Origin of the sequence: Pseudomonas sp. NPDC089918 (genome assembly GCF_050280605.1) — a bacterium.
Lineage (GTDB): Bacteria > Pseudomonadota > Gammaproteobacteria > Pseudomonadales > Pseudomonadaceae > Aquipseudomonas.
The window spans coordinates 84,175-140,966 of record NZ_JBNNVP010000009.1; the positions used below are offsets into that span (position 1 = coordinate 84,175).

At 59.9% G+C, this 56,792-nt stretch carries 51 protein-coding genes and 1 tRNA gene (2 of these 52 only partly in view); 32 read left to right on the forward strand and 20 right to left on the reverse strand.

Annotated features, from left to right (window positions below; all coding sequences use genetic code 11):
• The 5 genes from ACQKPC_RS09095 to pgaD all read left to right on the forward strand — a co-directional run.
• On the forward strand, positions 1-608 hold the 3' portion of the coding sequence (locus ACQKPC_RS09095; protein WP_427624183.1) for a YdgA family protein. 904 nt of this gene lie to the left of the window's left edge; 608 of the gene's 1,512 nt are visible here — the last part of the coding sequence; its start codon lies beyond the left edge, outside the window; it ends in the stop codon at positions 606-608.
• 464 nt (positions 609-1,072) lie between these two features.
• Complete coding sequence (gene pgaA, locus ACQKPC_RS09100) at positions 1,073-3,553, forward strand: poly-beta-1,6 N-acetyl-D-glucosamine export porin PgaA (RefSeq protein WP_427624184.1); 2,481 nt, start codon at positions 1,073-1,075, stop codon at positions 3,551-3,553.
• A gap of 12 nt (positions 3,554-3,565) precedes the next feature.
• The gene (gene pgaB / locus ACQKPC_RS09105; RefSeq protein WP_427624186.1) at positions 3,566-5,563 is read left to right on the forward strand and encodes a poly-beta-1,6-N-acetyl-D-glucosamine N-deacetylase PgaB; all 1,998 of its coding nucleotides are present in this window, start codon (positions 3,566-3,568) and stop codon (positions 5,561-5,563) included.
• Position 5,564: 1 nt separating this feature from the next.
• On the forward strand, positions 5,565-6,920 hold the full coding sequence (pgaC, locus tag ACQKPC_RS09110; protein WP_008068585.1) for a poly-beta-1,6-N-acetyl-D-glucosamine synthase: 1,356 nt from the start codon (positions 5,565-5,567) through the stop codon (positions 6,918-6,920).
• Positions 6,917-7,444 (forward strand): poly-beta-1,6-N-acetyl-D-glucosamine biosynthesis protein PgaD, encoded by a 528-nt coding sequence (gene pgaD, locus ACQKPC_RS09115; protein ID WP_427624187.1) that lies wholly within the window; start codon positions 6,917-6,919, stop codon positions 7,442-7,444. The genes pgaC and pgaD overlap by 4 nt, the downstream gene beginning before the upstream one ends.
• Positions 7,445-7,617: 173 nt before the next feature.
• Here the strand turns inward: pgaD and ACQKPC_RS09120 are convergent, their stop codons facing one another.
• The gene (locus tag ACQKPC_RS09120; RefSeq protein WP_427624188.1) at positions 7,618-9,147 is read right to left on the reverse strand and encodes an FAD-dependent oxidoreductase; all 1,530 of its coding nucleotides are present in this window, start codon (positions 9,145-9,147) and stop codon (positions 7,618-7,620) included.
• Positions 9,148-9,285: 138 nt separating this feature from the next.
• Between ACQKPC_RS09120 and ACQKPC_RS09125 the strand changes: the two genes are divergently transcribed.
• The 5 genes from ACQKPC_RS09125 to ACQKPC_RS09145 all read left to right on the forward strand — a co-directional run bounded on the left by ACQKPC_RS09125 (position 9,286) and on the right by ACQKPC_RS09145 (position 13,191).
• Complete coding sequence (locus ACQKPC_RS09125) at positions 9,286-9,846, forward strand: YbhB/YbcL family Raf kinase inhibitor-like protein (protein WP_427624189.1); 561 nt, start codon at positions 9,286-9,288, stop codon at positions 9,844-9,846.
• 86 nt (positions 9,847-9,932) lie between these two features.
• A complete protein-coding gene (locus ACQKPC_RS09130; RefSeq protein WP_427624190.1) occupies positions 9,933-11,669 on the forward strand; it encodes a vWA domain-containing protein in 1,737 nt (578 codons plus the stop codon).
• Between the two features lie 17 nt (positions 11,670-11,686).
• Positions 11,687-12,268 (forward strand): RNA polymerase sigma factor, encoded by a 582-nt coding sequence (locus ACQKPC_RS09135; protein ID WP_427624191.1) that lies wholly within the window; start codon positions 11,687-11,689, stop codon positions 12,266-12,268.
• Entirely contained in the window at positions 12,265-12,903 is a 639-nt protein-coding gene (locus ACQKPC_RS09140) for a hypothetical protein (RefSeq protein ID WP_427624192.1), read from the forward strand. The genes ACQKPC_RS09135 and ACQKPC_RS09140 overlap by 4 nt, the downstream gene beginning before the upstream one ends.
• Positions 12,904-12,924: 21 nt before the next feature.
• A complete protein-coding gene (locus ACQKPC_RS09145) occupies positions 12,925-13,191 on the forward strand; it encodes a hypothetical protein (protein WP_427624193.1) in 267 nt (88 codons plus the stop codon).
• Between the two features lie 148 nt (positions 13,192-13,339).
• On the opposite strand, the gene ACQKPC_RS09150 is transcribed toward ACQKPC_RS09145, so the two are convergent.
• Positions 13,340-13,416: transfer RNA gene (locus ACQKPC_RS09150), tRNA-Arg, on the reverse strand.
• Between the two features lie 349 nt (positions 13,417-13,765).
• Between ACQKPC_RS09150 and gabD the strand changes: the two genes are divergently transcribed.
• The 3 genes from gabD to ACQKPC_RS09165 all read left to right on the forward strand — a co-directional run bounded on the left by gabD (position 13,766) and on the right by ACQKPC_RS09165 (position 18,038).
• Positions 13,766-15,208, forward strand: coding sequence for an NADP-dependent succinate-semialdehyde dehydrogenase (gene gabD, locus ACQKPC_RS09155; RefSeq protein WP_008068633.1), 1,443 nt, complete (start codon positions 13,766-13,768; stop codon positions 15,206-15,208).
• Positions 15,209-15,397: 189 nt separating this feature from the next.
• Positions 15,398-16,675: a 4-aminobutyrate--2-oxoglutarate transaminase gene (gene gabT / locus ACQKPC_RS09160; protein WP_007899625.1), complete on the forward strand. Its 1,278-nt coding sequence runs from the start codon at positions 15,398-15,400 to the stop codon at positions 16,673-16,675.
• Between the two features lie 148 nt (positions 16,676-16,823).
• Entirely contained in the window at positions 16,824-18,038 is a 1,215-nt protein-coding gene (locus tag ACQKPC_RS09165; RefSeq protein ID WP_427624194.1) for an HDOD domain-containing protein, read from the forward strand.
• Positions 18,039-18,222: 184 nt separating this feature from the next.
• On the opposite strand, the gene ACQKPC_RS09170 is transcribed toward ACQKPC_RS09165, so the two are convergent.
• A complete protein-coding gene (locus ACQKPC_RS09170) occupies positions 18,223-19,212 on the reverse strand; it encodes a GGDEF domain-containing protein (RefSeq protein WP_427624195.1) in 990 nt (329 codons plus the stop codon).
• A 237-nt stretch (positions 19,213-19,449) separates the two neighbouring features.
• Positions 19,450-20,631, reverse strand: a complete 1,182-nt coding sequence (desA, locus tag ACQKPC_RS09175; protein ID WP_008068638.1) for a delta-9 fatty acid desaturase DesA — start codon at positions 20,629-20,631, stop codon at positions 19,450-19,452.
• A gap of 147 nt (positions 20,632-20,778) precedes the next feature.
• Here desA and ACQKPC_RS09180 point away from each other — a divergent pair, with 147 nt between their 5' ends.
• From ACQKPC_RS09180 to ACQKPC_RS09205, 6 genes are all read left to right on the forward strand, one after another.
• Entirely contained in the window at positions 20,779-21,378 is a 600-nt protein-coding gene (locus tag ACQKPC_RS09180; protein WP_427624196.1) for an EAL domain-containing protein, read from the forward strand.
• Positions 21,379-21,624: 246 nt separating this feature from the next.
• The gene (oscA, locus tag ACQKPC_RS09185) at positions 21,625-21,807 is read left to right on the forward strand and encodes a sulfur starvation response protein OscA (RefSeq protein WP_007899630.1); all 183 of its coding nucleotides are present in this window, start codon (positions 21,625-21,627) and stop codon (positions 21,805-21,807) included.
• A gap of 151 nt (positions 21,808-21,958) precedes the next feature.
• The gene (locus ACQKPC_RS09190; protein ID WP_258618823.1) at positions 21,959-22,972 is read left to right on the forward strand and encodes a sulfate ABC transporter substrate-binding protein; all 1,014 of its coding nucleotides are present in this window, start codon (positions 21,959-21,961) and stop codon (positions 22,970-22,972) included.
• A gap of 238 nt (positions 22,973-23,210) precedes the next feature.
• Positions 23,211-24,029, forward strand: a complete 819-nt coding sequence (gene cysT, locus ACQKPC_RS09195) for a sulfate ABC transporter permease subunit CysT (protein ID WP_008068641.1) — start codon at positions 23,211-23,213, stop codon at positions 24,027-24,029.
• Positions 24,030-24,042: 13 nt separating this feature from the next.
• Positions 24,043-24,912 (forward strand): sulfate ABC transporter permease subunit CysW, encoded by an 870-nt coding sequence (cysW, locus tag ACQKPC_RS09200; protein ID WP_008068643.1) that lies wholly within the window; start codon positions 24,043-24,045, stop codon positions 24,910-24,912.
• Positions 24,913-24,915: 3 nt separating this feature from the next.
• Complete coding sequence (locus ACQKPC_RS09205) at positions 24,916-25,905, forward strand: sulfate/molybdate ABC transporter ATP-binding protein (protein WP_008068645.1); 990 nt, start codon at positions 24,916-24,918, stop codon at positions 25,903-25,905.
• Between the two features lie 89 nt (positions 25,906-25,994).
• Here ACQKPC_RS09205 and ACQKPC_RS09210 read toward each other — a convergent pair whose 3' ends face one another.
• The gene (locus tag ACQKPC_RS09210; protein WP_427624197.1) at positions 25,995-26,513 is read right to left on the reverse strand and encodes a DUF962 domain-containing protein; all 519 of its coding nucleotides are present in this window, start codon (positions 26,511-26,513) and stop codon (positions 25,995-25,997) included.
• Between the two features lie 85 nt (positions 26,514-26,598).
• On the opposite strand from ACQKPC_RS09210, the gene ACQKPC_RS09215 reads away from it, so the two are divergent.
• On the forward strand, positions 26,599-27,285 hold the full coding sequence (locus ACQKPC_RS09215) for a Crp/Fnr family transcriptional regulator (protein WP_427624198.1): 687 nt from the start codon (positions 26,599-26,601) through the stop codon (positions 27,283-27,285).
• 111 nt (positions 27,286-27,396) lie between these two features.
• Positions 27,397-27,762 (forward strand): response regulator, encoded by a 366-nt coding sequence (locus ACQKPC_RS09220; protein ID WP_030131593.1) that lies wholly within the window; start codon positions 27,397-27,399, stop codon positions 27,760-27,762.
• Positions 27,763-27,913: 151 nt separating this feature from the next.
• Here the strand turns inward: ACQKPC_RS09220 and ACQKPC_RS09225 are convergent, their stop codons facing one another.
• Positions 27,914-28,918: an AraC family transcriptional regulator gene (locus tag ACQKPC_RS09225; protein WP_008068651.1), complete on the reverse strand. Its 1,005-nt coding sequence runs from the start codon at positions 28,916-28,918 to the stop codon at positions 27,914-27,916.
• Positions 28,919-29,018: 100 nt separating this feature from the next.
• On the opposite strand from ACQKPC_RS09225, the gene ACQKPC_RS09230 reads away from it, so the two are divergent.
• From ACQKPC_RS09230 to ACQKPC_RS09265, 8 genes are all read left to right on the forward strand, one after another.
• Positions 29,019-30,092: a fatty acid desaturase gene (locus ACQKPC_RS09230; protein WP_427624199.1), complete on the forward strand. Its 1,074-nt coding sequence runs from the start codon at positions 29,019-29,021 to the stop codon at positions 30,090-30,092.
• Positions 30,093-30,617: 525 nt separating this feature from the next.
• Positions 30,618-31,199 carry an alpha/beta hydrolase gene (locus tag ACQKPC_RS09235; RefSeq protein ID WP_427624201.1) on the forward strand — a complete coding sequence of 194 codons (582 nt, stop codon included), beginning with the start codon at positions 30,618-30,620 and terminating at the stop codon, positions 31,197-31,199.
• 59 nt (positions 31,200-31,258) lie between these two features.
• Positions 31,259-32,191 carry a sigma 54-interacting transcriptional regulator gene (locus ACQKPC_RS09240; RefSeq protein WP_427624203.1) on the forward strand — a complete coding sequence of 311 codons (933 nt, stop codon included), beginning with the start codon at positions 31,259-31,261 and terminating at the stop codon, positions 32,189-32,191.
• Between the two features lie 262 nt (positions 32,192-32,453).
• On the forward strand, positions 32,454-33,236 hold the full coding sequence (locus ACQKPC_RS09245) for a MetQ/NlpA family ABC transporter substrate-binding protein (RefSeq protein ID WP_217855125.1): 783 nt from the start codon (positions 32,454-32,456) through the stop codon (positions 33,234-33,236).
• A 558-nt stretch (positions 33,237-33,794) separates the two neighbouring features.
• Positions 33,795-34,460, forward strand: a complete 666-nt coding sequence (locus ACQKPC_RS09250) for an amino acid ABC transporter permease (protein WP_007941049.1) — start codon at positions 33,795-33,797, stop codon at positions 34,458-34,460.
• Positions 34,441-35,100: an amino acid ABC transporter permease gene (locus tag ACQKPC_RS09255; RefSeq protein ID WP_192346518.1), complete on the forward strand. Its 660-nt coding sequence runs from the start codon at positions 34,441-34,443 to the stop codon at positions 35,098-35,100. Before ACQKPC_RS09250 ends, ACQKPC_RS09255 begins: the two co-directional genes overlap by 20 nt.
• Positions 35,097-35,879: an amino acid ABC transporter ATP-binding protein gene (locus ACQKPC_RS09260; protein WP_427624204.1), complete on the forward strand. Its 783-nt coding sequence runs from the start codon at positions 35,097-35,099 to the stop codon at positions 35,877-35,879. The genes ACQKPC_RS09255 and ACQKPC_RS09260 overlap by 4 nt, the downstream gene beginning before the upstream one ends.
• A complete protein-coding gene (locus ACQKPC_RS09265; protein WP_192346522.1) occupies positions 35,876-36,757 on the forward strand; it encodes a transporter substrate-binding domain-containing protein in 882 nt (293 codons plus the stop codon). Before ACQKPC_RS09260 ends, ACQKPC_RS09265 begins: the two co-directional genes overlap by 4 nt.
• A gap of 128 nt (positions 36,758-36,885) precedes the next feature.
• Here the strand turns inward: ACQKPC_RS09265 and ACQKPC_RS09270 are convergent, their stop codons facing one another.
• A complete protein-coding gene (locus tag ACQKPC_RS09270; RefSeq protein ID WP_427624205.1) occupies positions 36,886-38,046 on the reverse strand; it encodes an AAA family ATPase in 1,161 nt (386 codons plus the stop codon).
• 213 nt (positions 38,047-38,259) lie between these two features.
• Between ACQKPC_RS09270 and ACQKPC_RS09275 the strand changes: the two genes are divergently transcribed.
• Genes ACQKPC_RS09275 through ACQKPC_RS09285 form a run of 3 tightly spaced genes read left to right on the forward strand, consistent with a single transcriptional unit; the run spans position 38,260 to position 43,477 of the window.
• Positions 38,260-39,363, forward strand: coding sequence for an efflux RND transporter periplasmic adaptor subunit (locus tag ACQKPC_RS09275; RefSeq protein ID WP_427624206.1), 1,104 nt, complete (start codon positions 38,260-38,262; stop codon positions 39,361-39,363).
• A complete protein-coding gene (locus ACQKPC_RS09280; protein ID WP_427624207.1) occupies positions 39,360-40,427 on the forward strand; it encodes an efflux RND transporter periplasmic adaptor subunit in 1,068 nt (355 codons plus the stop codon). Before ACQKPC_RS09275 ends, ACQKPC_RS09280 begins: the two co-directional genes overlap by 4 nt.
• Positions 40,424-43,477, forward strand: a complete 3,054-nt coding sequence (locus ACQKPC_RS09285; RefSeq protein ID WP_427624208.1) for an efflux RND transporter permease subunit — start codon at positions 40,424-40,426, stop codon at positions 43,475-43,477. Before ACQKPC_RS09280 ends, ACQKPC_RS09285 begins: the two co-directional genes overlap by 4 nt.
• A 108-nt stretch (positions 43,478-43,585) precedes the next feature.
• On the opposite strand, the gene ACQKPC_RS09290 is transcribed toward ACQKPC_RS09285, so the two are convergent.
• The 13 genes from ACQKPC_RS09290 to ACQKPC_RS09350 form a co-directional block, all read right to left on the reverse strand.
• Positions 43,586-44,215 carry a class I SAM-dependent methyltransferase gene (locus ACQKPC_RS09290; RefSeq protein WP_427624209.1) on the reverse strand — a complete coding sequence of 210 codons (630 nt, stop codon included), beginning with the start codon at positions 44,213-44,215 and terminating at the stop codon, positions 43,586-43,588.
• Between the two features lie 196 nt (positions 44,216-44,411).
• A complete protein-coding gene (locus ACQKPC_RS09295) occupies positions 44,412-44,768 on the reverse strand; it encodes a DUF6124 family protein (RefSeq protein WP_007903130.1) in 357 nt (118 codons plus the stop codon).
• Positions 44,769-45,320: 552 nt separating this feature from the next.
• Positions 45,321-45,965, reverse strand: coding sequence for a methionine ABC transporter permease (locus ACQKPC_RS09300; RefSeq protein ID WP_008068675.1), 645 nt, complete (start codon positions 45,963-45,965; stop codon positions 45,321-45,323).
• Complete coding sequence (locus tag ACQKPC_RS09305) at positions 45,955-47,076, reverse strand: methionine ABC transporter ATP-binding protein (RefSeq protein WP_427624211.1); 1,122 nt, start codon at positions 47,074-47,076, stop codon at positions 45,955-45,957. The genes ACQKPC_RS09300 and ACQKPC_RS09305 overlap by 11 nt, the downstream gene beginning before the upstream one ends.
• A 2-nt stretch (positions 47,077-47,078) precedes the next feature.
• Positions 47,079-47,888 (reverse strand): MetQ/NlpA family ABC transporter substrate-binding protein, encoded by an 810-nt coding sequence (locus tag ACQKPC_RS09310; protein WP_427624212.1) that lies wholly within the window; start codon positions 47,886-47,888, stop codon positions 47,079-47,081.
• Between the two features lie 146 nt (positions 47,889-48,034).
• Positions 48,035-49,393, reverse strand: a complete 1,359-nt coding sequence (locus ACQKPC_RS09315; RefSeq protein ID WP_427624214.1) for an LLM class flavin-dependent oxidoreductase — start codon at positions 49,391-49,393, stop codon at positions 48,035-48,037.
• A complete protein-coding gene (locus ACQKPC_RS09320) occupies positions 49,393-50,586 on the reverse strand; it encodes an SfnB family sulfur acquisition oxidoreductase (protein ID WP_401171908.1) in 1,194 nt (397 codons plus the stop codon). Before ACQKPC_RS09320 ends, ACQKPC_RS09315 begins: the two co-directional genes overlap by 1 nt.
• Before the next feature lie 23 nt (positions 50,587-50,609).
• Positions 50,610-51,851, reverse strand: a complete 1,242-nt coding sequence (locus ACQKPC_RS09325; RefSeq protein ID WP_427624215.1) for an SfnB family sulfur acquisition oxidoreductase — start codon at positions 51,849-51,851, stop codon at positions 50,610-50,612.
• Between the two features lie 406 nt (positions 51,852-52,257).
• On the reverse strand, positions 52,258-53,022 hold the full coding sequence (locus ACQKPC_RS09330; protein ID WP_427624216.1) for a hypothetical protein: 765 nt from the start codon (positions 53,020-53,022) through the stop codon (positions 52,258-52,260).
• 504 nt (positions 53,023-53,526) lie between these two features.
• A complete protein-coding gene (gene tcyN, locus ACQKPC_RS09335; protein WP_008068688.1) occupies positions 53,527-54,276 on the reverse strand; it encodes an L-cystine ABC transporter ATP-binding protein TcyN in 750 nt (249 codons plus the stop codon).
• A gap of 4 nt (positions 54,277-54,280) precedes the next feature.
• Positions 54,281-54,946, reverse strand: a complete 666-nt coding sequence (gene tcyL / locus ACQKPC_RS09340; protein ID WP_007903115.1) for a cystine ABC transporter permease — start codon at positions 54,944-54,946, stop codon at positions 54,281-54,283.
• Positions 54,946-55,740 carry a cystine ABC transporter substrate-binding protein gene (gene tcyJ, locus ACQKPC_RS09345; RefSeq protein WP_008005157.1) on the reverse strand — a complete coding sequence of 265 codons (795 nt, stop codon included), beginning with the start codon at positions 55,738-55,740 and terminating at the stop codon, positions 54,946-54,948. Before tcyJ ends, tcyL begins: the two co-directional genes overlap by 1 nt.
• 298 nt (positions 55,741-56,038) lie before the next feature.
• Positions 56,039-56,792, reverse strand: partial view of a D-cysteine desulfhydrase gene (locus ACQKPC_RS09350; protein ID WP_427624217.1) — the 3' portion only. Its footprint extends 239 nt past the window's final position; the window shows 754 of its 993 coding nt (coding positions 240-993); its start codon lies beyond the right edge, outside the window; its stop codon occupies positions 56,039-56,041.

Below are 56,792 nucleotides of genomic sequence, written 5' to 3' on the forward strand. Positions count from 1 at the left end.
TCGACATCCCGTCAACGATGTCGCTGATGCAGATCTACCAGACCAAACTGCAACCCTACGAAAGGGCCGCCGCTGAAGCCGCTGCCGCCGGTGAACCGCCGCCGGAGCTGAACCTGACCCCGGCTGAAGAGGCGCAGGTCAAGACCGGCCTGGAGAAACTGCTGGCCGCAGGTCCCCAGGTGGCCCTGGAAAACCTGTCGTTCAACACCAGCAACGGCGAAAGCCGCGCCAACCTGGTGCTGGACCTGACCAAACCGCAGTCCATGGACCTGCCGCCAGACCAGTTGGTCAAGCAATTGATCGCGCTGCTGGACTTCAACCTCTTGGTGTCCAAGCCAATGCTGGTTGACGTGCTCACCGTGCAATCGCAAATCGACGGTCAGACCGACGCCAAGCTCATTGCCGATCAGGCGAGCGCAACCGCCGACATGTTCAGCAGCATGGCGGTGGGCACGCAACTGGCGAAACTGGACGGTAACAACGTCGTCACCAAGCTGCACTACACCAACAATCAGGTGGACTTCAACGGCCAGAAAATGACCCTCGAGGAATTTGTCGGCTTCGTGATGAGCAAACTCGGCGGCACGGGCGACGTCAGCATCCAGTAAAACTGCAGGCCTCACCGCAACGCCCGGCCTCTGCATTACGCAGACGCCGGGCGTTTTGCTGTCTGGGGTTTGGAAACGGGGAGAGGGGGAGGAGGTTCCAATGTCAGTCAATCAAGGCACGGAACCTGTGGGAGCGGGCCTGTGGCGAGGGGGCTTGCCCCCGGTGGGCCGCGAAGCTGCCCCAAAATCTGTGATGTATCAAAGATCGTGTGAGTGCTACGCACTCAAACGGGGGCAAGCCCCCTCGCCACAGGCTCGCTCCCACAGGGGCTGCGCTTGGCTGACTGGTACCAGAGAAGGCCCGAGCGTCAAGAATCTGAATAATTATTGTGCTCTGGATAGTCGACTACGCTTGCATGCAAAACTGCGTCGATAAAGCCTGGCCGGGTCTTTCGATCCGGCTTTCCGCTACGAATGGGCAAAGGGACATTGCGACCCGGCTGGCCATGTAAGGATGCTGACGAATGCCGTGTATTGCAGGTCCCTTTATTCATCGTGGTTTACGCCCCTTGTTTCGCGTTGCGCTGTGCGGCCAATTGCTGTGGCCGGTGCTGGCGTTCGCCGATACGCCTTATGACCAAATGGTTCGCGATGCACGAGCCGGCAACTACACGCCTGCGCTGGCTGTATTGCGCCAGGTGCCAGTCAACCAGGCCACCACCGGCCAGATCAGCGATCACTTGCAGATCGCCAGCTGGGCAGGCCTGGACGCTGAAGTGGTTCGGGTCTATGAAACCCAGGGGCACAATCGGGCGTTGCCGGTTCAGGCCCTGACCGCTACCGCGCGTGCCTATCGCAACCTCAAGCGCTGGGACTCGGCGACCCAGGTATACAACAAGGCTCTGGCTCTTGACCCGAAAAATGCCGACCTGCAGCTGGGGTTGGCGATGACCCAGGCCGACGCCGGTAAGCCTGACGAGGCGGTTGCCCGCGCCAGGGCGCTGGTGGCGGCGAAACCGGATGACCCTTCCCGCCGCTTGGCCCTGGCCTACGCCTTGACTCGCGCCGGTGCCACCTACGACGCATTGTTTGAATACGACCAGGCTTTCATCCGCGCCGGCAGCAAGCCCGACGTCGCTCGGGAATACGTGATTGCCCTGCAACGCGCCCGCCTGCCAGAACCGGCCTTGCGCCTGGCGCGTCAGCGGCCGGGATTGCTGGATCCGGTCACGCTGCGACGTCTTGAAGGTGATCTGGCCGCAGAACGCGTGCGGCTGGCCGAGCTGGCCACCCGCAGCGAAAAAGAACGTTATCTGATCGCTGATCGGGCTCTGGCCGATTACGACCAGTTGCTGACGACCTGGACGCCGGATCTTCAGGCCCACGATGACGTCATCCGCTGGCGAATCGATCGCATGGGCGCCCTCAAGGCCCGCGCGCGCACCGCTGATGTGATCGCCGAATACCAGAAATTGCTCGCCGAAGGTGTGAAGATTCCGACCTATGCCTTGCGTTGGGTGGCGTCGTCTTATCTGGACCAGCGTCAGCCAGAAATCGCCACCGATTTGTATCGTCAGGTGCTGGTGGCGCCGGATGCCGATGTCGGCGACCGTCTGGAAGACAGTACCGCGCTCTATTACGCCTTGCTCGAAAGCGATAAGGCCGATGAAGCACGTCAGGTCACCGAGGACTTGGCCAAGACCCAGAAGCCACGGATCGAGCTCAAGGGCTTGCCGGTGGGCAATCCCAACGATGAATGGATGGACGCGCAGCAACTCGCTGCCCAGGCCGGCACCTACGGCGCTGATCTGCCGTCGGGTGAGCAGCGTTTGCAGACGCTGGTGGATCAGGCCCCGGGCAACCTCGGCCTGCGTCTGGCCCAGGCCGATCTGTACCTGGCCCGGGACTGGCCACGGCGCGCCGAGAATCAGCTCAAGGAAACCGAGAGCATGGCGCCGCGGGACATCGGGCTGGAAGTTGCGCAAGGTCACACCGCCATGGATCTGCAGGAGTGGCGGCAGATGGATGCGCTGACCGACGATGTGGTCGCGCGTTTTCCGGACAACCGTCAGGTCCAGCGTTTGCAGCGCCAGCGTGCGGTCCATGACATGGCCGAGCTGCGGGTGGAGGCCTACGGCGGCAAGAGTTATGGCGGGGGCAACGGCGACGCCGGGGCGGTCAACGGCAGTCGCGATTTCGGCATCGAAACCACGCTGTACAGCCCCCCCATCGATGAAGACTGGCGCGTGTTCGCCGGTGCCGGTTACGCCACCGGCGACTTCCAGGAAGGCACCGGCCACCATCGTTTTCAGCGCGTCGGGCTAGAACGCCGGACTCGCGATATGACCCTGGAGGCAGAAGTCTCCAACCATTCCTATGGCTTCGGTGACAAACAGGGCGCGCGCCTGGCGATTGCCCGAGACATCGACGATCACTGGCAGTACGGCGGCAGCCTCGAATACCTGTCGGCGCAAACGCCGTTGCGGGCCTTGAACAGCGACATCACCGCCAACGGCGGCAGCGGTTTCATCCGTTGGCGCGCCAATGAGAGCCGTGAGTGGAGACTGGCGCTCAGCCCCTCGCACTTCAGCGACGGCAACAACCGTGTCGAAGCCTTGCTCACCGGTCGCGAGGGTGTTTACCGCGCGCCGGGGTTGCAGGTCGACCTCGGCCTGGAGGTCGGCACCAGCCATAACTCCAAGTCCGACGACGTGCCGTATTTCAACCCCAAATCCGACTTCAGCGTGCTGCCGACGGTGAACGTCAATCACGTGCTCTACCACCGCTACGAAACCTCCTGGAGCCAGCAGTTCCAGGCCGGTGCGGGCACCTATAGCCAGCGCGATCACGGGACCGGCGGCGTCGGCCTGTTGGGTTACGGCCAGCGCTACAGCTGGAACGACGTATTCGAGGTGGGCGGCCTGCTGAGCGTGATCAACCGGCCTTATGACGGCGACCGCGAAACCGATCTGCGCCTGCTCGTCGACCTCACTTACCGCTTCTAGAAGAGTTTGAAGATGCCTTTTATTTCGCGTTTCATCCTTTTGCTGGGAGTGCTGTTGATCAGCGCCTGCGCCCAGCAAGCCCCAGCCTTCGCACCGCCGTCCGAACGTCCGATGCCGGCCAATGAAAAGCCGTGGCCGAAAAACCACGTACTCGGGATCGCTTACCACGATGTCGAAGACCGTGACCCCGATCAGGCGGTGGTGGCCGTGCGCACCGAGCGTCTGCTCGAGCAACTGGCGTGGCTGCGGGAGAACAACTACAAGCCGGTCACCATCAACCAGATCATGGCCGCTCGCAACGGTGGCCCCGAGCTACCGCCACGGGCGATCGTGTTGAGTTTCGACGATGGCTATTCGAGCTTCTACACCCGCGTTTTGCCGGTGCTGCGCGCCTATAACTGGCCCGCCTTGCTGGCGCCGGTCGGGGTATGGATCGATACGCCGCTGAACCAGCCGGTGGATTTCGCCGGTACACCGCGCAAGCGTTCGGACTTCCTGACCTGGGAGCAGATCCGCGAAATTTCCCGATCCGGCCTGGTGGAAATCGCCGCCCACACCGACGCCAACCACAAAGGCGTGTTGGCCAACCCGCAAGGCAACCTGCAACCGGCGGCCGCGACCCGGCGCTATGACGCGGCTACCGGTCGCTATGAAACCGAAGCGCAATTCCAGGCCCGGATGCGCGCCGATGTGGCGGCCATCTCGGAGAAGATTCTCAAGGTCACCGGTTACAAACCGCGTGTCTGGGTCTGGCCCTATGGCGCGGCGGACGGCACTTCGCTGCAAGTGGTCAACGAGCAGGGTTATCAGATGGCCCTGACTCTGGAAGATGGCCTCGATGCCCTCGACAACCTGATGAGCAGCCCGCGCTTTCTGGTGGCCTCGGACCCGGATGGCGAACACTTCGCCAACAGCATCGTTTCGGTGCAGACCGAATCGCCGATGCGCGTGGTGCATGTGGACCTGGACAACGTCTACGACCCGGACCCGGCCCAACAGGAAATCAACCTCGGCAAACTGATCCAGCGCATGGCCGACATGGGCGCCAACACGGTGTTTCTGCAAGCCTTCGCCGACCCTGCCGGCGATGGCCTGGTGCACTCGCTGTACTTCCCCAACCGGCACCTGCCGATGCGCGCCGATATCTTCGACCGCGTGGCCTGGCAGTTGCGCACTCGGGCTCAGGTCAAAGTCTATGCCTGGATGCCGGTGCTGAGTTTTGCCCTGGATTCGAAGCTGCCACGGGTCACTCGTTGGGACCCGAAAACCGGGGCCACCTTGATCGATCCGGACCAGTACAAGCGCTTGTCGCCATTCGATCCGAACGTGCGGCGCATCATCGGTGAAATCTACGAAGACATGGCGCGCCTGACCTCGGTCGACGGCATCCTCTATCACGATGACGCGGTGCTGTCGGACTTCGAAGACGCCGGCCCTGAAGCCCTGAAGGTTTACGCCGCCAACGGTCTGCCGGGTTCGATTGCCGCCCTGCGTGACGATCCGGCCACCTTGCAGCGCTGGACGCGTTTCAAGAGCCGCTACCTGATCGATTTCACTCACGAACTGACCGCCAAGGTCCGCGCCATTCGCGGCCCGCAAGTAAGAACGGCGCGCAATATTTTCGCCGAGCCAATGCTCAACCCCGAGAGCGAAGCCTGGTTCGCGCAGAACCTCGACGACTTCCTGGGCGCCTACGACTGGACGGCGCCGATGGCCATGCCACTCATGGAAAAACAGAGCCGCAAACAATCCGGCCCTTGGCTCGAAACGCTGGTGGCAACGGTGAAATCGCGCCCCGGCGCACTCGAGCGCACGGTGTTCGAATTGCAGGCCCGTGACTGGACGAAAAAAACCGACGCCGACATCGACGGCGAACAGTTGGCTGAGTGGATGGGCCGCCTCAAGCGTCAGGGCGCCACCAGTTTCGGCTACTACCCGGACAACTTCCTTGAGAACCAGCCGGACCTGAAAACCGTGCGGCCCGCGCTCTCCAACAAGTGGAATCCATAACATGCTGGACAGACTTTTAGCCCTGCTGGTTCTGGCGATCGTCCTTGGGGTTCCCCTCGGGCTGATCTTTCTGCTCACCGGGCAATTCCTGATGGACTTCGTGTTCTTTTATCCACTGTTCATGTCGGGACTGTGGATCGCCGGCGGCCTGTATTTCTGGCTGCATTGGGAGCGGCACTGGCCGTGGCAGGACGACACTTTGCCGCCAGCGCTGGCCGGCGAACCGCTGATCTCGATCCTGATCCCTTGCTACAACGAAGGCGACAACGCGGCCGATACCATCCATGCGGCGCTGGCCCAGCATTACCCGAACATCGAAGTGATCGCGATCAACGACGGCTCCAAGGACAACACCGCCGCGGTGCTCGATGCACTGGCGGCGCAGGATCCGCGTCTGCGGGTGCTGCACCTGGCGGAGAATCAGGGCAAGGCCGTGGCCCTGCGCATGGGCGCCATTGCGGCGCGCAGCGAGTATCTGGTGTGCATCGACGGCGACGCATTGCTGGCGCCGAACACCGCGGCGTATCTGGTGGCGCCGATGCTCGACAATGCGCGCCTCGGCGCCGTGACCGGCAACCCGCGAATCCGCACCCGTTCGACCTTGATCGGCCGCGTACAGGTCGGCGAGTTCTCGTCGATCATCGGCCTGATCAAGCGCACCCAACGGGTATTCGGGCGGATCTTTACCGTCTCCGGGGTGATCGTCGCCTTCCGTCGCACGGCGCTGAACCGGGTCGGCTACTGGAGCCCGGACATGATCACCGAAGACATCGACATCAGTTGGAAGCTGCAACTGGATCACTGGAGCATTTTCTACGAGCCCCGCGCGTTGTGCTGGATTCTGATGCCGGAAACCCTCGGCGGCCTGTGGAAACAGCGTCTGCGTTGGGCCCAGGGCGGCGCCGAGGTGCTGTTCAAAAACATCCGTGGCATCTGGCAATACCGCCATCGTTACCTCTGGCCGCTGCTGTTCGAATACTGCCTCTCCACCGGCTGGGCCTTCACCTTTCTGCTGTCGGTGATTTTCTGGGGCGTTGGCAAATTCATCGAGATGCCGCCCGCCATTGCCGTTGATCACCTGATGCCACCGGCGTTTACCGGGCTGCTATTGGCAGTGGTCTGCCTGGTGCAATTCGCGGTCAGCATCCTGATCGATCGCCGTTACGAAAAGGGCCTCGGCAAGACCATGTTCTGGGTGGTCTGGTATCCGCTGGTGTTCTGGCTCATCAGCCTGCTTACCACCTTGGTCAGCTTCCCGAAAGTGCTGTTCGGTCAACATCAGAAGCGCGCGCGTTGGGTCAGTCCGGATCGGGGCATCAAGCCGCTGAATGACGATGAAGAGGAAGTCATCAAATGAAAATCATCAGAACCCGGCAGCGGCCCTTTCTGGTCGTGATCGATGTCTTCTTAACCGTGCTGGCCTGGGTCGGTCTGCTGTATTTACTGGTGCGGGGGTTGTGGCCGTTGATCGATACCCATGACGGCCCGCGCATCGATGCGTCGTTTTTCGACGCCCTCGGCACGTTGCAGATTTACCTGTGGGTGGCGTTGTTGAACGCGATGATCCTGATCACGTGGGCGCGTTATCAACAGCGCAAAAGCAAGAGCTTCGCCCAGCGCCGTTTGCCGGCGCCGGTGGTGGATGACCAGGGGCTCAGCAAAAGCTTCAAGCTGAGCGGCGACCGGCTGGCGAAACTGCGCACGCCGGGTTCGATGACCATTCATAACGATCAGGATGGCGATGTCAGTCATGTCGTTACGCACTTCTTCCCGGTCGACCCGGCTGACCTACCGCCGCCTTTAGCCCCGCTGGAGCATCCGCTGGTAATCCGCCTGCCAGCCGAAGATGACGACAACCGCGAGCCAATGAGCCACGTCTAGATTCGCATTCCCTGTGGCGAGGGGGCTTGCCCCCGTTTGAGTGCGAAGCACTCACAAGATCGTTGGTAAATTAGAGATTTTGCGTCTGCTTCGCAGACGAACGGGGGCAAGCCCCCTCGCCACAGGTTTGCGCCTTGCCACAGAGGTTTACGTGATTGGCGGGGAAACAGCCGTCAACTCATGTCCCGAATCAGCCGCCAGGCCTCATCCACCGACAACGGCTGCTTCATCCGTTCAGCGAGCATCGCCATCGCCCGCTCTTCATCGCAGGCCACGGCCGCCGCCACCACACCGTTCTTGCCGAACAGGCCAATAAACGGTGGATGGTCAGGATCACCCTTGAACTCGACCTCGTCCCAGGCCTGGGCGTGACCGAGGTAGTCGTAGTTTTTGCCGAAGTGCCAGGTCCAGAAATACGGTACGTCGAGGTAGCGTTCGTCGCCGCCGAGCATGTTCGCCGCGGCAATCCGCGCCTGTTGCTGGGCCAGGCGCCAGTGCTCGATCCGTTGCGGCTGGCCGTTGAGCGGGAAGGTCGCGATGTCGCCGACGGCCCAGAGCCCGTCGGTTACGCGCATCCCGCCGTCGACCTTCAACGACAGATCCTTTTCTTTGGGCAAATCGGCAAACGGGGTTGTTGCCGGGGTGACGCCAATGCCGACCAGCACCAGATCCGCCGGCAAGCGCTGACCATTGTCCAGCAGCACCGCTTCGACTTTGCCTGCGCCTTCGATCCGGGCCGCTTCGCCATCGGTATGAAACACCACGCCGTTGGCCTCGTGCAGGGCACGAATCGCTTTGCCGACGGCATCGCCGAAGTGCGCCTCAAACGGGATGGCATGGCGGGCCAGGACAGTGACATCCAGGCCGTACTGACGCAGGGATGAAGCGGATTCCAGAGCAATGAAACTGTCGCCCACGATCACTGCCCGTTGACCGGGTTTTGCGCTCGTCAGAATCCGCTGTGCCTGGGCCTTCGAGCGCAGCACGAATACCTGCGGCAGATCGGCGCCAGGCAGCGACAGGGTTTTGGGGATGCCGCCGGTGGCAATCACGGCGGCGTCATAGTTCAACGATTGACCATCGGCCAGGCGCAGAGTCCGGTTCGCTGCATCCAGGCCCATCACATCGCTGTTTATCTGTTCAATGCGTTGTTCGCGATAAAAACTTTCATCGCGCAGAGGCGGGACTTCATCTGGCGGCATCTCGCCTGCAATCACGAATTTGCTCAATACCGTACGGTCGTAGCCTGCCTCGGGCTCACGGTCGATCAGCATTACCCGGCCGCCGAAGCCTTTCTCCCGTAGCGCTGCGGCACAAGCCGTACCGGCGGCACCGGCGCCGATAATGACAAAGGTCCGCTTATCATCAGCCGGCGGTGTGCTCGCGGTGGGCATCGGCTGGTCATCGACCCAGACCTCATCGTCGCGGATTTCAAGCGGGTAGCGTCGCAGACTGTCCAGGGACGGTGGCTCGCATAACGCGCCGTCTTCGAGCCGGTACGCCGCCTTGTGCCACGGGCAGATCAGTCGCCCCTCACACAGCGCACCTTTGGCCAAGGGAGCCCCGGCGTGGGGACATTTGCCCTGATAGGCACGCAATTGATCGCCGAGCCGCAGCAAGACGATTTTTGTCTTATCGATCCGGACTTCAAGGCCACGGTCTTGGGGGACATCGGCGAAACGGGCGACGCGATGCAGGGCCATGATCGATCTCCTGGCAAGTGTTTCACTTAGGAGTTTGGCGCTTATTCCCAGGTTCAGCCAATTCTGCTGCCAGCGCACGAACTGTCCGGCTATAGTTTGCCAGCCGACGACGGCCTCACCCGCACAAGGTGCTCCGGTATGACCCGATTGACCTTTTTGAACCCTTGGCTGGCGGCCGTTGCAGTCGCCCTTTGCGTGCAGTTTCCGGCGCAGGCCCAGGAGCGTTTCACCCTCAGCATTCCCGGTGTTTCGGACAATCGTCTGTTCACGTCGGTGGCGGCCAGCGATGCCAGCGGTTGCGGCGGCAAGAACCAGTCCCCGGCCCTGAGCTGGAACGCCGGCCCCCCGGGCACCCTCAGCTACGCCATCGTCATGCACGACCCGGACGGTCAGAAAGGCCTGGGTGTCGATCACTGGATTCATTACGGGATCAAGGCCGCGACTCGTCAGATCCCGGCCGGTGTCGGTGCCAAATCCGCCCTCGAAGGCGTGGGCGGCACCAACATCAAAGGCACCACCGGTTACATTGGCCCTTGCCCGCCCATTGGCGACAGCTCCCATCACTACATCATTCAGCTTTACGCCCTGGACCTGGCGCCAGACGCCTTGCCTGCCGGCCTGACCCGCGCGCAACTGATGGAACAAATCAAAGGCCATGTGCTGAAAAACAGCAGCGTGGTGCGGCGTTATCACCGCTGAAGATTTTTTCCGGCGATTAACCCGAACCTGCCGGGCTGTCCGTCTCAGAGGATGAATGAGTCAATTTCCTCCTGAGGTCAGCCCCCATGTCCCTCCCTCTGCATTTCCTCCGCCCGGCCGCCCAGGGTTTCGCCGCCGGGTTGTTGCTGGCCGTTGCCGGTTGCGGCGCTTCATCCACGCCAGACTCTGAGACGAACAGCCCGGAAGCGGTTGCGCCACCGATTCAAGAAGCGCTGAAAACTGAAGCGTTAGTGCGTAGCGAGGCGGTCATGGTAGATACCGCGATGGCCAAGCGCAGCGCGCGACCGGCACCGTTAGTCGCGTTCGCGCCCATGCCGGCCGGTGAGGCTTATCCACAGGGCTATCGGGATGAGCAGCGGGAGCAATATCAGGCGTTGGCCGATAACCCGATTCACAGTGTGACCGAAGCACCGGTCTCGACCTTCAGTGCCGATGTCGATACCGGCGCTTACGCCAACGTGCGGCGCTTGCTCAATCAGGGGCGCTTGCCTCCCGAAGGGGCGGTGCGGCTGGAAGAAATGGTCAATTACTTCCCCTACGACTACGCCTTGCCCACCGATGGCTCGCCGTTCGGCGTGACCACCGAGCTGGCGCCGTCGCCGTGGAACCCGCATACCCGATTGCTGCGCATCGGCATCAAGGCATCCGATCGCGCGGTGGCGGAACTGGCTCCGGCGAACCTGGTGTTTCTGGTGGACGTGTCCGGCTCGATGGACCGTCGCGAAGGTTTGCCGCTGGTCAAAAGCACCCTGAAATTGCTGGTCGATCAATTGCGCGAGCAGGACCGGGTTTCACTGGTGGTGTATGCCGGAGAATCTCGCGTGGTGCTGGAGCCGACTTCCGGACGGGAAAAAGCGAAAATTCGTACTGCCATCGATCAATTGACTGCAGGCGGCTCGACCGCCGGAGCATCGGGTATCGAACTGGCTTATCAAATGGCGCAACAGGCGTTTATCCCCAAAGGCATCAACCGCATCCTGCTGGCCACCGATGGTGATTTCAACGTTGGCATCAGCGACTTCGACAGCCTCAAGCAAATGGCTGTGGATAAACGCAAGACCGGCGTGTCCCTGACTACCTTGGGTTTTGGTGTGGATAACTACAATGAACACCTGATGGAACAACTGGCCGACGCTGGCGACGGTAACTACGCCTACATCGACAACCTGCGCGAGGCGCGCAAAGTGCTGGTGGATCAGCTCGGTTCGACTTTGGCGGTGGTGGCAAAAAACGTGAAGCTGCAGGTGGAGTTCAACCCGGCGCAGGTCAGCGAATATCGGCTGCTGGGTTATGAGAATCGCGCCTTGAAACGCGAGGATTTCAGTAACGACAAAATCGATGCTGGAGAAATCGGCGCAGGGCATACGGTGACGGCGTTGTATGAAATTGTGCCCAAGGGCGAGAAGGGCTGGCTGGAACCGCTGCGGTATGGCAATCCTGGGGCCGATGTATCCGCAAAAAACGGGGAAATGGCGATGCTGCGAGTGCGTTATCAGTTGCCGGAAGGTGGGAATAGTCGCTTGATCGAGCGGCCAATCCTGAGTGGTGAGGCCGGCAAACTCTCGGCCGCCAGTGATGATCTGAGATTCGCCGCTGCCGTCGCCGCATTTTCCCAGCAGCTCAAGGACGGGCGTTATACCGGTGAGTTCAGCCTGAAGGACACCGAAGCCCTGGCCCGTGGCGCACGAGGCGATGATCAATTCGGCCTGCGCGGTGAATTCGTGCAATTGGTGGAATTGGCGCAGAGCCTGCGAACCCCGACCGCCTCGAATCAACAGCCCAACGACAACCGGATAGAGTGAAAGAGGCCAGCACTGACATGTCCGATCCTGTAATCAGCTCAGCCGCCGGCAGCGATGAATCGCTGCTGGCGCGTTACCGCTCGGGCGACGGGCCGGCGTTCGAAGTTTTGTACGCCCGCCATCGCCAGGGCCTTTATCGATTCCTCCTCGGCCTCAGCGGCAAGCCCGAACTGGCCGAAGAGGTGTATCAGGAAACCTGGCTGAGCCTGATCCGCAGCACCAGTCAGCCACAAGGCCGGGCGAACTTTCGTACTTGGCTCTACCAGATTGCCCGCAACCGACTGATCGATTACTGGCGCAAACACGGCATCCACAACCCGTTGCACGACAGCTATGACGAACAGGCTCACGCCCTGATCGATGACGCGGCCGACCCCGAACAACTGCTAAGCCTGAGCCGCGACGGTCAACGTCTCGAAGCCGCCCTGCAAACCCTGCCCGCCGACCAGCGCGAAGTGTTCCTGCTGCGCGCCCACGGCGACCTCGACCTGCCGCAGATCGCCACCCTCACCGAAACCCCGCTGGAAACCGTTAAAAGTCGCTTGCGCTACGCCCAGCAAAAACTGCGTCGGCTGCTGGCCGAGGAGGTACTGACATGACTGACGCCCGACAAACACCGCCATCGCCCGACGATGAAGTGCTCAAGCATTTTCGCGACCACGCAACCGGCGAACCACCGGCGCATCTCGACGCCTTCATCCTCGCAACGGCCCATCGCGAAGCTCCCGCGCCGAAGCCGAACCTGTGGCAGCGCTGGCTCCGCGCCTGCCAGCAACCCCGCTGGCAGGTTGCGTTCGCCAGCCTCGTCGGCGTCGCGCTGATGCTTGCACTGGTGCAGCGCACCCCGGAACAACTGCCGAGTTATGACTTCGCGCCAGCGCCAAAAGCGTCCGCACCGGTTGCCAAACAGGAAGCCGCTGGGGCGAATGAACCCGCTGCTCGCTCCCAGGCTACGCCGGCCGGAGCAATGTCCATGCCCGCACCGGCTGCGCCAATGGCGGAGTTTTCTGCACCGATGCAGCGTGAGTCGATCAATAGCGAAATGGCTGACGAAGCAAAACTCAGCAAACGCGCCGCCGCGCCGGCCAAGTCATTGGATGATCAATTACGTGAAGTGATACGCCTGCAAGACGCCGGTCAGACCCAAGCCGCCGAGGCGCTGCTGACGACACTGCACAAGCGCTTTCCCAAGGAAAACCTCACGGCCCGACTCAAGGATTTGCAGAAGAAATGAGGTGAACAGCGGTCGGCAAATTTGGCATCGACACCCGAAAGCGCGCACTATCGGCCTATAGCCGATGCGTTGGAGGATGCCGTGGCACAAAAAATCGACCGCATCGCCCAAATGCTCAACTGCCCGGTGAAGGGTGAGGAACTGCGGCGAGCAGTGACTGAGAGTCGTAAGGAGTTTCTTCTGGCGAAGCAGGCAGAAGAAGCGCTTGAGGAAGACGTTCTTGATGACGAAGTGTTTGAGGACGAAGAGGATGATGAATACGACGAGTTTGACTGGACGACTGAATGAAAGAACCGCTTTGGCGGTTTTTTGATCAATGGCAGTTGTTCGGTTAAACCGAACAACTGCATCCCTTCAGCAAGTCGCCTTGGGGCATGAAGAAAGCCCACAAAAAAGCCCCAGACCCTAAGATCTGAGGCTTTCTCGTTTCAACATATGGTGCACCAGGCGGGATTCGAACCCACGACCCCTGCCTTCGGAGGGCAGTACTCTATCCAGCTGAGCTACTGGTGCGATGCGGGCGCCATGATACTCATATGCACTGCGGGCGTCCATGCTGGTGAATCGTCTGCCTTTTTCAAAAGCGTAACCTGCGTTTGCTACGCTGATCTGAAAAAATAGGCAAATGCGGCGTTTTCGTTCTTTTTTTCGAACAGCCTATTGTCCTTTACCCCCTTTGATCCTAGGATTCGTTTGAGATTTCAAACGCTCTTGTCTGGGTGCTGAACCGCACGAGTTCGATTTGTGCGCTATTTATGTGCTTCAGCCCGGTGAATGATTTCCCTGACGGCAGCCTATAAGGCGCCTTTCTACAATCATAATTCGCTCCGCGTTTGCCGCGGTGCTGTTAAGGAAAGCCGACATGCAGCTTAAAGACACCCAGTTGTTCCGCCAGCAAGCCTTTATCGATGGCGCTTGGGTCGATGCGGACAACGGTCAGACGATCAAGGTCAATAACCCGGCAACGGGCGAAATTCTGGGCACTGTGCCGAAAATGGGCGCTGCCGAAACCCGCCGTGCGATCGAAGCCGCTGATAAAGCGCTGCCGGCCTGGCGTGGACTGACCGCCAAGGAGCGCGCGAACAAGCTGCGTCGCTGGTTCGAACTGATCATCGAGAACCAGGACGATCTGGCGCGCCTGATGACTCTGGAGCAAGGCAAGCCATTGGCTGAAGCCAAGGGCGAGATCGTTTACGCCGCTTCCTTTATCGAGTGGTTTGCCGAAGAGGCCAAGCGCGTCTACGGTGACGTGATTCCGGGCCACCAGCCAGACAAGCGCCTGATCGTGATCAAGCAGCCGATCGGCGTGACCGCTGCGATTACTCCGTGGAACTTCCCGGCCGCGATGATCACCCGTAAAGCCGGTCCGGCCTTGGCCGCTGGTTGCACCATGGTGCTCAAGCCGGCTTCGCAAACCCCGTTCTCGGCGTTCGCCCTGGCTGAACTGGCTCAGCGTGCCGGTATTCCGAACGGCGTGTTCAGTGTTGTGACCGGCAGCGCCGGCGATATTGGCAGCGAGCTGACCGGCAACCCGATCGTGCGCAAATTGTCCTTCACCGGTTCGACCGAAATCGGCCGTCAGTTGATGACCGAGTGCGCCAAAGACATCAAGAAAGTCTCTCTGGAATTGGGCGGCAACGCGCCGTTCATCGTGTTCGACGACGCGGACCTGGATAAGGCCGTCGAAGGCGCGATCATTTCCAAGTACCGCAACAACGGCCAGACCTGCGTCTGCGCCAACCGCTTGTACATTCAGGATTCGGTCTACGACGCGTTCGCCGAAAAACTGAAAGTGGCCGTGGCCAAACTCAAGATCGGCAACGGTCTGGAAGACGGCACCACCACTGGTCCGCTGATCGACGAAAAAGCCGTGGCCAAGGTGCAAGAGCACATTGCTGACGCCGTCGGCAAAGGCGCTACCGTGCTGGCGGGCGGCAAGAGCATGCAAGGCAACTTCTTCGAGCCGACCATCCTGACCAACGTGCCGAACAACGCCGCCGTGGCCAAGGAAGAAACCTTCGGTCCATTGGCGCCACTGTTCCGCTTCAAAGACGAAGCTGACGTGATCGCGATGTCCAATGACACCGAGTTCGGTCTGGCCTCGTACTTCTATGCTCGCGACCTGGGCCGTGTGTTCCGTGTGGCTGAAGCCCTGGAATACGGCATGGTCGGCGTCAACACCGGGTTGATCTCCAACGAAGTCGCGCCGTTCGGCGGCATCAAGGCGTCGGGCCTGGGCCGTGAAGGCTCCAAGTACGGCATCGAAGATTACCTGGAAATCAAATACCTCTGCCTGGGCATCTAAGCCCGGTAAGGCAAGGCATTGCTTCAAGCGCAAAGGGCACGAGAGCGCTGTCCCTTTGCGACGCTTCAAACGGAATTTTCTCTGTGGCCGGGAAAGCTGTGGCAGTCGATCATCGCATGCTGCCGTAGTTGCCTCCCCGCCGCATTTTCCTTGAACCACGCCGCCCGATGAGCGGTGAATGAGGACACTATGAGCAAGACTAACGCATCCCTGATGAAACGCCGCGAAGCCGCTGTACCGCGCGGTGTTGGCCAGATTCACCCGATCTTCGCCGAGTCCGCGAAGAACGCCACCGTGACCGACGTTGAAGGTCGCGAGTTCATCGACTTCGCCGGCGGTATCGCCGTGCTGAACACCGGTCACGTGCACCCGAAAATCATCGCCGCCGTTACCGAACAGCTGAACAAGCTGACCCACACCTGCTTCCAGGTACTGGCCTACGAGCCGTACGTGGAAGTGTGCGAAAAAATCAACGCCAAGGTGCCAGGTGATTTCGCCAAGAAAACCCTGTTGGTGACCACCGGCTCCGAAGCCGTGGAAAACTCCATCAAGATCGCCCGCGCCGCCACTGGCCGTGCCGGTGTGATCGCGTTCACCGGCGCTTACCACGGTCGCACCATGATGACCCTGGGCCTGACCGGTAAAGTCGTGCCTTACTCGGCCGGCATGGGCCTGATGCCAGGCGGCATCTTCCGCGCGCTGTACCCGAACGAACTGCACGGTGTGAGCATCGACGATTCGATCGCCAGCATCGAGCGCATCTTCAAGAACGACGCCGAGCCGCGTGACATCGCTGCCATCATCATCGAGCCGGTTCAGGGCGAAGGTGGTTTCTACGTTGCGCCTAAAGAGTTCATGAAGCGTCTGCGCGCCCTGTGCGACCAGCACGGCATTCTGTTGATCGCTGACGAAGTGCAGACCGGTGCTGGCCGTACCGGCACTTTCTTCGCCATGGAACAGATGGGCGTTGCTGCCGACCTGACCACCTTCGCCAAATCCATCGCTGGCGGTTTCCCGCTGGCCGGTGTGTGCGGCAAGGCCGAATACATGGACGCTATCGCTCCAGGCGGCCTGGGCGGTACTTACGCCGGTAGCCCGATCGCTTGCGCCGCGGCCCTGGCCGTGATGGAAGTGTTCGAAGAAGAGCACCTGCTGGATCGCTGCAAAGCGGTTGGCGAGCGTCTGGTGACTGGCCTCAAAGCTATCCAGGCCAAGTACCCGGTCATCGGCGAAGTGCGTGCCCTGGGCGCGATGATCGCGGTCGAGCTGTTCGTCGACGGCGACAGCCACAAGCCGAACGCGGCTGCTGTGGCATCGGTTGTGGCCAAGGCGCGTGACAAGGGCCTGATCCTGCTGTCGTGCGGCACCTACGGCAACGTTCTGCGCGTACTGGTACCGCTGACCTCGCCGGACGAGCAACTGGATAAAGGTCTGGCGATCATCGAAGAGTGCTTCTCTGAGCTGTGATCCGAGTGCTCTGATTCATTTGTGATCTGATCGACAAAAAACCCGCTTCGGCGGGTTTTTTTATGGTGCTTGAAACACATCAGGGCAATTGAGCTGTATCGAATGGCCAGCATTGACTAAGGTGCAAGCATTGCCGTTGGAGTGTGCGATGACTGCTGTGGTTTTACCTGCTGTACCGCGTGTGCTGATTGCCGAGGCGGACCCTTGGTCTCGCGATCTGCTCAAGCAGGTGTTGTTGAATGTGCGCTGCGACGCGCGGCTGGACCTGTGTGCCGATGGCCAGGAGACCTTGCAGCTGTTGGCGGAAAATCCTTATGACCTGGTAATCGTCGACTGGGAGTTGCCTGGCGTCGATGGCCTGAACGTTCTGCGCAGTGTCCGGCAGCGTAAGCGTAATCCGCCGCTACCCTTCATTCTGATGAGCAGCCGTAACGACAGCGCCAGCGTGCGCGAAGTCTTGCCCCTGGCGCCCACGGCGTACCTGACCAAACCCTTGAACATCGAAAGCCTGACCCAGCGCCTGCAGGATTTGTTGCTGAACGCCGGCGAAGAGGTGTCCTGTGAGGCGCCGTCATTGGCGCCAGGCATGACCTTGTCGGTGTACCTGGAGCGACGTCGCGAACTGGCGGAGGGTGCGCCATTGATGACCGATGTGCAGGTGGCGATCAAACGTAGCCTCAATCCCGATGGCCTCGATCTGACGCGGCTGGAAGACGAAATCCGCACTGATCCGCAAATTACCGCTGTCCTGATCGCCGCCGCCAACAGCGCAGCCCAGCATCATGGCGTCGCTGTGCAAACCCTGGCCCAGGCGCTGCAACGCTTGGGCACCGGGCAAAGCATGAACCTGATTCTGGGGCTCGCTCTCAAACGCAGTGCCCGGCTCAGTGATCCGCAGCTGGCGGACTATGCCGAGCGTTATTGGGAGTTGTCGCTGCACACCGCCGAATACGCCCGGACACTGGCGCGTTTGCTGGATCTGGATCAGGCGCGCTGTTATTGCGCAGGCATGCTGCATTGCCTCGGCGACCTGGCGTTGCTGCGTTGTTTGCAGGAGTGGAAGCAGGCCGGCGGTGAGCTGGATGAATGGCAAGAAGTCGGCGATGTATTGGCCGAATTCGGCGCGGCCTATGGTTCGGCGCTACGGACCCGCTGGCGGCTGCCCTTGGAGCTGCGGGAGCTGATTGCGGCGGTTTACCAGTTCGGTGGCGGGGTTTACTCCCGCGAAGCGCTGGTGATGAACATGGCCGCGCAACTGGCGCGCCTGACCGAGCATGAGGGGATCGAGGTGCTGGCCAAGAGCCGCACAGCGCGGTTGCTCAAGATCGGGTTGCCGGAATTGATGCGTTTGCGCAAGAAGTGAATCTGACACGAAACCCTGTGGGAGCGAGCTTGTGGCGAGGGGGCTTGCCCCCGTTGGGCTGCGAAGCAGTCCTGAATTTCGCAATCTCGCTCCGCCTGGAATACCGCGCGCTCTGGTTTCACGGCTGCTGCGCAACCGAACGGGGGCAAGCCCCCTCGCCACAGGTATCAGCTGCGGATAGTTCTCAGCCAGAAATAATCCGGTTCTTGCCCTGGCGCTTGGCCTGGTACATCGCCGCATCGGCGCGGGCGAACAGCCTGTCGATGCTTTCATCCTCGTATGTAAGGCTGCTCAGGCCCTGGCTGACGGTGATGCCGAAGGTCTGGTCGTCATGGCTGAAGCTTAACCGCTGAATTTCCCGTTGCAGACGCTCGGCCACTTGCATGGCCATGTCCGGTGCACAGCCGGGAAACACCGCCGCGAATTCCTCACCGCCGATCCGTCCGAACAGATCACCACGCCGCAGGGCCGCGCGACCGCTCTCGGCGATGCGTTGCAGCACCTTGTCGCCTTCCTGATGGCCGTAGGTGTCATTGACCATTTTGAAGTCATCGATGTCCAGCAGCAGGAACGCCATCGGCGCACCGTTCAACCGCGCCTGCTCGAATTCGCGATGGGCGCATTCGAAGAAGTGTCGGCGATTGCTGCTTTGGGTCAACACGTCGGTGCTGGCCAGATGTTGCAGCTCGGCTTCCATCTGCTTTTTTTCGGTGATGTCTTCGGCAATGCCGACGATGATCACCGGTTGCCCCGGCTCGGCCTGACGGTTGATGAAGCACTTGTCGCTGAGCCAGCGCACCTGGCCGTCGGCAGCGATGATGCGGTACTCGCGGTCTTCAACGGCGCCTTTGACCAGCACTTGCGCCAGGCTGCGCTCGGCGTAGTCCAGATCGTCGGGATAGACGCTGTCGCGCCAGTGGTTGTAGTCGGACAGCAACAGACCGGCGGGGCGGCCGAAAATCCGTTCATAGGCCGGGCTGACGTAAAGCACCTGACGGGTTTCCCAGTTGAATGCCCAAAGCACGGCGTTGACGCTGACCAGCAGCGAGCTGAACAGCTGTTCACGTTCGCTCAGGCGTGCCACTTCACCCTGGGCATGCATCAGCGCCATCAGGGTTTGCGCGGCCTCGGGCCACTGTGGAAGGGATGTGTCTTGTAGGTTTTTATGGACCATCGGCACAAATCTCAAAGGGCATGCCGCTATGTCGACAGCGGCCAAAAACAGAGCCCGCCTGGATGGCGAAGTGTCTTTGAGATAGGGGATTTGGAGCGAAGTTCCCGGTATTTGTGGTGATGGGGGAGGAGGCCGCTGGGCGGTACTGGTGATGCGTTTGTAGGAGCTGTCGCAGCTGCGATCTTTTGATCTGCTCTTTCAAATCAAAAGATCGCAGCCTGCGGCAGCTCCTACAGGTCAGGTGGCAGGGCGCAGGGAGTAGGTTTTCAACTGACCGGCGAAGTCACGCAGGGATTGAATCCCGCTGGCCTCGGCCTCGTGTACCCAATCCTTGATGGCAGCCAGCATGTCGTGACCATTTGAGCTGGTCTTGACCCAGATCTGTTGCAAGGCCAGGCGTTTCTCGTAAATTACCTTCAGCGCCTGGCTGTGCTCGAGCATGGTCTGGATGCGCATATGGTGCTTGTCGTCCAGCAGGCTGGTTTCCCGCGACAGCAAACGCTTGGCCCGGTGGAACTGATGACGGACCGAGTGATCGACCTTTTCCAGCTCTTGCTTGACCAGCGGCGCGATCACCAGCTTGCGGTATTGAGCCATGATCTGGAAGCGGTTGTTGAGGATCGCCATGGCAGTGTCCATGTCCAGGCTGCCTTTGCCTTCAACGCGGTGGGCGATCGGCGCAACCCGCTGGACCTTGGCCAGACGCAGGAAGCTGAAAACCTGGATCCAGGCCCAGCCGAGGTCGAATTCCCATTTCTTCACCGACAGTTTGGCGGAGTTAGGGTAGGTGTGATGGTTGTTATGCAGTTCTTCGCCGCCGATCAGGATGCCCCAAGGCACCAGATTGGTCGCCGCATCGCGGCATTCGAAGTTGCGGTAGCCGATGGCATGGCCCAGGCCATTGACCACGCCTGCGGCCCACACCGGGATCCACATCATCTGGATGGCCCAGATGGTGATGCCGATGGTGCCGAACAGCAGCAGGTCGATGACGCCCATGATCGCCACGCCCAACAGGGGGAAGCGGCTGTAGAGGTTGCGTTCGATCCAGTCTTCGGGGCAGTTCTTGCCGTAGATGCGCAGGGTCTCGGGGTTTTCCGCTTCGGCGCGGTACAGCTCGGCGCCTTTGCGCAGAACGGTGGACAGCCCCTTGATGACCGGGCTGTGCGGGTCGTCGACGGTTTCGCATTTGGCGTGGTGTTTGCGGTGGATAGCTGTCCACTCGCGGGTGTTCTGCGCCGTGGTCAACCACAGCCAGAAGCGGAAAAAATGTTTCAGGCCGGCATTGAGCTCAAGCGAGCGATGGGCTGAATAGCGATGCAGATAAACCGTGACGCCGACGATCGTCACGTGGGTCATCAGTAGGGTGACTGCCACCAGTGACCAGGGCGATAAGCCAAGAAAACCTTCGTACCACATAGCCTATAGGACCCTCGATAAAGAAAAAAACAGCCGTTGCATTATCACTTAGCCCACAGATAAAACCAGTCGCCCTTTCAGATAAGAGTGGCTGGATGTGTCTTTAATCTATAATTCCAGCCTTTTTGTAGGGACATGGCCGTTCTAATGTCAGCCACCTATCGCGATGCTTTGCGTGCAGCGCTGCCCTACCTGGTGCTTTCCGTCGCCTGGTTCCAGTTTAGTGGTTATTTACTGAACAGGTTCTTCGATAGTTCCCCCGACCTGCTGCGCTGGCAGCTGATCAACGGTTATGCCTGGGTGGCGTTCAGTGCCGGGCTGATCTTCATTGCGCGGGCGCGATTGTTTCGCTGTCTGGGTGTCGGCGCCAAGTTGCGTGAGCGTAATGCAGACAGGGAACGTTTGCGCCGGGCGGCAGCAGCGTTCGATTGCACCCGTGAAGGGGTGCTGGTCACTAATAGCTATTCATCGTTGCTGCGGCTCAAGCGTTTGCCGGTGCAAAAGCTCAAGATTGATCAAGGGTTTGTCGCAGGCTTGCCGGGTGATGAAGATGACGCGGCGATTGCGCGGGTAATCATTGCGCTGGCGCAGAGCATGGGGATGCAAGTGCATGCCGAGGGGATCGAGCAGGTCGAGCAGGCGAGTTTCCTGTTCGAGCATGACTGCGATTTGGGGCAGGGGTACTGGTTTGGGCGGCCAGTGCCGGCGGCATCATTGGATTGGGCCCGGGCGCCAACGATTGGATGAGCGCTTGATGATCGTTCCCACGCTCTGCGTGGTAATGCATCCAGTGACGCTCTGTGTCACCTCTCGATCAGGGACGCAGAGCGTCCCGGGCGGCATTCCCACGCGGAGCATGGGAACTATCAGTCTTCTGGTTATATAAACATTCTTAAATAGTCTTTTTAAGAATATACGCGCCTATCTACTATTGCCCCTACGCCGCAAGCAGTGCCCGCCACTGCCAGGCATATCTCATTAAGGAGCAGCACCATGAGCGCATCCCTACGTAGTGTTGACGGGCAGGACGAAGCCACCATTTTGCGTGAGATCCAAAGCGCTTTGCGCGATCTGCGCTTTGGCGCGGTGGAAATCACCGTGCATAACGCCCAGGTGGTTCAGATCGAACGCAAAGAGAAATTCCGTTTGCAGAGCCCGGGCAACAAGCCGAGCTGAAGCGAAAGATTGAAAGATCAAAAGATCGCAGCCTTTGGCAGCTCCTACGCGCCTGTGGGCGCCGCCGAAGGCTGCGATCTTTGAACAGGCAACCCGATTCCAGAAATCCATAAGAAAAGCCAACACACCCAGTATTCCAGGAGCTTTCACCATGTCGTCGATTCGTCATTTTGCTTTGGCCGCCCTGGCCAGTGCCCTTTTTGCTGGTTCCGCGGTTGCCAAGGATTACGAGCTGCTCAACGTGTCGTATGACCCGACCCGTGAGCTGTACCAGGAGTACAACGCCGAGTTCATCAACTTCTGGAAAAAGGACCACGCTGGCGACAACGTGAAAATCCAGCAGTCCCATGGTGGTTCGGGCAAGCAGGGCCGGGCGGTGATCGACGGTCTGCGGGCCGATGTGGTGACCCTGGCCCTGGCTGGTGACATCGATGAAGTCGCCAAGCTCGGCAAGAGCCTGCCGGTCGACTGGCAGAAGCGTCTTCCGGAAGCGAGCACACCTTACACCTCGACCATCGTGTTCCTGGTGCGCAAAGGCAACCCGAAAGGCATCAAGGACTGGGGTGATCTGACCAAAAACGGCGTGGAAGTCATCACCCCGAACCCGAAAACCTCCGGCGGCGCACGCTGGAACTTCCTCGCGGCCTGGGCTTATGGCCTGAAAGCCAACGGCGGTAATGAAGCCAAGGCCAAAGAGTACGTGCAGACCCTGTTCAAACACGTGCCTGTGCTGGACACCGGTGCTCGCGGCTCGACCATCACCTTCGTCAACAACGGTCAGGGCGACGTGTTGCTGGCCTGGGAAAACGAAGCCTTCCTGGCGTTGAAAGAAGACGGCGGTGCCGACAAGTTCGACATCGTTGTACCGTCGCTGTCGATCCTTGCCGAACCACCGGTGGCCGTGGTCGACAAGAACGCCGAGAAAAAGGGCAACACTGACATTGCTGAAGCGTACCTCAAGCACCTGTACAGCCCGGCCGGCCAGGAAATCGCGGCGAAAAACTTCTATCGTCCACGTGACAAAGAGGTGGCCGCCAAGTACGCCAAACAGTTCCCGACACTGGAGCTGGTGACCATCGACAAGGATTTCGGCGGCTGGAAAACCGCGCAACCGAAATTCTTCAATGACGGTGGCGTGTTCGACCAGATTTATCAGGCGCAGTAACCTGAAACGGATCAGTCAATGGACCTGATTCCAGGCAGTTAAGGTGCTGAACCTGTGGGAGCGAGCCTGCTCGCGATGACGGCGGTACATTCAGCATAAATGTTGGCTGACCCGCCGCTATCGCGAGCAGGCTCGCTCCCACAAGGGCTGCAGTGTCCAAATCCTTAACTGGCTGGAATTAGCCAACAGGCCCCGATTTCACCGTCGGGGCTTAGCGCGTTCTCAACCAAGGACTTTTATGTCGCGTCGTATCTCCCCCGTCATACCCGGCTTCGGGCTGACGCTGGGCTACACCTTGGTGTACCTCAGCTTGATTGTGCTCATTCCACTGGCGGCGATGTTCGTGCATGCCGCTCAACTTACCTGGGAGCAGTTCTGGGCGATCATCTCGGCGCCACGGGTGCTGGCGGCGTTGAAGCTGAGCTTCGGCACCGCGCTCTATGCCGCGATCATCAACGGCATCATTGGCACGCTGCTGGCCTGGGTGCTGGTGCGCTACACCTTCCCGGGACGAAAAGTCATCGACGCGATGATCGACCTGCCCTTTGCTTTGCCCACAGCGGTGGCCGGTATCGCGCTGACCGCGCTGTACACCCCCACCGGTCTGGTGGGTCAGTTCGCGGCGGACCTGGGTTTCAAGATCGCGTATACCCCCCTCGGCATCACCCTGGCGCTGACTTTTGTAACGCTTCCATTCGTAGTACGTACGGTACAGCCTGTACTGGCTGATATCCCGCGTGAAGTGGAGGAGGCGGCGGCTTGCCTGGGGGCGAAACCGTTACAGGTTTTCCGCCATATTCTGGTGCCGGCGCTGCTGCCAGCCTGGCTGACCGGTTTCGCTTTGGCCTTTGCCCGCGGGGTCGGCGAGTACGGTTCGGTGATTTTCATCGCCGGCAACATGCCAATGAAAACCGAAATTCTGCCGCTGCTGATCATGGTCAAACTCGACCAGTACGATTACACCGGCGCCACCTCCATTGGTGTACTGATGCTGGTGGTTTCCTTTGTCCTGTTGCTGCTGATCAACTTACTGCAGCGGCGCATCGAAACCCCATAAGGAGGCGCGAAAAATGTCCCAATCGTCTATTGCAGCAGCCTCCTCGAACGCCGCCCGCCGTGGCAGTGCCACGTCGCGGCGAGTCTTGATTGGCCTCGGCTGGCTGATCTTCGCGCTGTTTTTGTTATTGCCGTTGTTCATCGTGGTGTCCCAAGGCCTGAAGCTGGGCCTGGGTGCGTTCTTCACCGCGATCTTCGAGCCGGACGCCTTGTCGGCGTTGAAACTCACCGTGATCGCGGTGCTGATCTCGGTGCCGCTGAACCTGGTGTTCGGTGTCAGCGCGGCATGGTGCGTGAGCAAATATTCGTTCCGCGGCAAGAGCATGCTGGTGACGCTGATCGACTTGCCGTTCTCGGTGTCGCCGGTGATTGCCGGTCTGGTCTATGTATTGATGTTCGGCGCCCAGGGCCTGTTCGGCCCGTGGTTGCAGGATCACGACATCCAGATCGTCTTCGCCTTGCCGGGTATCGTGTTGGCGACGATTTTCGTCACCGTGCCGTTCGTCGCCCGTGAGCTGATCCCGCTGATGCAGGAACAAGGCACGCAGGAGGAAGAGGCCGCGCGCCTGCTCGGCGCCAATGGCTGGCAGATGTTCTGGCACGTCACCGTTCCCAATATCAAATGGGGCCTGATCTATGGCGTGGTGCTGTGCACGGCCAGGGCCATGGGTGAGTTCGGTGCGGTGTCGGTGGTTTCCGGGCACATTCGCGGGGTGACCAACACCCTGCCGCTGCACGTCGAGATCCTCTACAACGAATACAACCACGTGGCCGCGTTCGCCGTGGCGAGCCTGTTGCTGATCCTGGCGCTCTTCATCCTGCTGCTCAAGCAGTGGAGCGAAAACCGTATTAACCGCCTGCGCGCCAGCGCCGCGGAGGAATAAGTCATGTCGATCGAAGTGCGTAACGTCAGCAAGAACTTCCACGCGTTCAAGGCGCTGGACAACATCAGCCTGGACATTCAAAGCGGCGAGCTGGTGGCGTTGCTGGGGCCGTCCGGCTGCGGCAAGACCACGTTGCTGCGAATCATCGCCGGCCTGGAAACCCCGGATCAGGGCAACATCGTGTTCCATGGTGAAGACGTCTCCGGCCACGACGTGCGTGATCGCAATGTCGGTTTCGTGTTCCAGCACTACGCTCTGTTCCGGCACATGACGGTGTTCGACAACGTCGCGTTCGGCCTGCGCATGAAGCCGAAAAACCAACGCCCGAGCGAGAGCCAGATCGCGGTGAAAGTCCACGAACTGCTGAACATGGTGCAACTGGATTGGTTGGCCGATCGTTACCCGGAACAACTCTCCGGCGGCCAGCGTCAGCGCATCGCATTGGCCCGTGCCTTGGCGGTGGAGCCGAAAGTTTTGCTGCTCGACGAACCCTTCGGTGCGCTGGATGCCAAGGTCCGTAAAGAGCTGCGTCGCTGGCTTGCACGGCTGCACGAAGACATCAACCTGACCTCGGTGTTCGTGACTCACGACCAGGAAGAGGCGATGGAAGTCGCCGATCGTATCGTGGTGATGAACAAGGGCGTGATCGAGCAGATCGGCTCACCGGGTGACGTCTACGAAAACCCGGCCAGCGATTTCGTCTATCACTTCCTTGGCGACTCGAACCGTCTGCATTTGGGCGAAGACCGGCACGTGCTGTTCCGTCCACACGAAGTATCGCTGTCGCGGCATGAACTGGAAGACCACCATGCGGCCGAAGTGCGGGATATTCGTCCGCTGGGCGCGACTACGCGGGTGACACTGAAGGTCGAAGGCCAGAGCGAGCTGATCGAAGCCGAAGTGGTGAAGGATCACGACAGCCTGGTCGGATTGGCGAAGGGTGAGACGTTGTTCTTCAAGCCCAAGGTCTGGCAGAAAGTCGCCAACATCTAAAGAAAAAGCATCGCGAGCAGGCTCGCTCCCACAGTGATTTGTGTCGTTCACAAATCCCCTGTGGGAGCGAGCCTGCTCGCGATGGCGTCTTACGTCGCTGCGTTTTTCTGGCGCAAACGCACACCACCCACTCGCGCCTCGATCTGCTCTTTCAGCTCACGCCGCATCCCGAGCAAAAACGCCAACTCAACTACCACAAACAACGGCCCGACAATCAACCCCGTCACGTCATCGACAAACGCCGGTTTGCGTCCCTCGTAATAATGCCCGACAAACTGAATCGCCCACCCCACCACAAACATCCCGATGCCGCTGGCCAGCCAGACCAGCGTACTTTGCTGCGCGAGAACCTGACCTGCCCAAATGCACAGACCGAGCAACACGGTCATCAACACCCCAAGACGCACCTCCAGACGCAGGTAAAACCACGCCGATGCCATCGCGGCCAGCACTGCCGGCGAAATCCAGCCTGCGCCCCATTGCGGCCGCGACAGCAACACCGCAACCGCCACTACAATCAGCGGGATACCGATAAAGTGGCTGGCAATATTGCGCGGGTCACGGTGGTAGGCGGCGTATTGACTGAGATGGTCAACGAGGCTTTTCATTGTTATTCCTCCTGTAGGGTGATGGATGATGCCCCGGGTTTCATCTCTCGCTCTGTCAGCCAGGCGACAATCTCCAGGAGTTTTCATGGACATGCAGATTTGGCGTTCTCGCCTGGATACGGGGCAGTGGTTCAGTCATTTACCTGTTCCTTTACAGGATAGTCTGCTGACTGCGGCCCGGGTTCGGCGCCTGCCGTCGGGGCAACTGCTATTCAAACGCGGTGATCCGCCGTGCGGGCTGTATGCAGTGCTCGAAGGTTCGGTGCGCATTGGCGCGGTGAGCGAGCAGGGCAAGGAAGCGCTGCTGAGCCTGGTGGAAGCGCCGCACTGGTTCGGCGAAATCTGCCTGTTCGATGGCCAGCCGCGAACCCACGATGCCTACGCTGTCGGCCAGTGCATCCTGTTGCACATCCCGCAGGCGACGCTGCTGAAGGTGCTCGACCAACAACCGGTTTACTGGCGGCAACTGGCGTTGCTGATGAGCCACAAACTGCGCCTGACCTTCATCAACCTCGAACAGCTGAGTCTGATGTCTGCCCCGGCACGCTTGGCTCATCGCTTGCTGATGATCGCCGAGGGTTACGGTGAAATCGACCCGCCGCGCCGTGTTCTGCAACTGCCTCAGGAGCAACTGGCGTCGATGCTGTCGCTGTCGCGCCAGACCACCAACCAGCTCCTCAAGGATTTGCAGGGGCAAGGGGTTGTGGATCTCAAGTATGGCGAGATCGAGATTCTGGATGCCGAGCGGTTGCGAGCATTGGCGGTGATTTGATGTGCACCTGTAGGATCTGCCGAAGGCTGCGATCTTTTGAAATCACCACGGTATTGATGGGCTTTATCCGCGAACGCGCCTAGCCTGTGACGACGACAATCGAGGTGTGCCATGCGTGTGTTGCTAGTGGAAGACGAACCCGAGACCGCCAGCCTCCTGGCCAAAGGCTTGAGCGAAGCGAGTTACGCGGTGGATGTGGCGCTCAATGGAATGGACGGCCGGCGCTTTATCGAATCCGGCGAATACGAACTGATCATCCTCGACGTGATGCTGCCGGGGCTCAACGGCTGGCAGTTGCTGCAACAGATCCGCAAGCTCGGCGATACGCCGGTGCTGCTCCTCACCACCAAGGATGGCATCGAAGATCGGCTGCGCGGGCTGGAATTGCATGAGGATGATTACCTGCTCAAGCCGTTTGCCGTCAGTGAACTGGTGAAGCGGGTGCGCAAGCTGTTGCGGCGGGATCGCGGGCGCTGAAGGTTTGCGGCGTATGGACTACCGCCTTCGCGAGCAAGCCCGCTCCCACAGGGTTTTCGGTTGTTCACAACATTGTGATTCACACAGGTCCACTGTGGGAGCGGGCTTGCTCGCGAAGAGGCCGGAACATACAAAACACCTTCCAGATCTGTCACTGCAACCCATCCCGAAACTGCCCCGGCGTCATCCCGGTCCAGCGCTTGAACGCACGACTGAAGCTGCTGGTGTCGGCGAACCCCAGCAGGTAACTGACTTCGCTCAACGAGCATTGCGGGTCGCGCAGGTGCAGCAGCGCCAGGTTTTCCCGACTTTCGTTGAGCAGCGTATCGAACCGACAACCTTCGTCCGCCAGGTGCCGTTGCAGGCTGCGCAGACTCAAGTGCAGCGCTTGGGCGATGCATTCGGCCGACGGTTCACCTTCGGGTAATTGCTCTTCAATGGCGTCACGAACCTTGCGCTCCCAGGTCAGGGGTTTGAGTTGCGCCAGGGTGCGTTTGAGCACGGTTTCGTTGTGTTCGGCCAGTTCCGGGTTGGCATCGTCCAGGTGACTGTCGAAATCCACCAGGGCGAATTCCAGTCGGTCTTCGTCGGCGGCGAAATATACCGGCGAGCGGAACACTTTGTGCCATTGGTGTGGGTCGGCCGGTTCCGGACGACGCAGGTAGACCGCCAGCGGGGCGTAGTCACGGCCCAGACGATTGCGGCAGGTGCGCACGTAAATCGCCGCGAAGGCGTCGATTGCCTCGAAGGCTGGCGCGGGGTTGCCTTGGGGGATTTTCAGGCGGAAGTAGTAGCGATCCTCGGCGCGGATCAATTCCAGATCCAGCGCGTTGCTGACCACCTGGTGATAACGCACGATGCGCTCGAAGACTTCCCGCAGGCTGCCACTGGCCACCAACGCATAACCCAGCGCATGAAACGTGGTGGGGCTGACGAAACGCGACACCCGCAAGCCAATCGCTGGGTCACCGCTGACCTGCACCGCGATGTGCCACAGGCGCGTGGTGCCGGACAACGGGTAACGGGCGTTCGGGTCGTCCATCAACTGCGGGTCGAGCCCCGCCTGTTGGCACAGGGCTGTGCTGTCGAGCCCCAGCGCATCGAGCTGCTTGCGCAGTGCGCGGGTCCAGCTGGCGAGGGAGGTCGGTTCAGTCATGTTGATTGGCGCGTCCGGTCAACAGGTTGGCGTTCACGGCTACCGCTCTGTAAATCATCACAGGGCAGGATGCGAACATCAATAACCAGAGGATGGAAGCATGGACGGTACTTGTGCAAGTCCCCAGCGACTGAATGCAGCACAGCGATCAGCGCATATTCGCCAGGTGGTATTGGCCAAAGGCGTCGAACTGCGCCAGCGCTACCCGATTCTTACCCATCAGGACGCCCTGGGCGCGGGTATTCTGGCCTTCGCGTTGGCCGGGATGATCGGTTCCGCAGCGCTGTACATCACCGGGTACATGGCCTGGTGGGTATGCCTGTTGCTCAACGCGTTTTTCGCCTCGCTGACCCACGAGCTGGAGCATGACCTGATCCACAGCATGTACTTCCGCAAACAGCGCGTTCCGCACAACCTGATGATGGGCCTGGTGTGGCTGGCGCGGCCGAGCACCATCAACCCCTGGATCCGCCGTCATTTGCACCTAAACCATCACAAGGTGTCCGGCACCGAAGCCGACATGGAAGAGCGGGCGATCACCAACGGTGAGCCGTGGGGAATCGCGCGGCTATTGATGGTCGGCGACAACGTGATGTCGGCGTTCATCCGCATGCTGCGGGCCAAGACCCGGGCGCACAAGTTCAGCATCATCAAGCGCTTTCTGAAGGTTTACGCACCGCTGGCGCTGGTGCATTGGGGGGCGTGGTACGTGTTCCTCGGTTTTCACTCCGCCAACGGCATCGCGCATCTGCTGGGGGCGCCCATCGAATGGTCGGCAACTACTTTGGCGGTGATGCAGGTGATCGACATCGCGGCCGTCGTGATCATCGGCCCGAACGTGTTGCGTACGTTCTGCCTGCACTTTGTCAGCTCGAACATGCACTACTACGGTGACGTGGAGCCGGGGAATGTGATTCAGCAGACTCAGGTGTTGAACCCTTGGTGGATGTGGCCGTTGCAAGCATTCTGCTTCAACTTTGGCAGCAGCCACGGGATCCATCACTTTGTGGTGAAAGAGCCGTTTTACATCCGGCAGATGACCGTCCCGGTGGCGCATAAGGTAATGCACGAGATGGGGGTGCGGTTCAATGATTTCGGGACGTTCGGGCGGGCGAACCGGTTTGTGCGCAAGGACACCACCGAGACGCAAGAGGTGCGTGCCGCTCGGGTTTGATGATGTAACCGGAAACTCAAATGCTGGTCATCAATTTGACCCAAAGGGACGATACGGTGTGACGCAAGCAGTGATTCGCATATACGATTCAGGTCTATTAAAGTAATTAAATATTCCTTTATCGGATAACCGTTTCAGCCAATTATCGCGTCACAGCGATGTTGATCAGCGCTAACAGATTTCGAGTTTCCGGGGCCGTCTCCTTGGCAGGGTGCGGTCCCTTTTTTATTCCAGACAAATACCAAACCCTGTGGGCGCTTATGTGGCGAGGGGGCTTGCCCCCGTTGGGGTGCGAAGCGCCCCTAAATCAGTCCCCACGATTCTGAATTTGGAAAGTGGTGACTGGTTTTACGACTGCTTCGCAGTCGAACGGGGGCAAGCCCCCTCGCCACACAGGCTCGCTCCCACAGGTGATCGAATCAATATTCGATATGGGTATTAATAAATAGCTTCTTATTCCTTAACGAATATAACTCTCCTCCCTATACTCGGTCACGAACAGACACGCAGCAGGAGAGCTCCCCCATGCGCAACGAATCAATTCGCTACCTGATTGTGCCGGGCTGGCAAGGATCGCCAGAAGATCATTGGCAAACCCATTGGCAGAACAGCCTGCCAAACAGTGCGCGGGTGGAGCAGGCCGACTGGCTGACGCCTCGTCGTGAGGACTGGGTCGCGGCACTGGCCGAGGCGATTGCCGCCGACAGCACGCCAGTGATTCTGATCGCCCACAGTCTGGGCTGCATCACCGTCGCCCATTGGGCGGCCACGGCACCGCTGCCATTTTTGCGTCAGGTGCGCGGCGCCCTGCTGGTCGCGCCAGCGGACGTCGAGCGCCCGGCCTGTGCACCGGCCTTGCGTAACTTTGCACCGATCCCGACTCATTTGCTGCCATTCCCGAGCCAGGTCGTCAGCTCCGACAACGACAGTGCCGTGAGTGCGCCACGAGCGCTTGAGCTGGCACGTAACTGGGGCGCCGAGGCGGGGATTTTATCGGGGGCCGGGCACATCAACGTGAAGTCCGGTCACCAGCGTTGGGAGCAGGGTTTTGCGTACCTCTATCGTCTGCAAAACCGCATGGAGCAACACGCCCTGCGTCGCGCTTGAGCCCTTTATTTCTTTAAAAAACGCCCCCGTCTGCCGGCGGTTTTGGGCGGGAGTCTGCCATGAGCTTGCATGAAACCTTCGGTCAACCGCTGCTGACCTTTCCCGATGCGGAAAAAAGCCCGCTGAGCATTCGCGCCAAGGCGTTGGTGTTTGTCGATCCGCGTTCCCGACAGTTGCGCCAGGAGCTGGAACAACTGGCGCCACGTTCGATCTCGGTATTGATTCGCGGTGAAACCGGTAGCGGTAAAGAACTGCTGGCGCGGCACATCCATCGCGCCAGTGATCGTGGTGGATTGTTCGTATCAGTCAATTGCGGGGCGATCAGCCCGACCTACGCCGACGCTGAACTGTTCGGCTATGCCGCCGGCAGTTACAGCGGTTCGGCCAGCAGTCGCGCTGGCTGGTTCGGTTCGGCCAATGGCGGCACGCTCTATCTGGACGAGATCGGCGACTTGCCGTTGCCAATCCAGATCAAGCTGCTCGCAGCCCTGGAAAACCACGAAGTCACTCGCGTTGGCGCTCAGCAGCCAAGCCCGGTGGACGTACGTCTGGTGGCCGCCACCAGCATCGATCTGGCTCAGGCCGTGGCTGCCGGAAAATTCCATGAGCGGCTCTATCACTACCTCAGTGAAGGCCAGCTCGAACTGCCGGCCTTGCGCGAACGGGTGGGTGATATTTTGTCGCTGGCCGAATATTTCCTCGGCATCTACAGCCAACGCCTCGATCTGCCGGTGCCATTGATCAGCGACGCCGCACAGCATCTGCTGGAGCAGCACAGTTGGCCGGGCAACACCCGGGAGCTGGAGAACGTCATCCACTTTGCGTTGTTGGTGAGTACCGGCGATGAGATTTTGCCGGAGCATTTGAATTTGCCCGAGGCATCGGTATCGCTGCTTCAGATCGAGCAGCAACTCAAAAAAATCCTCGGAAACGGGTCCGCCGCCGAGAAGGATGCCTTGAAACAACTGCTCAAAGCCACCGGGCTTGTGTAGGAGCTGGCGCAGCCTGCGATCTTTTGATCTTGATTTTCGGTGCCTTTGAAATCGCCAAATCAAACGATCGCAGCCTTCGGCAGCTCCTACATCGGGCGTGGCGGTTGTATGAACAAAATGGAATATGAAAGTGAATAAAAGATATTGTTCGGGAATAAAAAATCCCGGTATTGTCCGCGTCACGCCAGCGATAGCACTTCGCTGGCACTTTCATTTTTTAGCCGTCGTCGATGACGATCGCGATTTTCGATAAGGACACTGCATGAAAAAGGTTCTGTTGTTCACCGCATTGGCGGCTGCCCTGACTGCGGGCCTGGCCCAGGCGGGCGAGAAACTGGTGGTGGCGGCGACCCCGGTCCCACACGCCGAGATTCTTGAACTGATCAAGCCAACCCTCGCCAAAGAAGGCGTGGACCTGGAGATCAAAGTCTTCACCGACTACGTTCAACCGAACGTACAGGTCGACCAGAAGCGTCTGGACGCCAACTACTTCCAGACCCTGCCGTACCTGAAAAACTTCAACGAAGGCAAAGGCACTAACCTGGTGACCGTGATTGGCGTGCATGTCGAACCCTTCGGCGGCTACTCGAAGAAAGTCAAAAGCCTGGCTGAGCTGAAAGACGGCGCAACCATCGCCATCCCGAACGAAGGCAGCAACAGTGGCCGTGCCCTGATCCTGCTGCAGAAGGCTGGCCTGATCGAGTTGAAAGACCCGAAAAACGCTGTGGCCACACCGAAAGACATCGCCAAGAACCCGCACAACTTCAAGTTCAAGGAGCTGGAATCGGCCATGCTGCCGCGTGTTCTGGACCAGGTCGACCTGGACATGATCAACACCAACTACGCGCTGGACGCGGGTCTGAACCCGGCTAAAGATGCGCTGGTGATCGAAGGTGCCGATTCGCCTTACGTGAACTTCCTGGTGGCGCGTCCAGACAACAAGGACAGCGTTGCCATCCAGAAACTGGCCAAGGCCCTGACCAGCCCGGAAGTGAAGGCATTCATCGCCAAGAAGTACAGCGGCGCGGTACTGCCGGCGTTCTGATCGACCGCAGTCTCAACCCCTTCAAGGTTTCAACGCCGACGGCTGATATAGCGTCGGCGTTTTTTATTACGCCAAGATCAAAAGATCGCAGCCTCGTTTCACTCGACAGCTCCTACATTGAAATGCATATCCCTGTAGGAGCTGTCGAGTGAAACGAGGCTGCGATCTTTTGCTTTAAAGTTTCAGGCCACCCGCGCCTTCAGCGCCTTGCGCAACGCCACCAGCAATTTCACGATGTCTTGCGGATCCAGCCGCTGCGGCACGTTTACGTCAGCCATTTTTCTCTTCCTTGTGATGGTTCGGCCGGGAGTCTGGCCAAAAGCTGCACGTCCTTGGAGGGGTATTTTGAAAAAAAGATCCTTCCTACAGCACAAAGAAAAATAGTCGTCTTCCCCAGTCTCGGCAAATCCGCAGGATAGTCTTTTGCGTGATATCAATATGCTTTAACGGTATTTAAATTCTTCTTTTTATACCTTTAAAGTCGGTGCCTGCCGGGTGGTTATCCACTGCCCATGGACTGCGCCATCGTCGCTTACCGAGCGGCGTACAGGATGTTCAATGACTTTCGATTACGCGTTTATCCTTAGCACCCTGCCGGCGTTTCTCAAAGCCGTGGGCGTGACGCTGCAGGTCGGCTTTATCGCCATCGGCACTTCGTTGCTGGTGGCGCTGATCAACGCGACGATTCTGGTGTTTCGCACCCCCTACCTTCAACGCCTGGTCGGGCTGTATGTGGAACTGGCACGCAATACGCCACTGCTGATTCAGTTGTTCTTCGTCTACTTCGCCTTACCGGCGCTGGGCATCAAAGTCTCGGGCTTCGCGGCGGCAATCATCACCATGACTTTCCTTGGCGGTGCCTACCTCACCGAAGTCCTGCGTGCCGGTGTGGATGCGGTGCCCCAGGCGCAGCTTGAGTCCGGCCGCTCCATTGGTCTGTCCCACGGGCAATTGCTGCGCTACGTGATTCTGCCGCAGGCCGGCATTCTCAGCCTGCCGTCGCTGTTCGCCAATTTCATTTTCCTGCTCAAGGAAACCACTGTGGTCTCGGCGGTGGCGGTGCCGGAGATTCTCTACACCACCAAGAGCTACATCGCGCTCTACTACAAAACCTACGAAATGCTCGCCGTGCTGACGCTGATTTGCGTGCTGCTGTTTTTGCCGTTGTCGCTGCTGCTCAGCCGTCTGGAAAGGAGGCTCCAGCATGGCCAGTTCGGGTCTTGAGTTGCTCTGGGTGTCGTTGCCGCAACTGGGCAAGGGCGCTGCGCAAACCCTGTCGATCTCTTTTCTGAGCATCGCCTTCAGCACCGTCGGCGGCGTGCTTTACGGTGTGTTGCGCACGCTGAATTCGAAATGGCTCAACGGGTTTCTGCGGGTCTATCTGGAGCTGTTCCGGGCAATCCCGGTGCTGGTCTGGCTGTATTTGCTGTTCTTCGGCCTGCCGATCTTTTTTGGGCTGAGCATTCCGAGCTTCTGGTGCGCGGTGCTGGTGTTGTCGCTATGGGGCGCCAGCGAAGTCGGTGAAGTGGTGCGCGGCGCGTTGCATTCGTTGCCGCGCGGCCAGCGTGAGGCGGGGTTGTCGATTGGCCTGGATGGCCCGCAACTCTACGGCTACGTGCTGCTACCTCAAGCGCTGAAACGCATGACGCCGCCGACCATCAACGTCTACACGCGCATCATCAAAACCAGTTCCCTGGCGGTGCTGATCGGCGTGGTGGATGTGATCAAGGTCGGTCAGCAGATCATCGAACGTACCTACGAATCGGTGCTGATCTACGGCGCGCTATTTCTGTTCTTCTTTTTCATCTGCTACCCGCTGTCGGCCGCTTCACGCGTGCTGGAGCGGCGCTGGACGCAAGCATGAGTGCATTGATCGAGTTCAAGGGTTTCAACAAGTTTTTCGGCGAGCAGCAGGTGCTCAACGGCATCGACCTGCAGGTGAAACAGGGCGAGGTGATCGTCATCCTCGGCCCCAGCGGCTGTGGCAAAAGCACCTTGCTGCGCTGCCTCAACGGCCTGGAAGTCGCTCACAGCGGCAGCTTGAATTTTGCCGGGCGCGAGTTGCTGGACAAGGGCACCGACTGGCGCGAAGTGCGTCAGCAGATCGGCATGGTGTTCCAGAGCTACCACCTGTTCCCGCACATGAGTGTGCTCGACAACCTGTTGCTCGGCCCACTCAAGGTGCAGAAACGCGAACGCCGTGAAGCCCGCGCACAGGCCGAGGCTTTGCTGGAGCGCGTGGGTCTATTGGACAAGCGCGACGCCTTTCCGCGCCAGCTCTCCGGCGGCCAGCAGCAACGCATCGCTATCGTCCGTTCGCTGTGCATGAACCCCAAGGTCATGCTCTTCGACGAAGTCACCGCCGCCCTCGATCCGGAAATGGTCAAGGAAGTGCTCGAAGTGATTCAGGGCCTGGCCCGCGAGGGCATGACCCTGCTGATCGTCACCCATGAAATGGCCTTCGCCCGCGCGGTGGCCGACCGCATTGTGTTCATGGATGCCGGGCGCATTCTTGAGCAACACCCCCCCGAGATTTTCTTTACGAACCCGCAAACCGCACGAGCGCAGCAGTTCCTGGAGAAGTTCTCCTACGTCGCCGCACTACCCAAAACGACTCAAACAAAGGAATTGGAACTGTCATGAAAACTGCCAAGTCTTCTCTGCTGCTGCTCCCGCTGTTCGGCCTGGCGCTGCTCGCCGGCTGCAACAAAACCGAAGAACCGACAAAGCCGAAAGCCGCCAGCGTCAGCACCGCACCGGCTGGTTATCTGGAAAAAATCAAAGCCCGGGACAAGCTGATCGTCGGCGTCTTCACTGATAAACCGCCGTTCGGTTTTGTCGATGAGGCCGGGCGCTACGTGGGGTTCGATACCGACATTGGTCGTCAATTCGCCAAGGATCTGTTGGGCGATGAGAACAAAGTGGAGTTTGTTGCGGTGGAGCCGGCGAGCCGGATTCCGTTCCTGCAAAGCGACAAGGTCGACCTGATCCTGGCCAACATGACCGTCACTCCGGAGCGCAAGGACGCAGTGGACTTCACCAACCCGAACCTCAAGGTTGCGGTGCAGGCACTGGTGCCGCAGGCGAGTTCGGTGAAGAACCTTGATGACCTGGCGACCCGCACCACCATCGTGACCACGGGCACCACGGCGGATATCTGGCTGACCAAGAATCATCCGGACTGGAAACTGCTGAAGTTCGAGAAAAACTCCGAGTCTTTGCAAGCCCTGGCCAATGGTCGCGGCGACGCTTATGCGCAGGACAACCTGGTGCTGTTCAGCTGGGCCAAGCAGAACCCGGGTTACCGCGTGCTGGAGGAAAAACTGGGTGCCGAAGCACCGATCGCTCCGGCGGTGAAGAAGGGCAATATCGAACTGCGCGACTGGGTGAATGTGGAGTTGGCGAAGTTGGGCGAGGAAAAGTTTCTGCTCAAGCTGTACGACCAGTATGTGCGTAAAGAATTGAGCGATGACACCAAGCCTGAGAGCGTGATTGTCGAGGGTGGGAAGTGGCAGGGGTGATTTGCTTCAGATGATCGTTCCCACGCTCTGCGTGGGAATGCCTCTCGGGACGCTCGGCGTCCCTGCGGCTGTGACGCAGAGCTCACTGGCTGCATTCCCACGCAGAGCGTGGGAACGATCAGTGTGTCTCAATCCGGCCAATACCACGCCGGCTCATCCAGCATCCGCTGCCCGACTATCCCGGTCTGGCCGAAATCCTTCTCCAGCACAATGCAATTGCATTCCGGGTCTTGCTGCAGCGCCGAGATCAACCGCCGCGCATGAGACACCACCCACACCTGACACTGTTCGGACGCTCGAATGATCAACCGCGCCAACGCCGGCAGCAGGTCTGGATGCAGACTGGTTTCCGGCTCGTTCAACACCATCAACGTCGGCGGCCGAGGAGTCAGCAACGCCGCAACCAGCAACAAATAGCGCAACGTCCCATCCGATAACTCGGCGGCGGACAACGGCCGCAACAACCCTTCCTGATAGAACTCGATCGCAAACCGCCCACCCTGCAGCGGTGCGATATTCAGTGTCGCGCCGGGGAACGCATCGCTGATTGCCGCCTGCAATGCTTCGGGATCGCCGATTTCGCGGATGGTCTGTAACGCTGCGGCGAGGTCGCGACCGTCGTGGTGCAACACTGGCGTGCGGGTGCCCAGTTGCGGTTGGCGCACTGGCGCGTCGGCGTCGCTGCGAAAGTGGTCGTAGAAGCGCCAGCGGCGGATGAACTCACGCAGCTGCAAGACTTCCGGCGAGGTGCGCAAGCTACCGACCTGATCGAACAGGCTGTCGAAGTTCGGCGTGTGCTGCGCCAGTACTTCCCAGCCGCGACCGACCCGAGCGCGGATCAGCGGGCCATCGCGATCCACCAACAGGCTGGCCGGTCGATAGAACGGCCCGGACCAGATGCATTCCTTTTTGATTTCCGGGTCCAGAGAAAACTCGGAATGACTTGGCTCTGGCAGGCCCAGCGCGATCGAGTAGCTGAAATCTTCACCGGCAAACCCCAGACGCAGGCGTTTGGCGCCGTGTCGCACGGTCGCCTGGATCGGGACTTCACCATTGCGCATGCGTCGGGTGATGTTTTCCGGACCTGCCCAGAATGTCGAATCCAGCCCACCCTCGCGTGCCAACGCATTGACCACCCCGCCCTGAGCGGTTTCCGCCAGCAGGCGCAAGGCGCGGTAGAGGTTGGACTTGCCGCTGCCGTTGGGACCGGTGATCAGGTTTAACCGGCCAAGCGGAATCACCAATTTATTGATCGAGCGGTAATTGGCCACCGCGAGGGTTTTGAGCATGAGTTCCTCATTGATCGTTCCCACGCTCCGCGTGGGAATGCATCCCGTGACGCTCCGCGTCACAGTGGACGCAGAGCGTCCATGGCGGCGTTCCCACGCAGAGCATGGGAACGATCAGTGGAGTATAAGGATCGCTCGTGCAGACGTGGAACGCTGTTCTAAGCTCACAGTCGTATCGTCACTTGCACGTTCGTACAACGCAAAGGAGTCTGCATGGCGGGTCCCGGATTGAAATTCATGGTTGGCCTGAGCCTCATCGCCCTGCTGACCGCCTGTGGCGATAAAAAGCCCGTCGAGAAGGACCGCCCACGAGTCTTCGTGCAAGAGGTCAAGCCAACCGATTACGCCGCCGCAGTGACACTCACCGGCGACGTCCAGGCGCGAGTGCAAACCGAGTTGTCGTTTCGTGTCGGCGGCAAGATCATCCAGCGCATGGTCGATGTCGGTGACCGGGTTTCGGCCAAACAAGTGCTGGCCAAGCTCGATCCCAAAGACCTGCAAACCAGCGTCGACTCGGCCCAGGCCCAGGTCGTTGCCGAACAGGCGCGGGTCAAACAAACCGCCGCCGCCTTCGTTCGCCAACAAAAACTCCTGCCCAAGGGCTACACCAGCCAGAGCGAATACGACTCCGCCCAAGCCGCCTTGCGCAGCAGTCAGAGCGCGCTGACCGCTGCTCAAGCGCAATTGGCCAACGCCCGTGATCAACTGAGCTACACCGCGTTGATTGCCGATGCGCCGGGGGTGATTACCGCGCGCCAGGCTGAAGTCGGCCAAGTGGTACAAGCCACAGTGCCGATTTTCAGCCTGGCCCGGGACGGCGAGCGTGACGCGGTGTTCAACGTGTACGAATCACTGCTGACTGAGCCACCATCGGATAGATCGATTGTGGTCAGCCTGCTCGACAACCCGAAAATCAAGACCACGGGCACCGTTCGGGAAGTCACGCCAGCCGTGTCCGCGCAGACCGGCACGGTGCAAGTCAAAGTCAGCCTCGACAGTCTTCCCGAGGGCATGCAACTCGGCTCGGTGGTGAGCGCCACCGCCAAGCCCGTCGGTAAAACTGCGGTTGAACTGCCGTGGTCGGCCCTGACCAAAAACGTCAGTGAACCGGCCGTGTGGCTGGTGGATGCCGAGGGCAAGGCGCAATTGCACACCGTCACCGTCGGTCGTTACCTGACTGGCAAAGTCATTGTCAGCGCTGGCCTCAACGGGGGCGAAAAAGTCGTCACTGCGGGCGGCCAGTTACTGCATCCGGGCGTGCGCGTGGAGATTGTCGAAAACACCTACCAGCCCCCAGCGACAGGAGCCCAGCCATGAAGCGCCTGTTGCTGTTGTCCGCCGGTTTGTTGCTGGTCGCCTGTTCCAAGGAGGAAGCGCCGCCAGAACCGGTTCGGCCGGTGTTGTCGGTGGAAGTGAGGGCGCTCAATCAAGAAGACCTCGGCCGGTTTGCCGGCAGCATTCAGGCCCGTTACGAAAGCAACGTCGGTTTCCGGGTGCCGGGGCGTATCGCCAGCCGTAACGTCGATGTCGGCGCTGAAGTGCAGAAGGGCGCGTTGCTCGCGACCCTCGACCCCACCGATCAGCAGAACCAGTTGCGCTCCGCCCAGGGTGATCTGGCGCGGGTTCAGGCGCAGCTCATCAACGCTCAGGCCAACGCCCGGCGTCAGCAGGAACTGTTCAATCGCGGGGTTGGAGCGCAGGCGCAACTGGATATCGCCCAGACCGACCTGAAAACAACCCAGGCGTCCCTCGATCAAGCCAGGGCCGCCGTCGATCAGGCGAAGGACCAACTCAACTACGTTGAGCTACGCACCGACCACAAAGCCATCGTCACCGCGTGGAACGCCGAAGCCGGGCAAGTGGTCACGGCCGGCCAGCAAGTAGTGACCCTGGCGCAGCCGGACATCAAGGAAGCGGTGATCGACCTGCCCGATACCCTGGTTGATCAGTTGCCAGCCGACGTGGTGTTCCAGGTCGCCTCACAACTGGACCCGAGCATCACCAGCACCGCCATCGTGCGCGAAATCGAACCCCAGGCGCAAAGCGCGACACGCACCCGTCGCGCCCGCCTGAGCCTGGCCGATACGCCACCGGGCTTTCGCCTTGGCACGGCGATCAGCGTGACCCTCAGCTCCGCGATCAAGCCGCGCCTCGAACTGCCGGTGAGCGCGCTGCAGGAGGTCGATGGGAAGCTGCGGATCTGGGTTGTTGATCCACAGACGCAAACCGTTTCGCCAAGGGAGGTCAGCCTGATCAGCAGGACCGATGCCACGGTGGTCCTGGCCAACGGTGTGAAAACCGGCGAGCGGGTGGTCAGCGCGGGTGTGAACAGCCTAAAACCGGGGCAGAAAGTGAAAATCGACGAGGGCAGCCCGCAATGAAAGGGAGTTTCAACTTATCCGAATGGGCCCTCAAACATCAGTCGTTCGTCTGGTATTTGATGTTCGTCGCGCTACTGATGGGCGTGTTTTCGTACCTGAACCTGGGGCGCGAAGAAGACCCCTCGTTCACCATCAAAACCATGGTGATCCAGACTCGCTGGCCCGGCGCGACCCAGGAACAGACCCTCAAGCAGGTCACCGACCGGATCGAGAAAAAACTCGAAGAACTCGACTCGCTCGACTACGTGAAAAGCTACACCCGCCCCGGCGAATCAACGGTCTTCGTTAACCTGCTCGACACCACCAGCGCCAAGGACATCCCGCAAATCTGGTACCAGGTGCGCAAGAAGATCAACGACATTCGCGGTGACTTCCCGAAGGGCCTGCAAGGGCCGGGTTTCAACGATGAGTTCGGCGACGTGTTCGGTTCGGTGTATGCCTTTACCGCCGATGGCCTGTCGATGCGCCAGTTGCGCGATTACGTGGAACAGGTGCGTGCCGAGATCCGTGAAGTCCCGGGGTTGGGCAAGGTCGAGATGGTCGGCGAGCAGGATGAAGTCCTTTACCTGAACTTCTCCACTCGCAAACTCGCCGCCCTCGGCATCGATCAGCGTCAGGTGGTGCAGAGCCTGCAATCACAGAACGCCGTGACCCCGGCCGGGGTGATCGAGGCCGGCCCGGAGCGGATTTCGGTGCGGACCTCGGGCCAGTTTGCCTCTGAAAAAGACCTGGCCAATGTCAACCTGAAGCTCAACGATCGCTTCTATCGACTGGCCGATATCGCCAACATCAGCCGTGGCTACGTCGATCCGTCGACCCCGGAGTTTCGCTTCAACGGCCAGCCGGCCATTGGCCTGGCGATCGCCATGAAGAAGGGCGGCAACATTCAGGACTTCGGCAAGGCGTTGCACCTGCGCATGGATGAACTGACGGCGGACCTGCCGGTGGGCGTCGGCGTGCATAACGTGTCCGACCAGGCCGACGTAGTGGAAGAAGCCGTCGGCGGTTTCACCAGTGCGCTGTTCGAAGCCGTGGTGATCGTGCTGATCGTCAGCTTCGTCAGTCTTGGCGTGCGCGCCGGGCTGGTGGTGGCGTGTTCGATTCCATTGGTGCTGGCGATGGTCTTCCTCTTCATGGAATACAGCGGCATCACCATGCAGCGGATCTCCCTCGGTGCGCTGATCATCGCCCTCGGCCTGCTGGTGGATGACGCGATGATCACCGTGGAGATGATGGTCACGCGCCTGGAAATGGGCGAAACCAAGGAGCAGGCGGCGACCTTCGCCTACACCTCGACCGCATTCCCGATGCTCACCGGCACCTTGGTCACCGTCGCCGGTTTTGTGCCGATCGGCTTGAACGCAAGCTCGGCCGGTGAGTACACCTTCACACTGTTTGCTGTGATCGCAGTGGCGATGCTGGTGTCCTGGATCGTCGCCGTGCTGTTCGCCCCGGTGCTTGGTGTGCATATTCTGAGCGCCAAGGTGAAGCCTCATGACGCGGAGCCTGGGCGCATCGGTCGGGCGTTCAATGGCGGCCTGCTCTGGGCCATGCGCAATCGCTGGTGGGCCATCGGCATCACCGTGGCGCTGTTTGTGCTCTCGGTGTTTTCCATGCAGTTCGTGCAGAACCAGTTCTTCCCGTCCTCCGACCGCCCGGAAATTCTCGTCGACCTGAACCTGCCGCAAAACGCCTCGATCGCCGAAACCCGCAAGGTGGTGGACAAGCTTGAAGCGACGTTCAAGGATGACCCGGACATCGTGCGCTGGAGCACTTACATCGGTGAGGGGGCGATCCGTTTCTACCTGCCCCTCGACCAGCAATTGCAGAACCCGTACTACGCGCAACTGGTGATCGTCAGCAAAGGCCTGGAATCGCGCACGGCCCTGACCGAGCGTTTGCAAAAGCGCCTGCGCGAAGAATTCGTCGGTGTCGGCAGTTACGTCCAGGCGCTGGAAATGGGCCCGCCGGTAGGGCGGCCGATTCAGTACCGGGTCAGCGGCAAAGACATCGATCAGGTGCGCAAACATGCGATTGCCCTGGCGACCGAGCTGGATAAGAACTCGCACATCGGCGAAATCATTTACGACTGGAACGAGCCGGGCAAAGTCTTGCGCATCGACATCGCCCAAGACCGGGCACGGCAACTGGGGCTGTCGTCGGAGGATGTGGCGAACCTGATGAACAGCATCGTCGTCGGCTTGCCGGTCACGCAGGTCGATGATGATATCTACCTGATCAACGTGGTGGGCCGTGCCGAGGATGCCGAACGCGGCAGTCCGAAAACCTTGGAGAACTTGCAGATCGTCACCCCGAGCGGCACGTCGATTCCGCTGCTGGCGTTTGCCACGGTGCGTTATGAACTCGAACAGCCGCTGGTCTGGCGTCGTGATCGCAAACCGACCATCACCATCAAGGCGGCGGTGCGCGACGAGATTCAGCCGACCGACCTGGTGCAACAACTGCAACCGGATATCGACAAATTCGCCGCCAGTTTGCCGGTGGGCTACAAAGTCGCCACTGGCGGCACGGTAGAAGAAAGCGGCAAGGCCCAGGGGCCGATTGCCAAGGTGGTGCCGTTGATGCTGTTTTTGATGGCGACCTTCCTGATGATCCAGTTGCACAGCGTGCAGAAGCTGTTCCTGGTGGCCAGCGTCGCGCCGCTGGGCCTGATCGGCGTGGTACTGGCGCTGATCCCGACCGGCACGCCAATGGGCTTCGTGGCGATCCTCGGCATTCTGGCGCTGATCGGCATCATTATCCGCAACTCGGTGATTCTGGTGACCCAGATCGACTCTTTCGAGAAGAGTGGCTACACACCGTGGGATGCGGTGGTGCAAGCCACGGAACACCGGCGCCGGCCGATTTTGTTGACGGCGGCGGCGGCGAGTTTGGGGATGATCCCGATCGCGCGGGAAGTGTTCTGGGGGCCGATGGCCTACGCAATGATTGGCGGGATCATCATCGCGACGTTGCTGACACTGCTGTTTTTGCCGGCGCTGTACGTGGCCTGGTACAAGGTTCGCGAGCCGAAGAAAGCGCCTGCCTAATGATCGTTCCCACGCTCCGCGTGGGAATGCAGCCAGTGACGCTTTGCGTCACAGCCGCAGGGACGCAGAGCGTCCCGAGAGGCATTCCCACGCAGAGCGTGGGAATGATCAGTTGGCTCGACGCCAGACACTCGCCAACCAAGGCTGCTGCTCCAGCGGCAACCCCGCCGGCCGGTAGTAATGCTCAAGCTCCACAAACCCGGCCTCAGCCAGCATTTGCTGCCACACCTGAAGATCGTAATAAGCCCCATAACGCGGCCCGTTCCAGCCTTCCTGATTCTCGCCACGCGGATTAGAGCTGAACAACACGCCACCCGGTTTCAACGCCCCGCGCAGTTCCTTCAGCACCCGAGGCAACTCCTGACTCGGAATGTGAAACAGCACCGCATTGGCAAAAATTCCGTCAAACCGCTCGGCCGGCAGATCGAGTTTCAGAAAGTCCTGCTGCCAGACTTCGCAACCGCTGTCCTCCCGGGCCATCTGTGCAAGCTTTTCCGAACCGTCGAGCCCGATGGCGCTGTGGCCCAGGCGGGTGAAGGTTTTCAGGTCGCGGCCAGGGCCACAGCCGAAGTCGAGAATGCTGAATGGCGCCTCACCCTGAATATGCCGCAACAGGGCGTCGATGTTCTGGCTGACATCGTGATCGCGAGTGCCCTCACGGAAGTCCTCGGCCACCGCGTTGTAATGGCCCAGGGTGGTGGAGGTGATTTGCTCCAGGTCATCGGGAGTCTGTTTCATGGTTGGCTGCGCAGGTAATTGGGATTAGCCGAATATACGCCATGACGCCGGGGGCTGCTGCGCAGCCCATCGCGAGCAGGCTCGCTCCCACAATGGATCGTGTCGAACACAGGTTGTGTGTTCGCAGCAGATCAACTGTGGGAGCGAGCCTGCTCGCGATGGCGGTATCACTGACAACCAATGACTTCAGCCAGACTCAACTCTGTTTCATCCCCAGACATTCAATGGACCGATCAACCATCGCCTTGGCAATCTCCAGCAAATGCCAAACGGAGAACACCAACGCCCGATCGGCCCCCTTGAGTTGATCGCCGCACTGATACGCCGTGACCGAGGCGCAGCGCAACAGATCCGCCACATAGAGCTGGGCGTCTTCGAAGCTCACGTCTTTGCTGACGTTGTAGAAGCGTAATTCATCGGGCGCCGTCGGCTGCTTGCCGGTGAGGTGGAAATCGATCGCACGGTAAAGCGCGGAACGGTCCTTGAGCAGGTCGTCGGTGAAGGCTTTGTTGGAGGATGTGTCTGGGGGTGGATCTGGAATGGATCTTTCCATGAATGTTGCTCCTATTGCTGCATGGGAGCCGTCACTTTTCGCCTACTAAACGATGGGTGGCGGCTGTACGCAGGTTAGTAGGCCGGTCAATAGGAAAACCGGTGCACCCGAGGGCGCCCCACGCACAGCCACCATATTCAACATCCGGAAAAAGTGCCGGACATGAGTATGAAACGCTATGCGCCTATTGATCCGGGCTACTAAACCCGATCACTGATGAGCAGTGACGAACCGAGACTAGCCACCAGATTCTGTCGGCGCAAGCGAGCGGAATGATCTAGGAAATGTCCTGCAAATGAAAGGGATCGGGCCTGCTGGCACTCTGATTTTCCTGTGCGAAATGTTCCCTCCGAAGGTCGGTGATTACCTGTGGCAATGGAGCTTTTGTGGCGAGGGGGCTTGCCCCCGTTGGGTTGCGAAGCGGCCCTAAAACCAGTCACCGCGTTTCTTCAGGATTGCTGCGTCAGCCGGTTTACGACTGCTGCGCAGCCGAACGGGGGCAAGCCCCCTCGCCACAAAGGGCTCTCACCACAATGAGTGTTCGCGACATGCTTAGCGCTTGTTGAGTCCACGCGCCAACCGATCCCCACCCAACTGAATCACAGCCACCAACACCACCAGCAACACAATCACCGTCAACATGATCTGGCTATCAAACCGCTGATACCCATACCGATAAGCGATGTCCCCCAACCCACCGGCCCCAATCGCCCCGGCCATGGCCGAGGAGTTGATCATCGTCACCAACGTAATCGTGAAACCACCGACAATCCCCGGCAGCGCTTCAGGCAACAACACATGCCAGACGATATGCCAGCGTCGGCAACCCATCGCTTGCGCCGCTTCAATCAACCCATGGTCGACTTCCCGCAAACTGACCTCGGCAATGCGCGCAAAGAACGGCGTGGCCGCAATGGTCAGCGGCACCACGGCTGCCCAAACGCCATACGTGGTACCGACAATCAACCGGGTAAACGGAATCAGCGCCACCATCAAAATCAAAAACGGAATCGAGCGAAACAGGTTCACGAATGCACCCAATGCACGGTTTAACGCCGGTGCTGCGTAGATCCCGCCCTTGGAACTGGTGACCAGAATCACCGCCAACGGAATGCCCGCCAGCAGCGCAATCAACGACGACACGCCGACCATCAAAAACGTGTCGATAAACCCCTGAAGCAACCGATCAAACCACATAACCCAGCACCTCCACCTGTTGCGCCCAGTTGCCGGCGCGCTGATGCAATTCCTCGGCGCCCAGGGACGAGCCGGTCACCGCCAGCAGCAACTGCCCGAGGGCATGGCCCTGAATCCGTTCCACGCCCCCTTGCAGCAAGCGCACGCGGCCACCGAGGGCGTTGAACAGCGCCGCCAGGTCTGGCTCGTCGCTGGTGCTGCCGGTGAATTGCAAACGCAGCACCACAGCGGCGTCGGAAGACTGCGGCTGCGCTTGCAAACGGCTTTGCAGTTCTTCCGGTAGTTCGTGTTGCAATGGCGCCAGCAAGGTCTTGCTGACCTCATGTTGCGGGTTGCCAAAGACTTCCCAGACCGGCCCTTGTTCGACGATTCGCCCGTGTTCCAGCACCACGACCCGATCACAGATGTCGCGGATCACCGCCATCTCGTGGGTGATCAGCACGATGGTCAAACCCAGCCGTTGATTGATCTCGCGCAGCAGGCCGAGGATCGATTGCGTGGTCTCCGGATCGAGGGCCGAAGTCGCCTCATCGCACAATAGAATCTCCGGATCATGCACCAGCGCGCGGGCGATGCCGACGCGCTGTTTCTGCCCGCCGGAAAGCTGTGCCGGATAAGATTTGTGCTTGCCTTGCAGACCGACCAGTTCCAGCAGATCGCGAACTTTCTGCTCGCGCGTCTCCTTGGGCACGCCGGCGACTTTCAGCGGCAATTCGACGTTCTGCCAAACCGTCTTGGCCGACATCAGATTGAAGTGCTGGAAGATCATGCCGATCCGCCGCCGCAGCGCCACCAGGCGGTCTTCGTCGAACTCGCCGATGTCCACCTGATCGATCAGCACCCGCCCGCTGCTCGGTTGTTCGAGGCGGTTGATGGTGCGGATCAGCGACGACTTGCCGGCGCCGCTGCGACCGATGATGCCGAACACTTCACCGCGCTGGATCGCCAGGTCGATGCCGTGCAAGGCCGCCACCGGACCTTGCTGGCCGTTGTAGGTTTTGCCCAGGCCGATGAAGCGCACATGGGCGCGATTGAGCTCTGGGTGCAGTTCGGTTTGTGTGGCGTTATGTGGCTCTGGAAGGTCCAGTCGCCGTTGGATCGCGGCCGTCATGCTCAGCTTTCCCAACCGGCTTGATAGAGCTTGCCGTGGGCTTTATCCAGCGCTGCACGAACGGCTGGCGAATGCTGGTAGATGTCGACGAATTTGATCAGGCGTGGATCGGTTTTGCTTTTCGGCTGGATCACGAACTGGATCACGTATTCCTTGTGATCGAGGCCATCGAACAGCAGGGCGGAACTGGCATCGAAGGTCTTCGACAGGCGAATGTAGGCCGGGTAGCCCTGAACCAGATCGGCGTCGTCGTAGGCGCGCACCAGTTGCACGGCCTCGACTTGAAGGATTTTGATTTTCTTCGGGTTGGCGATGATGTCTTCTTCGGTGGCCTTGTAGCCGACGCCCGGTTTGAGCGTGATCAGCCCGGCCTTGGCCAGCAGTTGCAGGCCGCGACCGCTGTTGATCGGGTCGTTGGCGATGGCCACGCTGGCGCCTTCGGGCAACGCGTCGAAGCTTTTGTATTTCTTCGAATAGAGGCCGACGTTGTTGATGATCCCCGGAGCGAACGGCACCAGGTCAAAGCCGGCAGCGGCCTTGGCGTTTTCCAGGAACGGGATGTGCTGGAAATAGTTCACGTCGATGTCGCCCGAGGCGAGGCTGACGTTGGGGGCGATCCAGTCGCTGAACTCCACCAGTTCGACTTTCAGGCCTTGTTTGTTGGCTTCTTCTACTGCTGCCTCCAGGGGAATGGCGAAGGCGGCGGTGGTGCCGACTTTCAGCGGTGCGTCGGCGGCGAAGGTGACGGAACTGAAGAGGCCGAGGGCCAGGGCCAGTGCTTTGACTGGGTGGGAGAGGAGTTTCTTGGTCATGATGAGTTTTCCAGTCAAGTTAAGGCGATCGTTCCCACGCTCCGCGTGGGAATGCCTCCCGGGACGCTCCGCGTCCCTGCGGCGGTGACGCTGAGCGTCACTGGCTGCATTCCCACGCAGAGCGTGGGAACGATCAGGGTCGGGGGTTAGTGTCGGTAATGGGAACCTGTGTGTTGTTCAGGCAAATGCGCTTGGCCATGAAACAGCTTTTCCCGCAGGCTGCCGTTGTCGTAAGCGGTCTTGTACGACCCTCGGCGCTGCAACTCCGGAATCACTAGTTCAATGAAGTCCACATAGCTTTCCGGGGTGACGATCCGTGTCAGGTTGAAGCCGTCCAGGCCGGTTTCGGCGATCCACGATTCCAGCTCATCCGCCACCTGCTGCGGCGAGCCGACCACGGTGATGTAGCGGCCACCGAGGGCGTGTTGTTCCAGCAATTTGCGGCGGGTCCAGTCGTTGTTTTGCAGGTTCTTGGTGGCGGACTGGATGGCGTTGCTCTTCACGTACTGGATTGGTTCGTCGAGTTCGTACTCGGAAAAATCGATCCCGGTGGACGCCGAAAAGTGCGCCACACCGGCCTCGGCGCTGGCGTAGCTCAGGTACTCGGCATGCTTGGCCCAGGCCAGCTCTTCTGTCTCACCGACAATCACGTTCAAGCCCATGAACACCTTGATGTCCCAGGGATTGCGCCCGGCCTCGACGGCGCTGGCGCGCACCTTGTCCACCTGAACCCGGGTCGCCGGTTTGTTCTGACCGCTGATGAATACGCACTCGGCATGCCGACCGGCGAACAGCAAACCGCGATCGGAACTGCCGGCCTGGAACAGCACTGGCGTGCGTTGCGGCGACGGTTCGCAGAGGTGATAGCCCTCGACCTGATAGAACTCGCCCTTGTGCTCGACCTTGTGCACTTTGTCTGGCTGGGCGTAGATCCGCTGTTCGCGGTCGTTGAGCACCGCGCCGTTTTCCCAGCTGCCTTCCCAGAGTTTGTAGAGCACTTGCAGGTACTCGTCGGCCTGGTCGTAGCGGCGGTCGTGTTCCACCTGTTCGCTCAGGCCCATGGCCTTGGCGGCGCTGTCGAGGTAGCCGGTGACGATGTTCCAGCCGACCCGCCCACGGCTCAAATGATCAAGCGTCGACATGCGCCGGGCGAACAGATACGGCGGTTCGTAGGTCAGGTTGGCGGTCAGGCCGAAGCCGAGGTTTCTGGTGACCGCAGCCATGGCCGAGACCAGCAGCAACGGGTCATTGACCGGCAACTGGATCGACTCTTTGAGCGGCACGTCCACCGAGTTTTGATAGACGTCGTACACGCCGACGATGTCGGCGATGAACAAACCGTCGAACAGTCCTCGTTCCAGCAACTGAGCCAGTTCGGTCCAGTATTCGATGGTTTTGTACTGGGTGGAATTGTCCCGTGGATGCGTCCACAGGCCATGGTTGATGTGCCCGATGCAGTTCATGTTGAACGCGTTGAGCAGGATTTTCTTTTTGGCATCAGCCATCAAATAGTCCCTCGCAATGGAGGGTTTTCATCGTTGAGGTAGTAATTGCCGATGGCGTGATATTTCCAGCGCACCGGGTCGTGCAGGGTATGCACCCGGGCGTTGCGCCAGTGGCGATCCAGGCCGTGTTCGGCCAGGGTTGCCTGGCTGCCGGCCAGTTCGAACAGTGTGCTGCCGGCGGCGAGGGAGATTTCGGTGCTGATGGCCCGGGCTTCGGCAACGGCAATCGACGCGGCGGCGACGGTCTCTGCATTGGTGTCGGCCTGGGCCTGATCGAGGAATTCGCCGGAGCGTTCCAGCAGGGCTTCGGTGGCGTGCAGGCGGATACTCAAGTGGCCGAAGCTCTTGATGGTCAGCGGGTCTTCGGTGGCTTTTTCATGAGTGGCGTCGATCCACGGCCGGGTCTTGGTGCGCACAAAATGCAGTGCATCTTCGTAAGCGGCGCGGGCGATGCCAGTGTCGATGGCGGCATGGAGAATCTGCGCCAACGGGCCGACGGTGGTCGGGCGCTCGAATGCGCTTTGAAACGGGATCACATCCTCGGCGGCGACGTAGACGTCCTCGAACACCACTGAGCCGCTGCCGGTGGTGCGCTGGCCGAAGCCACTCCAGTCGTCGATCACCGTCAGCCCTTTGCTGTTGCGCGGGACGAAGGCCAGTTGCTGCACGCCGTTTTCGTCAACCACCGACGTCGGGATGCGCTGGGCGTAAATGGCGCCGGTGGCGTAGAACTTGCGACCGTTGATGCGGTAGCCGTTGCCATCGCGAGTCAGGCTGGTGACGCGGTCATGGGCGGTTTTGGTGCCCAGTTCCGCGAGTGCATTGCCGAAGCGCTGGCCGGCCAACACTTCTGCGTACAGGCGTTTTTTCTGCTCATCGGTGCCGTTCACGCGCAGCACTTCAAGGGCATAGAAATGGTTCTGCGGGATTTGTCCGAGGGAGCCGTCGGCCTGGGCGATCAACGCGATGACCTTGGCCAGGGTGACGTTGGAAACCCCGGCGCCGCCATATTCCTTTGGCACGCTGATGCCCCAAAGACCCGAACGGGAAAATACTTCCAGCTCCGGGTATGGCAAACGACGCTCGCGGTCGCGCAGGGCGCTGTCGCGTTTGAAATCGTCGGCCAGGTCACTGGCGACAATCAGGGCTTGCTCATCGCTGGTGATGACCGCGACGTGGTGAGAAAGAGTCATGTGTTTCTCCAGATGTCTGGTCGTCAGATCCAGGAATGCCGCGCAGGCAAGGTTCCATTGAGGTGGTAAGCGCCAATCGCGTGATACTTCCAGCGCACCGGGTCGTGCAGCGTGTGCACTCGGGCATTGCGCCAGTGGCGGTCAAGGTTGAATTCGGTGAGGGTGGCGCGGCTGCCGGCCAGTTCGAAGAGCTTTTCGCTGGCCTGCAGCGAGATCTCGGTGGTCAGCACTTTGGCTTCCGCCACGGCAATCGAGGAGCGCGCAGCGGACTCGGCGGTGAGCGGCGCGGCGTTGACCTGATCGAGTACTTGCCCGGCCTTGCGCAACAACGCTTCGGCGGCGTGCAGTTCGATTTTCAGCTTGCCGATGTCGGCGATCACATAGAGGTCGTCGCTGGCCCGGTCGACCTTGGCGTCGATCCAGGGGCGTGCGCGTTTTTGCACGAACTCGATGGCGTCATCGATGGCGCCCCGGGCGATGCCGGCGTCGATGGCTGCTTGAATCAGCTGCGACACGGCGCCTTGAGTATTCGGGCTGTCGTTGATCTTCCAGTTATCCACCACCAGCTCGGCGTCGACCCGTACGTTGTTGAGCAAAATGGTGCCGCTGGCAGTGGTGCGCTGGCCGAACCCCGACCAGTCATCAACGATGCGCAGCCCTGGTGTGCCGCGACGGACGAAGGCCAGCACTTGCTTGCCGTCGTCGTTCAGCGCCTTGACTGCGACCCAGTGGGCGAACAACGCGCCGGTGGAATAGAACTTCTGCCCGTTGATGACGAAGCCATCGCCGTCGGCGCTGATCCGCGCCTTGAGCTCCAGGGTGTTTTTGGTTCCGCGCTCCGGTCCCGCGTTACCGATCCGCCAGCCTTCGAGCACACTTTTGAACAGCTGTTTTTTCTGCGATTCGGTGGCGCTGCCGAGGATCAGGTTGAGAATCCCGAACTGGTTCTGCGGGATTTGCCCCAACGCCGGATCGGCCGCGGAAATGATCGCGAACACCGAGGCCAGGGTGACGAATGAAACCTGCGGGCCACCGTATTCTCGCGGGATGGAAATACTGCCCAGACCGCTGCGGGTGAACTGCTCGATTTCCGACCACGGCAACTTGCGTTGCTGGTCACGTTTGGCTGCTTGCAGGCGGGCGACTTGCGCCAGCTCATGGGCCGCCTTGATGGCTTGTGCGTCGTTGCGCAAGACCTGCGCGGGCAACAACAATGGGGCGATGTCCAGATCACTCTGGATTACTGCGTCTGCCAGACTGGACATCAGTGCCGCTCCTTGGCTGCACGCAATGCCCTGGCGATTTGCACTGGGGTGATTGTGTTCCGGACCATACCTACCTCACATCTCATGAAAGCGCCGCATGGGTTGCGGCGAACGAAAAACACGAATGTCCGGTGGTCCGGTGTATATACCCTAAACGTGTATAAATAATTAATGAACTAACTTTTAGGAATATGTATAGAAGGGTGACTTCGCCCACGTGGTCGGAGCCCCCGTGGCGAGGGAGCTTGCTCCCGCTCGGCTGCGCAGCAGTCGCAAAAATCGTTAACGGGGTTCAATCTGAAAGAACGCGTTTGTCGGTTTCAGGGGCGCTTCGCACCCCAGCGGGAGCAAGCTCCCTCGCCACAAAAAAACCTCATGACACAACAGGAGTGTTGCTACAGGGTCTTCACTTCTTCCGGGATTCAGCGGCCATGAGCGCTTCTTTCTGCGGCACTTTCAGGTAGGGATTGGCACAGCCGATCTTCAGTGTGCGTGCCGGTGCCCAGCGTGAGTTGTTACCCACGCGGTCGAGGATGCAGTAGGTCACTTCCAATCGAAGGTCTTCGCCGGCTTCGACAATGATCGCCGGGGGCACCCACACCTGAATCGGCTGACCCACATCGCAAGCCTTGAGCTTGGGCAGGTCCATGCGCACGTCGCCCCAGCGCAAGGTGATTTCGTCGTCGGCGGCCATGTTCAGGTACGGTTCGATGGTCAACGGGACACCGCGTTTGACCTGGTTCGGATTGACCCCCTGACGGCGAATGGTCTCGGGGATAAACACCGGCGCCAGGCTCTGGTTTTCCTCGTCGCAAAGGGGCGAGGGCAGGCCGCCCGGGCAATCGAGTTTGATCTGGACGCGCGCCGCCGGTGATACCGCTGGCCCTTGCCCCACCTGCATGACCTTGTAATGGACGCGGGCAGAACCATTGGCAATGAAGCTTTCCGGCACCCGCAGACTCACGGCTGTGCTGCCATGATCGGCACTCAAGACACAGGAGGCCACGTAGCAGTTGTCCCAAAACAGCTCGATCAGATCGCCTTCGTCCATGCCGGGGTAGGGTGGCACGTCGATCATAAGGTGCGCGGCCGAGGTGATGTTGATACCGGCCTTGTGGCTTTGCGCCAGGGTCGGGGCTGCAAGTTCAGGTTTGTTGGAAGTGCTGGTCATGGGTTTCTCTCCTTGAGGCTTTGCCGCGAAGTCCATTTCTGAAAGATCGAAAGGCGTGAATTACCAAGCAACAAAACGATTCGCTATTGGCGCGATTAAATAATAATGAGTGTGATGACTGTTGCCTGTTGGGAACTAGATAAGAGTGCGTTTGAATAGGTGTCAATAGCGTGGGTTGGTTAAAGGTTAGTTCTTGCGCGATTCAGAAAGCTCCTACGCAGTATGGTTAATAAACCGCATCACTCTGTCGAATAAAGTGTGGTATTTGGTGGGTTTTATGCCTCTGAGGCAGCAACCCTCTGAGCGTGGGTAGCAGGGTATTTTATAAATTTTAGGCGATATGAATCTGTTGCAGGACATATATATGTACCGCATGGGATGCCGGGAAGTTATTTAGGGTGGGGGCGAATTGTGTGAGTCGTTGAAAGATGCTATTGGCTTTTATATAGCGGAGTTGATGTCACTTCCATCCATGGAAGTTGACAGTTTTTGAGTGCGGTAGCACTAAGCGTTATTAAGGAACTTGCTGAGAAACTGCTTCGTCCGTTCCTCTTTCGGGTTGGCAAACAGTGCCTTGGCTTCGCCTTGTTCGACGATCACACCCTTGTCGAAAAACACCACACGGTTGGCCACGTCCCGGGCAAAACCCATTTCGTGGGTAACGATCACCATGGTGCGTTTCTCCTCGGCCAGGCCACGGATGGTCGCCAACACTTCACCCACCAGTTCCGGGTCCAGCGCCGAGGTCGGTTCATCGAACAGGATCACTTCCGGTTCCATCGCCAACGCCCGGGCAATCGCTACACGCTGTTGCTGACCGCCGGAGAGGCGTCGCGGGTAAGCGTCTTCCTTGCCCGCCAGGCCGACCTTGGCCAACAGCTTTTTACCCAGGGCAACGGCTTCGGCGCGCGGGATCTTTTTCACCACCAACGGGCCTTCGATCACGTTTTCCAGGGCCGTGCGATGGGGGAACAGGTTGAAGTTCTGGAACACAAAGCCCACGTGCTGGCGCAAGCGCCGTACCAGGCTCTGCTGCTGGTTCAGGGGACGGCTGCCATCGATCTCGATGTCGCCGACCTTGATCCGGCCGCTGCTAGGCTCCTCGAGAAAGTTCAGGCAACGCAGGAAGGTGGTCTTGCCCGAGCCGCTGGGGCCGATGATCGCCACCACCTCGCCTTCCTTCACCTGCAGATCGATGCCGTTGAGCACCACCTGACCCTTGAACTGCTTTGTCAGTTTTTCCACGACAATCATTGGGTCAGGACTCCTGGTCGTGCCGATTGACCCGCGCTTCCAACTGGTTCTGCAGGTGCGATAGCACCGTGGCCAGAACCCAGTAGATGAGCGCAGCGGCAAGATACATGGTGAAAATTTCGAAGGTGCGAGCGGTAATCAGCTGTGCCTGACGGAACAGCTCCGGCACCTGAATGGTGGCTGCCAGCGCCGTGTCCTTGACCAGCGAGATAAAGCTGTTGCCCAACGGTGGCAAGGCCGTGCGCGCCGCTTGCGGCAGGATGGCCCGGCGCAGGGTTTGCGCACGGGTCATGCCGATACTGGCGGCGGCTTCCCACTGGCCGCGCTCGATGGAGCTGATGGCAGCACGCAGGATTTCGCAGGCGTAGGCGGCCATGTTCAGCGAGAAGCCGATCAGGGCAGCCGGCAGCGGATCAAGTTCGATACCCAATTGCGGCAAGCCGTAATAGATCACGAACAGTTGCACCAGCAACGGTGTGCCGCGAAAGAACGACACGTAGATGCGGGCGATCCAGCTCACCAGTTTGAAGCGCGACAGCCGCATCAACGCCAGGCCGAAGCCCATCAGCAGGCCGAAGAACATTCCGCCCAGGCTCAGGATGACCGTGTAGTACGCGCCCTTGAGCAGAAAGGGCGCGGAGTCCAGCGCAAGTTGGAAAGCTTCTCCCATTATTGAGTGACGTCAGCGCTGAAGTATTTTTCCGACAGCTTTTTCAGCGTACCGTCGGCACGCAGCTTGTCGATGGCTTTGTTCACCGCAGCCAGCAGCTCAGGTTCGCCTTTGCGCAGGGCAATACCGGCTTCCTGGCGGGAGAACGCTTCGCCGGCGGCGGCAGTGTCCTTGGCCTTCCTGGCATATTCCAGCGCGGCCAGGCGGTCGATCAGAATGGCGTCGATGCGGCCGACGCGCAGATCCTGGAACTTGCTCGGATCATCTTCGTAGGTGCGGACGTCAGCCTTAGGCACATTCTCCTTCACCCACTGCTCGTAGTTGGTGCCCAGGCCTACGCCGACTTTCTTGCCGGCCAGATCGGCGGCGGTCTTGATGGTGTCTTTGTTTTTGGTCAGGGTCAGCGCCTGAATCCCGGAAACGGTGTAAGGCGTGGAGAAGTCGTACTTCTTCTTGCGCTCTTCGGTGATGGTCACCTGGTTGATCACCGCGTCCAGACGCTTGGATTCCAGGGCGGCGAGGATGCCTTCCCATTTGGTCGGCTGCAGTTTGACCTTCACGCCCAGCTCTTTGGCCAAGGCTTCGGAGAACTCGACTTCGAAGCCGCTCAGTTTGCCGGCCTCGTCGACGAAGCTGAACGGTGGATAGGTGCCTTCCAGACCGACGTTGATCACGCCTGCGTCCTTGATTTTTTGCAGTTGCTCACCGGCCACTGCCTGCCCGAGCAGGCCGGCGCTCAGCGCCAGGCCCAGCGAACCCACCAGCAGATTTCGACGTAATGCGGAAAAATTCATGACAAGCCCCTGTGTTTTCTTATGGAAGACGCTTAAGGAAAGTTGGCAAATTCGGGATTTGAACGACTGCGATATCCTGCCCTAAAGCAGCTTATGCGTCTTGCTGCAAATTCGCCTGCGGCGCGACTATATGATGTTGTCTTTAGATAGGAAAATACTAAATATTGAGTTTGTTATTCTTTTTTTTGCTAAGTGATTGTTCCCACGCTCTGCGTGGGAATGCCTCTAGGGACGCTCCGCGTCCAGTGACGCGGAGCGTCACGGGCGGCATTCCCACGCAGAGCGTGGGAACAATCATTTACAGAAAGTCTTTGTAGGCAAACAGTGCCGGCGCCCCACCGGTGTGCAGGAAGATGATCGGGCCGTCATTGAAGCGCTGGCGCCCAATGCCGTCGAGCAAACCGGCCATGGCCTTGCCTGTGTACACCGGATCCAGTAACAACCCCTCCTGGCTCGCCAGCAGCTTCAGCGCCGACAGTGTCCCGGCATTCGGCTCGCCATAACGCGGGCCGAAATATTCGTCCCACAAATCGATTTTGAAATTCGCCGGCAGGCCCACGCCCAGCAACTCGGCCGTGCGCTCGGCGAGGCCTTGGACTTTCGGTCGTTGATCTTCATCGCTACGGGAAACAGTCACGCCGATCACTGGCAAATCCGGCAGTGCTTCGCTCAAGGCCAGCGCCAGGCCGCTGTGGGTGCCAGCACTGCCGGACGCCAGCACCACCGCGGCGAATTGCAGCCCGGTGTCCTTGATCTGTTCGGCCAGCTCCAGGCCGGCACGGACATAACCCAAAGCGCCCAATGCATTCGAGCCACCAATCGGCACCAGATACGGCTTCTTGCCGTTACTGCGCAGACGCCCGGCCAGCGCTTCCAATTGCTCGTCGGCGTTGTCGAGGTTTTCCACCAGCTCGACCTTGGCATCGAACAGGTCCAGCAACAGCCGATTGCCGTTGCCGATATAGTTGCTGTCGTCAGTGCCCAGCGGATTTTCCAGCAGGGCCACGCAGCCCAGGCCAAGCTTGGCTGCAATGGCAGCGGTCTGGCGCACG

Excerpts from the sequence above, each read along its gene's own strand:
- cysT (WP_008068641.1), top strand. The coding sequence starts at position 23,211 with ATGTCGCGTCGTATCTCCCCCGTCATACCCGGCTTCGGGCTGACGCTG.
- ACQKPC_RS09315 (WP_427624214.1), bottom strand. The coding sequence starts at position 49,393 with ATGGCTGATGCCAAAAAGAAAATCCTGCTCAACGCGTTCAACATGAAC.
- ACQKPC_RS09130 (WP_427624190.1), top strand. The coding sequence starts at position 9,933 with ATGTCCCTCCCTCTGCATTTCCTCCGCCCGGCCGCCCAGGGTTTCGCC.
- ACQKPC_RS09260 (WP_427624204.1), top strand. The coding sequence starts at position 35,097 with ATGAGTGCATTGATCGAGTTCAAGGGTTTCAACAAGTTTTTCGGCGAG.
- ACQKPC_RS09235 (WP_427624201.1), top strand. The coding sequence starts at position 30,618 with ATGCGCAACGAATCAATTCGCTACCTGATTGTGCCGGGCTGGCAAGGA.
- ACQKPC_RS09120 (WP_427624188.1), bottom strand. The coding sequence starts at position 9,147 with ATGGCCCTGCATCGCGTCGCCCGTTTCGCCGATGTCCCCCAAGACCGT.
- gabT (WP_007899625.1), top strand. The coding sequence starts at position 15,398 with ATGAGCAAGACTAACGCATCCCTGATGAAACGCCGCGAAGCCGCTGTA.
- ACQKPC_RS09135 (WP_427624191.1), top strand. The coding sequence starts at position 11,687 with ATGTCCGATCCTGTAATCAGCTCAGCCGCCGGCAGCGATGAATCGCTG.
- pgaD (WP_427624187.1), top strand. The coding sequence starts at position 6,917 with ATGAAAATCATCAGAACCCGGCAGCGGCCCTTTCTGGTCGTGATCGAT.
- pgaA (WP_427624184.1), top strand. The coding sequence starts at position 1,073 with ATGCCGTGTATTGCAGGTCCCTTTATTCATCGTGGTTTACGCCCCTTG.
- ACQKPC_RS09270 (WP_427624205.1), bottom strand. The coding sequence starts at position 38,046 with ATGCTCAAAACCCTCGCGGTGGCCAATTACCGCTCGATCAATAAATTG.
- desA (WP_008068638.1), bottom strand. The coding sequence starts at position 20,631 with ATGTGGTACGAAGGTTTTCTTGGCTTATCGCCCTGGTCACTGGTGGCA.
- ACQKPC_RS09225 (WP_008068651.1), bottom strand. The coding sequence starts at position 28,918 with ATGACTGAACCGACCTCCCTCGCCAGCTGGACCCGCGCACTGCGCAAG.
- tcyL (WP_007903115.1), bottom strand. The coding sequence starts at position 54,946 with ATGGGAGAAGCTTTCCAACTTGCGCTGGACTCCGCGCCCTTTCTGCTC.
- ACQKPC_RS09255 (WP_192346518.1), top strand. The coding sequence starts at position 34,441 with ATGGCCAGTTCGGGTCTTGAGTTGCTCTGGGTGTCGTTGCCGCAACTG.
- ACQKPC_RS09330 (WP_427624216.1), bottom strand. The coding sequence starts at position 53,022 with ATGACCAGCACTTCCAACAAACCTGAACTTGCAGCCCCGACCCTGGCG.
- ACQKPC_RS09305 (WP_427624211.1), bottom strand. The coding sequence starts at position 47,076 with ATGACGGCCGCGATCCAACGGCGACTGGACCTTCCAGAGCCACATAAC.
- ACQKPC_RS09245 (WP_217855125.1), top strand. The coding sequence starts at position 32,454 with ATGAAAAAGGTTCTGTTGTTCACCGCATTGGCGGCTGCCCTGACTGCG.
- tcyN (WP_008068688.1), bottom strand. The coding sequence starts at position 54,276 with ATGATTGTCGTGGAAAAACTGACAAAGCAGTTCAAGGGTCAGGTGGTG.
- ACQKPC_RS09300 (WP_008068675.1), bottom strand. The coding sequence starts at position 45,965 with ATGTGGTTTGATCGGTTGCTTCAGGGGTTTATCGACACGTTTTTGATG.
- ACQKPC_RS09180 (WP_427624196.1), top strand. The coding sequence starts at position 20,779 with ATGTCAGCCACCTATCGCGATGCTTTGCGTGCAGCGCTGCCCTACCTG.
- ACQKPC_RS09265 (WP_192346522.1), top strand. The coding sequence starts at position 35,876 with ATGAAAACTGCCAAGTCTTCTCTGCTGCTGCTCCCGCTGTTCGGCCTG.
- pgaC (WP_008068585.1), top strand. The coding sequence starts at position 5,565 with ATGCTGGACAGACTTTTAGCCCTGCTGGTTCTGGCGATCGTCCTTGGG.
- ACQKPC_RS09290 (WP_427624209.1), bottom strand. The coding sequence starts at position 44,215 with ATGAAACAGACTCCCGATGACCTGGAGCAAATCACCTCCACCACCCTG.
- ACQKPC_RS09170 (WP_427624195.1), bottom strand. The coding sequence starts at position 19,212 with ATGGTCCATAAAAACCTACAAGACACATCCCTTCCACAGTGGCCCGAG.
- tcyJ (WP_008005157.1), bottom strand. The coding sequence starts at position 55,740 with ATGAATTTTTCCGCATTACGTCGAAATCTGCTGGTGGGTTCGCTGGGC.
- ACQKPC_RS09310 (WP_427624212.1), bottom strand. The coding sequence starts at position 47,888 with ATGACCAAGAAACTCCTCTCCCACCCAGTCAAAGCACTGGCCCTGGCC.
- ACQKPC_RS09240 (WP_427624203.1), top strand. The coding sequence starts at position 31,259 with ATGAGCTTGCATGAAACCTTCGGTCAACCGCTGCTGACCTTTCCCGAT.
- gabD (WP_008068633.1), top strand. The coding sequence starts at position 13,766 with ATGCAGCTTAAAGACACCCAGTTGTTCCGCCAGCAAGCCTTTATCGAT.
- ACQKPC_RS09210 (WP_427624197.1), bottom strand. The coding sequence starts at position 26,513 with ATGAAAAGCCTCGTTGACCATCTCAGTCAATACGCCGCCTACCACCGT.
- ACQKPC_RS09205 (WP_008068645.1), top strand. The coding sequence starts at position 24,916 with ATGTCGATCGAAGTGCGTAACGTCAGCAAGAACTTCCACGCGTTCAAG.
- ACQKPC_RS09250 (WP_007941049.1), top strand. The coding sequence starts at position 33,795 with ATGACTTTCGATTACGCGTTTATCCTTAGCACCCTGCCGGCGTTTCTC.
- ACQKPC_RS09285 (WP_427624208.1), top strand. The coding sequence starts at position 40,424 with ATGAAAGGGAGTTTCAACTTATCCGAATGGGCCCTCAAACATCAGTCG.
- ACQKPC_RS09295 (WP_007903130.1), bottom strand. The coding sequence starts at position 44,768 with ATGGAAAGATCCATTCCAGATCCACCCCCAGACACATCCTCCAACAAA.
- ACQKPC_RS09320 (WP_401171908.1), bottom strand. The coding sequence starts at position 50,586 with ATGACTCTTTCTCACCACGTCGCGGTCATCACCAGCGATGAGCAAGCC.
- ACQKPC_RS09325 (WP_427624215.1), bottom strand. The coding sequence starts at position 51,851 with ATGTCCAGTCTGGCAGACGCAGTAATCCAGAGTGATCTGGACATCGCC.
- ACQKPC_RS09140 (WP_427624192.1), top strand. The coding sequence starts at position 12,265 with ATGACTGACGCCCGACAAACACCGCCATCGCCCGACGATGAAGTGCTC.
- ACQKPC_RS09220 (WP_030131593.1), top strand. The coding sequence starts at position 27,397 with ATGCGTGTGTTGCTAGTGGAAGACGAACCCGAGACCGCCAGCCTCCTG.
- ACQKPC_RS09215 (WP_427624198.1), top strand. The coding sequence starts at position 26,599 with ATGGACATGCAGATTTGGCGTTCTCGCCTGGATACGGGGCAGTGGTTC.
- cysW (WP_008068643.1), top strand. The coding sequence starts at position 24,043 with ATGTCCCAATCGTCTATTGCAGCAGCCTCCTCGAACGCCGCCCGCCGT.
- oscA (WP_007899630.1), top strand. The coding sequence starts at position 21,625 with ATGAGCGCATCCCTACGTAGTGTTGACGGGCAGGACGAAGCCACCATT.
- ACQKPC_RS09165 (WP_427624194.1), top strand. The coding sequence starts at position 16,824 with ATGACTGCTGTGGTTTTACCTGCTGTACCGCGTGTGCTGATTGCCGAG.
- ACQKPC_RS09230 (WP_427624199.1), top strand. The coding sequence starts at position 29,019 with ATGGACGGTACTTGTGCAAGTCCCCAGCGACTGAATGCAGCACAGCGA.
- ACQKPC_RS09275 (WP_427624206.1), top strand. The coding sequence starts at position 38,260 with ATGGCGGGTCCCGGATTGAAATTCATGGTTGGCCTGAGCCTCATCGCC.
- pgaB (WP_427624186.1), top strand. The coding sequence starts at position 3,566 with ATGCCTTTTATTTCGCGTTTCATCCTTTTGCTGGGAGTGCTGTTGATC.
- ACQKPC_RS09280 (WP_427624207.1), top strand. The coding sequence starts at position 39,360 with ATGAAGCGCCTGTTGCTGTTGTCCGCCGGTTTGTTGCTGGTCGCCTGT.
- ACQKPC_RS09125 (WP_427624189.1), top strand. The coding sequence starts at position 9,286 with ATGACCCGATTGACCTTTTTGAACCCTTGGCTGGCGGCCGTTGCAGTC.
- ACQKPC_RS09190 (WP_258618823.1), top strand. The coding sequence starts at position 21,959 with ATGTCGTCGATTCGTCATTTTGCTTTGGCCGCCCTGGCCAGTGCCCTT.